The organism is Roseateles sp. P5_E4 (genome assembly GCF_054049255.1).
The window spans coordinates 283,173-337,252 of record NZ_JBFUMS010000002.1 but is presented as its reverse complement, the minus strand read 5'-3'; the positions used below and the strand labels follow the sequence as shown (position 1 = coordinate 337,252).

Below are 54,080 nucleotides of genomic sequence, written 5' to 3'. Positions count from 1 at the left end.
ATGTTGATGCAGGCCTTCACGCCCAAGCGCGTGGCCGGCTATGCGGCGCTGATGACCGATGCGGCCGTCGCCGGGCTGGCCGGCGTACAGGACGGCGAGGTGGCGATGGACACGCTGTTCAGCCACCTGACCATGGACGTCATCTCGCGCACGCTGTTCAGCACGCCGATCGGCGCCGACACCGCGGCCGCTGCGCACGCCGTGCAGGTGCTCAGCGAGACGGCGCTGGCCGAGATGTTCTGGCCATTCACGCTGCCCGACTGGCTGCCGCTGCCGGGCAAGGCCGCCAAGCGGCGCGCGCACAAGCTGATGCACGGACTGCTGGGCGGCCATGTCAACGCCCGGCGCGCGTCCGGCGACGGCAAGCCCGACCTGCTCGGCATGCTGATGGCATTGCGCGACGAGGCGACCGGCGAGGCGCTGTCGCCACAGGAGGTCTACGACCAGTGCATGGTCAGCTTCCAGGCCGGCCATGAGACGAGCGCGACGGCCCTGCTGTGGTGGAGCTGGCTGCTGGCGGCGCACCCCGAGGCCCAGGCACGCGCCAGCGCCGAAGTGGATGCAGTCCTGGCCGGCCGCGTGCCGACGGCCGATGACGCGGGCGCCCTGCCTTTTCTGTCCGCCACACTGAAGGAAGCGATGCGCCTGTACCCGCCGGTGGCGGCCATCATGACGCGCCGCCTGACGCGTGAGATCACGCTGGGCGGCGTGCGCCTGCCGGCCCGCACGCTGGTGCGCGTGACGCCCTGGCTGCTGCACCGCGACCCGCGCTGGTGGCCGGATGCGCCGCTGGCCTTCAAGCCGGAGCGCTTCATGCCAGGGGCTGCACACGAAATCCCGCGCGGCGCCTACATCCCCTTCGGCCTGGGCCCGCGCGTCTGCCTGGGCCAGCATTTCGCGGTGCTGGAGATGACGCTGATCGCCGCCCTGCTGCTGCAGCGCTTCGAGCTGAGCCCGGTCGGCAACGAGGCGCCCAAGCCGCGCATGGCCGTCACGCTGCGGCCCGAGTCCGGCCTCACACTGAGGCTCACTTCACGGAGGGCGGCATGAACCCCTGGCTCGTTGGCGCGGCGGCGCTGGTCTTCGTCATCGGCCTGGCGCACTCATGGCTGGGCGAGCGCTTGCTGTTTCGCCATCTGCGCGCTGGCGGCCTGGTGCCCGTCGGCGGCCAGCCGGCGCTGCGCGAATTCCAGACCCGCATCTTGTGGGCAAGCTGGCATGTCGTCACGGCCCTGGCCTGGGCACTGGCGGTGGTGCTGGCGTGGCTGGCCCAACCGGCGGTGCAGGCGATGTCCGGCGGCATCATCGAAGCGGCCGCCGCCACGGCGTTGGCGGTCAGCGGGGGCCTGGTGCTGCTCAGCAACCGCGGCCGTCACCCGGCCTGGATCGCGCTGCTCGCGGCGGCCGCATTGGTGCTGATGTCTCAGCGGTAGAAAGCCTCGACAGCACCCTTGAGCTTGATGCACAGCGGCCGGCCCTTGCGGTCCAGCGTCTTGCCGGCGGGCACCTTGATCCAGCCCTCGCTGATGCAGTACTCCTCGACGTCCTGGCGCTCTTTGCCGTTGAAGCGGATGCCGATGTCGTGCTCGAAGACGGCGGCGACGTGGTGAGGGCTGCGCGGGTCGACGCTGAGATGGTCGGGCAGTTCGGGGCGGCTGGGGGTGTCAGGCATGGAATGGGGCGGGCGAAGAAGCAAACCGGCATTCTCGCGCGCAAGGTGGGGGTTCCGCACGGGCGCACTTGGCGCCAGCATCGCGCCCATGACAGAGATCACCCAGCTGCTGACGGCCCTGGCGTCCGGCGAGACCGAGGCGCGAGACCGCCTCTACACCCTGCTCTACCCCGAGCTCAAGCGCCTGGCAAGAAGTCATCTCGCCGGCCACGCACCGATGACGCTGGAGCCGGCGGCACTGATCCATGAGGTCTGGCTGAAGAGTGCGGGTCCGATCCCGAAGGAAGCTGCCCAGCACCGCGCGCAATTCTTCGCCCATGCCAGCAAGGTCATGCGCAGCGTCATCATCGACCACGTTCGCGAGCGCCACGCCGACAAGCGCGGCGGCGGGCAGGCCGAGGTGACGCTGTCGACCGCCGCGCTGGAGCAGATTGCGCCGCCCGATGTGCTCAAGCTCGACGACGTGCTGCAGATGCTGGAGCGCGCCGACGGCCGCGCCCACCAGGTCGTCGAGATGCGCTTCTTCGGCGGCCTGGAGCTGGAGGAGATCGCCGAGCTGCTGGGCGTTTCGGTGCCGACGATCAAGCGCGACTGGCGTAAAGCGCGGGCTTTCTTGTTCGACGCGTTGCAGGCGTGAAATGAAACCCCTCGTCCGGTCGCGCCTCGCTGAACGCGGGCCATCCCAGCCGGTCCCCCGCGGGGACGGCGATGCTCGCGGCATCAAGCCGCGAGCACATCGCCTGACGGGCCGGCTTGGGAGCGGCCCGGCGCTCGGCCCGATTTGCCGCCGCGGCCAGTTGACGTGAACACCACTGACCGGGCCGGCGCGCTCGCCGCCTTCGATGAATGGCAGGACGCGACGCCGGCCGAGCGTGAAGCCTTGCTGGCCGAGCTGCCACCGGCGCAACGGGAGCGGCTGGAGGCCCTCATCAACGCTGACCACGCGGCCGAAGAGCGCGGCTTTCTGGCCAAGCCGGCGCAAGTACCGGGCGCTCCCGAACTGGCCGGCCAGGTGCTGGGCGCGTGGACCCTCGTCGCACCGCTGGGCAGCGGCGGCATGGGCGAGGTCTGGCGCGCTCGGCGCAGCGATGGCGCCCACAGCGGCGAGGCGGCCATCAAGCTGCTGCACAGCCCCTGGCGCGGCGAGGGGAACCAGGCGCGCTTTCGCCGCGAGGGCGAGCTGCTGTCGCGGTTGACCCATCCACACATTGCCCGCCTGCTGGACATCGGCGAAGCCATGCTTGGCACTTCGCGCACGCGCTATCTGGTGCTGGAGCTGGTGGAGGGCGAGCGCATCGATCGCTGGTGCGAGCTGCAGAACCTTCATGTGAACGAGCGGCTGCGGCTCTTTCTGCAGGTGTGCGACGCGGTGGCTCATGCGCACGCGCGCCTGGTCGTGCACCGCGATCTCAAGCCGGGCAACATCCTTGTCACTGCGGACGGCGACGTGAAGCTGCTGGATTTCGGTGTCGCCAAGCTGCTTGTTGATGACACCGGCGCGGAGCTGACTGCGCAACTGCCTGCGGGCCTGACGCCCGAGTACGCCGCGCCCGAGCAACTGCGCGGCGAGCCGGTCAGCACCGCCACCGATGTGTTTGCGCTGGGCCGCCTGCTGTGCCTGCTGCTGACCGGCCAGCGTGAGCCTGGGGGCACGCTGCGCGGCGACCTCGCCCTGATCGTCGGCCGCGCGCTGAAGGAGCGCCCCGACGAGCGCTATGCCGGCGCCAGCGCACTGGCCGACGACGTGCGCCGCCATCTCGAGCACCGCCCCATCCTCGCGCGGCCCGACTCGCTGGCCTACAGAAGCGCCAAATTCGCGCGCCGCTACCGGCTGCAGCTGGTCGCCCTGAGCCTGGTGCTGGCCAGCCTGCTGGCCGGCATGGCCACCACCGCCTGGCAATGGCGCGAGGCCGCGCGAGAAGCCGAACGCACGCGGCGCGTGCAAAGCGTGCTGACCGAGCTGCTCGCCGGCCTCAGCCCCGACGCCTCCGGCAGCGCGACGGTGCCGATGATCGAGCTGCTCAGGCGCAGCTGGGCCGAAGCCAAGCGACGGCTGGGCGATGACCCGGCCATGCTGGCCGAAGTGGCCCGGCCACTGGGGCTGCTGCTGAACCAATCCGGCGACATGCCCCTGGCGGCCGAAGCGCTGTCGCTCGCACACGCCCAGCTGCAGGGCCGCGGCGAGACGGGCCGCGATGTCGCCTTCGAGCTGGCCAATGCCCGCAGCCGCCTGGGGCAGATCGACGATGCGCGCGCGCTGCTGATGGGGTTGGTGCCTGCGGCGCCGGCGCAGGACGACGCGGTGGCCTTGTCCGCCCTCGCCCATCTCGGCGAGATGTCCATGGAGGCCGGCCGCCTCGACGAGGCGCAGTCGCTGCTGACGCGGGCCGAGCAAGGGGTTCGCGAGCGTTTCGGCACGCGCCATGAGCGCTATCGGCGCGTGGCCGATGCGATGTCCAGCCTCGCCCGGGCCCAGGGGCGCTGGGACGATGCGCGGCGCTGGCTGCAAGCCCTCGTCGATGCCAGCGAAGGCGCGGGGCGGCTGATCGCCGCCCAGGCCCGGATGGCCGTCGCGACGATGGAGGTCGAACTGGGGCACCACGTCGCCGCCCTGCCCCTGCTGCGCGCCAGCGTGCAGGAGCTGCAGGAAGTGCTGGGACCGGCCGACCTCAACACCGTCTCGACGCGCACCTGGCTGGCCACCGCGCTGTTCCACGCCGGCCGACCCGACGAGGCGGCGCGCGAAGCGGAGCTGGCGTTGGCGCAGGCCCGCCGCGGCGGCGAAGCCCAGGCGACCGCCGTCGTGGGGCTGGTGGCAGCACGCCAGCAAATGCGCCGTGGCGAGCCGGCCGTGGCCGAGGCGCGGATGCGCCCGCTGCTGTCCACGCTGGAAGAGGCAGGACACCCGGCGGCGGAGCGCGCACGCGCGCTGCTCGGCGAGGCGGCGCTGCGCCAGGGGCGCACGGCCGAGGCCGTCGCGATGCTGACGCAGGCCGAGGCCGCCCAGCGCACGCGGCTGGGGTTGCAGGACACCGATCGCTGGCCGACGCTGGCGCTGCTGGGGCTGGCCCATGAAAGCGTCGGCCGCATCGAGCCGGCTCGCGCCGCCTATCACGAGGCCCTGGCGCTGGCCGAGGCCGGCCTGCCGCCGGGCCACCCGGACCGCCTGCGGCTGAGGGCGCTCGTCGCGCTCGGAGACGGCCGCGACGCGCGCGACGCGCTGGATGCCTACGCTGGTGCGCTGGCCGACCGTGCCGACGCCGCGGCCATGCGCACGCGGCTGTCGCAATTGCTATCGTCCACATCCCACCCGGCGCCGCCGGGCCTGGCCCTGCTGGACTTCTGACGGAGGACTGCGATGAAGCTTCTCGACTCGATGCTGGCCACGGCCTGCCTGGGCGCCGCGCTCGCGGCGCACGCCGCTGATGTGGCACCGGCCACCGGCACCCCGGCGGCCAAGGCCGCCAGCTCACCGGCGGTGAAGGCTGCCACCCCGCCCGGCGGCGCGCCCGTCGCCGGTGGCAGCGGTGGTGGCGCCGCGACCGATGGCAGCAATACCGGCACCCAGGTCAAGCCCAAGCTGCCCAAGTGCCCCGACCCGGCCAACACCGCCTGCCCGGCGGTGAAGGTGCCAGTCAAGACGGGCGGTTAGCAAGTAGTGGACCGTTATGCCTGCCGCCTTGTACGGCAGCAGTCCTTCGGCCCGCGTCGCACAGGGCGCAGGCCCTGTGCTCGGTCGGGTCTCAGCCCTTGGTTACCACCAGAGTCACTTCATACTTGCCGCCATCCCCCACGATGGTCAGCGTCTTGCTCTTGGGGCCGGCGGCCACGTCTAGCAGGTTGGTGCTGAGCACGAACTCCTGGGTCGTGCCGACACGGTCGTCGAAGTTGGGGAAGCCGGTGGGAATGCCGAGCGCGCCGTTGATGTCGGCCTTCAGCTTACTCACGCGCTGAGCCCGTGTCATGCCGGCAGAGGCCGCCAACGAGCTGACGACGGCGCCCTTGGTCAGCTCGCGTGCCGTGCCGGGCTTGCCGTCGTCGTGCTCCATCATCGACACGAGGATGACGGCATTGGCCGGGTTGGCGATGGCCTTGGCCTGGCCCGACGGGCCCCAGGCATTGCGGCGCCAGACGATGAAGGGCATGTCGCTCGGGTTGATGCCCGGCTGCAGCGGCTGGGTGCTGCGGGATTCGCCCTCGTCGACGTCGCCCCACGGGCCGTAGAGCGTGACTTCGGCGTTGGGCAGGATCGGGTTGGTCAGGTCGACGGCGGTGACGAGCACATAGGGCTCGTCCGAGCCGACCTCGTCGGTCTCGATCTTGCACTTGATGCTCTTCAGGGCGATGGTGACGGGCAATGCGGCCATGATGGTTCTCCGATAGAGGTGGGGCACGGCAACACGCCGGGCCTGTCATCAAGGACGCAAGTGCGGCCCGCCAGGGATCACACGCGCGATGTGAAAACTACCGCCGGGATAGCCCCCAGGGCCTGCTGACAGCCGGTGACATAACCGGCGCCGACGATGGCTTCATTCATCACCCAACGGAGACCACCATGCAACCCGACTGCCTCATCCTCTACGTGCACAGCCCTGCCGAGAGCGTGCTCTTCTATCGCTCGCTGCTGGGCCGGGAACCCGTCGAGCAGAGCCCGAACTTCGCGATGTTCATGCTCAATGACAAGACCATGCTCGGCCTCTGGGCCGCGCATGACGTGCAACCGGGCAGCGGCCAGCGCGGCGGCGGCGCCGAGATCGGCATCACGGTCGGCACGGACAACGAAGTCAATGCCGCCGTCGCCGCCTGGAAGGCCTCGGGCTGGCCGGTGCTGCAGGTGCCGACGGCGATGGACTTCGGCTTCACGGCAGTCACCGCGGACCCGGACGGCCACCGGGTGCGGGTGTTCAGGCCGACGCAGGGTTGAGCAGCCCCTCAGTCGCGCGCCGCAGACGGCGCGACGGCGGCGCCCTCGATGCGGTGGCGTTCCAACGACCTCGCGACGAAGCCTGAGGCCTTGGCCTGTTCCACGAAGGCGGCGAGAAAATGCGCACCGACCGCCTTGCCCCTGGCCATGCCCATGGCCTGGTTGATGACCATGAAGCGCCCGGGCAAGAGCCTCAGGCCCGGCAAGCGCTTGGCGTCGGCTTCCAACTGCTGCTTCACACCGGCGGCCACGTCGAGCTGGTGCGCCAGGAAAAAGCTGACCACCTCGGGTGAGGTCGGTGCGCGCTCGATCGTCGCCGCCTTGAGTTCGCGTGTCAGGTAGAGGTCGTAGGCGCTGCGTGCGCCGACGGCGACACGCGTGCCTGCGCGATCCACGTCCTCGTTGGCCTGCAGCGGCGAATCGTTGCGCACGAGGTAGGCGCCCTCGATCTGCACGTAAGCAGCCGAATAGGCGGTGGACGCGGCCCGCGCGGGATCGATGGCGAAGAAGCCTACGTCCACGCGGCCGGTGGCCAGAGCATCCACCGCTTCGCCCGCGGACTTCACCACCATCAACTCAGCCTGGACGCCCAGCTGCCGTGCCAGCTCACGCGCCAGGTCGACCGACACACCCGAGGCTTCGCCGGTGCTGGGGTCGCGGTTCGCCAGGATGGGATTGCCCAGATTGATGACGGCGCGCAGCCGGCTGGTGGGTGCCAGTTGGGCGATTGCTTCGGGAGCGGGTGTTGGCATGGCGGCGCACGCGGCAAGAATGGGCAGGAGCAGGATGCACAACGCATTCAGCGCGCGACGGTCCACAGCAGTTGAGGTGTTGATGCCTGCGCTCATGGCTGGCTAGCCTACACGTCAGCGACGCTGGGGTTTGTTCTATCTGGCACCCTCGCCTGGCGCCCCCAACTCCGCTCCATGTTCTTCTTCATGCACCCCAGGCCCGTCGTGGACCGTCGGCCCGTGGCGGAGCAATCCGTCCAGGTGAAGGCGCCGACGCTGCCGGCGTTGACCGCGCTGGCCAAAGCACCGTGGGGCGAAGCGCCGCGCCAGGTCAGTGCTGACGAGCCCGCCTCGCTTCAGCGCGTGCGCCGCGGCTTGCTCTTGCCGCGCAGCTGAGCGCCGGCGCTGGCGTTGCCGCGCGTCGCCGGCTTGTCGGCGGCTGGCTTGGCGGGTTTGACCAGGCCGGTCGCCGCAGACACGGCCACGGTCTGGTACTCGGCGGCGTATTGCTTGCGCATGCGCACCATCTCGCGCTGGTACTTGCCGACGAGCTGCTGCTTCTTCGTGTCTGACAGCAGGCGGCCGGCGACGTGGAAGAACTTGGACTCCTCTTCTTTCAGGTGGTGGCGCACCTTGAAGCTGAGTTCCTTGGCGGTCGCAATCCAGCCATCCTGCTGCTTGTTGCGCACCGACAGGTCTTCGAGCAGCTCGTCCACCTGGTGGTGCTCATGCAGCGCATGCCGCGAGGCATCAAGGCCTCCATCCTCCATCAGCAGCGGCACGTAGAGGAAGCGCTCTTCGGCCGCCGCGTGTGCCATCAGCTCGACCTTCAACTGCAGGAACAGCAACTGGCGCGCGGCCATGTCGCCGCGCGACGCGGTCAGCTTGCGGCACAGGTCGCGTTGCAAGTCGTGGCTTTCGCGGATGGCGTCGAAGATCATGCGGTTGTCCCCAGAGGCCACGGGTTGCGGCGGCGCCATTGTTGATGGGCGGCGGGGCGGCGCCTGTCGGACGGAGCCGCTTCGGCTCAGGCCGCTGCGAAGCGCCGCGCCGGGTCGTAGGGGAACACATCATGCACATGCCCCGCCAGGATGCGCTCCTTGTGGCTCTGCCAGAAGCCCGCGTCCAGCAGGTCCGCGTGGTGGCGCATGAAGCACTCACGCACCTGCGGGTTGCCGAGCAGAAAGGGGCCGAAGGTTTCCGGGAAGACATCCTTGGGCCCGACGGCGTACCAGACCTCGCCTGACATTTCCTCCTCCTCGTTGCGCGGCTCGGGCACGCGGCGGAAGTTGCAGTCGGTCAGGTATTCGATCTCGTCGTAGTCGTAGAACACGACCTTGCCGTGGCGGGTCACACCGAAGTTCTTCCACAGCATGTCGCCGGGGAAGATGTTGGCGGCCACCAGGTCCTTGATGGCGTTGCCGTACTCGACGACGACGCGCTCCACCTGCTCGGGCGTGGCTTCTGCCAAGTAGATGTTCAGCGGCACCATGCGCCGCTCGATGTAGAGGTGGCGGATGACGAGGTCGTCGCCGTTCTCTTCAATGAGGCTCCCGCAGAAGTGCTTCAACTCATCGAGGAGCTCTTCCTCGAAGCGATGCCGCGGGAAGGCCACCCGCGTGTACTCCAGCGTGTCGGCCATGCGGCCGACCCGGTCGTGGCTTTTCACGAGCAGGTATTTGCTCTGGATGAGCTCGCGCGTGGTGTCTTTCTGCGGTGGGTAGAAGTCCTTGATGACCTTGAAGACGAAGGGCCAGCTCGGCAGGTCGAACACCAGCATGACCATGCCCTTGATGCCGGGCGCGATGCGGAACTTGTCCGAGGAATGGCGCAGGTGGTACAGGAAGTCGCGGTAGAAAAGGTTCTTGCCCTGCTTCTGCAGGCCCAGCGCCGAATAGATCTCGGAGCGTGGCTTCCTGGGCATCATGGAGCGCAGGAATTGCACATACGCACTCGGCACCTCCATGTCGACGAGGAAGTAAGCGCGGGCGAAGCTGAACAGGATCAGCAGATCGTCTTCGCCGAACAGCGCCGCGTCGATGAAGAAGCGCCCGCCGTCGTCGTCACGCAGGATGGGCAGGGCGAACGGCGTCTCTGTAAAGCCGTTGATGATCTTGCCAACGACATAGGCGCCCTTGTTCCGGTAGAACAGGCTGGACAGCACCTGCAGTTGAAAGTTGGCGCGCCGGCGGAATTCACCGAGGCGTTGCGTGACGGCAGCCAGCACGTGGTCGACGTCGGCGTCGAGATAGGCGAACTCGCCGTTCAGCTGGAAGTTGGTGATGACACGCTGGAGGGTTTCGCGCAGCTTGTCCGGAGCCGGGTAGTAGGCGCGGTAGGTCGGGGTCGCTCCGGGCTCGTCGTTCTCGATGTACTCGGTCGAGATGGCCGGGCGCACAAAGATGAAGTCGTTGTGGAAATAGGCGTGGTGCAGGATGCGCGTGCACACCGAGTTGAAGAAGGTCTCGGCGAGTTCGGGCTGGCGGTGGTTGGTCAGCAGGCCGATGTAGTGCAGCTTGACCTGCTGCCAGACTTCCATGGCCAGCGTCGACGCCGAAAAGCACGCCTCCAGCAGCTCGCTGGCCTCGGCAACGCGGGCGTCGTAGAACTCGATGCGCAGGGCCTGGGCACGCTGCTGGCCCTGCCAGTCGCCATGCTCGAAGCGCGCCTTGGCCTCGGCGGACGTGGCGCGGAAGAGCTTGTAGTGGCGATCGAAACCGCCCAGCAGAGCCTGGGCGATGTCGAAGGCGCGCGAGTCCGTGAGCTGGGTCGGGAACATGCCCCGACTCTATTCAGGCCACTGTGGCGTAGCGCGCCTTGACGCGCTCCAGCGCACGACGGTAGGACGGCTCCACGTCCTCGGCCTTGGTGGCCGTGAGCTGCAGATCCTCCAGCAGGCCGTTGTGCAGGCCATAGACCCAGCCATGCACGACGATCTCCTGGCCACGCTGCCAGGCGTCCTGCACGACCGTCGTCTGGCAGGCATTGCGCGCCTGCTCCAGCACGTTCAGCTCGCACAGCGCATCCACACGCCGGGCTTGCGGCAGGCCTTCCAGCCAGCTCAGGTGGTCGTTGCGCACATCCTGCACGTGGCGGATCCAGTTGTCGGCCAGACCGGTGCGGATGTCGTAGAGCGCCGCGCGCACGCCGCCGCAATTGCTGTGGCCGACGACGATGATGTGGCGCACCTTGAGTTGGTCCACCGCGAACTGCATGACGGACAGGCAGTTCAGGTCCGAATGCACGACGACGTTGGCGACGTTGCGATGCACGAACAGCTCGCCCGGCAGCAGGTCCACCAGCTCATTGGCCGGCACGCGGCTGTCGGCGCAGCCTATCCAAAGATATTGCGGCGTCTGCTGCTTGAGCAGGCTGGAGAAGAAGCCCGGCTCGCGGGCCTCGGTGTCAGCGGCCCAGCGCTTGTTGTTGTCGAGCAGATCCTGCAGTTCGTGGTTGGTCGTCGTCATGCTGGCATTGTCGCAATGGCGAATTACATCGTCTCCGCAAACAGCTCGCGGCCAATCAGCATGCGGCGGATTTCACTGGTGCCCGCGCCAATCTCATAGAGCTTCGCGTCACGCCAGAGCCGGCCCAGCGGGTATTCGTTGATGTAGCCGTTGCCACCGAAGATCTGCACGCCTTCGCCGGCCATCCAGGTCGCCTTCTCGGCCGTCCACAGAATGACGGAGGCGCAGTCCTTGCGCACCTGGCGCACATGCTCGGCGCCCAGCATGTCGAGGTTCTTGGCCACCGTGTACGCGAAGCTGCGTGCGGCCTGCAGCACGGTGTACATGTCGGCCACCTTGCCCTGGATGAGCTGGAACTCGCCGATGCTCTGGCCGAACTGCTTGCGGTCGTGGATGTAGGGCACGACGTTGTCCATGACGCTTTGCATGATGCCCAGCGGCCCGCCGGTCAGCACCGCGCGTTCGTAGTCCAGGCCCGACATCAGCACCTTGGCGCCACCGTTGACCGCGCCCAGCACGTTCTCGGCCGGCACCTCGACGTCCTGGAACACCAACTCGCCGGTATGCGAGCCGCGCATGCCCAGCTTGTCGAGCTTCTGTGCGATGGAAAAGCCCTTCATGCCCTTCTCGATCAGAAAGGCCGTCACGCCGCGTGCGCCCAGCTCCGGCTCGGTCTTGGCGTAGACCACCAGCGTGTCGGCGTCGGGGCCGTTGGTGATCCACATCTTGTTGCCGTTGAGCAGGTAGACGCCGCCCTTGTCCTCGGCCTTGAGCTTCATGCTCAGCACGTCAGATCCCGCGCCCGGTTCGCTCATCGCCAGCGCACCGACATGCTCGCCGCTGATCAGCTTGGGCAGGTACTTGGCGCGCTGCGCGTCGTTGCCGTTGCGCTTGATCTGGTTCACGCACAGGTTGCTGTGCGCGCCGTAGGAGAGGCCCACCGAAGCACTCGCGCGGCTGATCTCTTCCATGGCCACCATGTGCGCCAGGTAGCCCATGTTGGCGCCGCCGTACTCCTCGGGCACGGTGATGCCCAGCACACCCAGGTCGCCCATCTTGCGCCACAGGTCCATCGGGAACTGGTCGCTCTTGTCGATCTCGGCCGCGCGGGGCGCGATCTCTTCGTCGGCGAAGGCGCGCACCGCGTCGCGCAGCGCATCGATGTCTTCGCCGAGCTGGAAGTTGAGGCCGGGCAGGTTCATTCGGGTCTCCTGGTCCGCCCTGTCAGTGCCCGCTCGTGCCGGGCCTGCAGGGCAGGTTAATTGACGTAAACGTCAACTGTAGCAAGCGCGTCCGGATCAACCCGCTGCGTCGGCAGGCTGCGGCAGCAGCCGGCGCACCAGCGGGTGGCTGATCTTCTTGTCCGTGCCCACCGCGTAGAACTGCTCGACGACGCCTTCGGCAGCGCCGACGTTCACCAACCCATAGCGGCCGGTCAGCGCGTCGTCCACCGCGGTGGCGGCCGGGAACACACCCAGGCCCTCGCTGCCGAAGGTGGCCAGCAGCGCGCTGTCCTCGAACTCGCCGGTGATCCGCGGGCGCAGGCCAAGGTCGGTCAGCCAATGGTCCAGCCGCGGGCGCAAGGCCGCGTGCGAGGTGGGCAGCAGCAGCGGCACGTCGGCCAGCGAGGCGGGGAAGTCGCGCGCCGCCGCGGCCGCCCAGCGCGGGTGGGCATACCAGGCCACCGGCGAGCTGCCGAGTGAATGGCTGTAGACGCGCAGATTCGGGTTGGCCGGCGCCGGCCGGTCGGCCAGCACCACGTCGAGCCGGTGCAGGGCGAGGTCGCCCAGCAGGTCGTCGAACTCGTCCTCGTGGCAAAGCAGGCGCAGTTGCGGCGTATCGAGGATGGGCGCGAGCAGGCGCTGCGCGACGAGCTTGGGCAAGCCGTCGGAGATGCCCACGGCCAGGCGCACCGTCGGCGCGGTGGCGGCATCCCGCACCCGCTCGGGCAGGGTCTCGCCGATCTGGAAGATCTGCTCGGCCTGCTCCAGCGCCGCGATGCCGGCTTCGGTCAGCGTCAGGCCGCGGCCGGCCGGCTTGAGCAGGGCCGCACCGAGGGCCTGCTCAAGCTCACGCACCTGGGTCGAGACGGTCTGCACCGACAGCCCCAGCTTCTCCGCGGCCCGCGTCAACCCGCCCTCCTTGGCAACGGCCCAGAAGTAGTAGAGGTGGCGGTAACTGAAGCTCAAGCTCATGGCGATTCAGCAAGTAATCACGAAGAAACGTTTCGCGATTCTCTGCTTTTATTTGGTGTCTTGCCTACTTACCCTGCCCGTGTTCTTTCAAACCGGAGGTCTGCCATGCAAACCCGCCCCATCGCCATTGCCATGCCCCACGGCGGCGCCCTCGACCGCGGCACCGCCCATCGGGTGCTGCGCAACACCTATGCCCTGCTGTCGATGACGCTGCTGTTCAGCGCCGCCGTCGCTGCTGCGGCCGTCGCCTTCAACCTGCCGGCACCCGGCATCATCCTGACGCTGGTGGCCTATTTCGGCCTGCTGTTCGGCATCCACAAGCTGAAGAACCGCGGCGCCGCCGTCGGCCTCGTCTTCGCGCTCACCGGTTTCATGGGTTGGACGCTCGGCCCGCTGCTGACGCGCACGCTGTCTCTGCCCGGCGGCGCCCAGACCATCATGTTGGCCCTCGGCGCGACGGGCGCCGTCTTCCTGGCGTTGTCGGCCTATGCGACGACAACCAAGCGTGACCTGTCGTGGATGGGCGGCTTTCTGTTCGCCGGCATGGTCGTCGCCGTGCTTGCAGGCCTGGCAGCGATCTTCTTCCAGATCCCCGCATTGGCACTGACGGTCTCGGCCGTCGTGGCCCTGCTGTCGGCTGGCCTGATCCTGTTCGAGACCCAGCAGATCGTGAACGGCGGCGAGACCAACTACGTGCTCGCCACCGTCAGCCTGTTCGTGTCCATCTTCAATCTGTTCACGAGCCTGCTGCACCTGTTCGGTTTCGCCGGCTCGGATGACTGAGGCCGGACCGAGGACAGCGCCTGCGCGCTGTCCGACGCTTGCCGAAGGCCAGGCGCCATGCTGGGCGACTGGCATGACGATCAGGGCTGCTTGCTGAGCAGCCAGCGGTACAGGCCCACGCCGATGCCGGCAAAGGCCAGCAAGCCCAGCACCTGGCCTGCGGTCGCGAAGCTGTCGCCCACCAGGGCCAGCGGCGCGCCGTTGCCGGAGAACACGACGACGGCCGCAAGCACCACGCCGAGCAGGCTCTCGCCGACGATGAGGCCGGAGGCCAGCAGCACGCCGAGCTGCTTTGTGGCTTCTGGATCGCGCTTGTAGGACGCGCGGCGGTCGAACCACCAGCCGGCCACGGCGCCGACGACGATCATCAGCGTGCTGTTCATCGGCAGATAGATGCCCAGGCCGACGGCCAGCGGCGCGCAATGCGCCTTGCCGCCGGTCGCACGCTTCAATACCTCGTCCACGGCAATGGTGGCGACGCCGATCAGCACGCCAATGCCGATGAGGTTCCAGTTCAGGTCGCCTTGGATGACCCCCTTGGCCAGCGCCGAGATCAGCGCGGCCTGGGGCGCAGCGAGGGCCTTCTTGGGGTCGACACCCGGCGCGCCAGCGAAGCCATAAGCCTGGTTCAGCAGGTCCAGCACCGGCGGGATGACGATGGCGCCGGCCACGACACCGATGATCAGCGCCACCTGCTGGCGCCAGGGCGTGGCGTCAACGAGCTGGCCGGTCTTCAGGTCCTGCAGGTTGTCGTTGGAGATGGTCGCCACGGCGAACACGACGGCCGTGACAAACAGTGCGAAGGCCACCAAGGCCTGGCCCGTGGAGGCCGGCAGCATGGGCTTGACGACCAGGGCCAGCAGCAGCGACACGCCGATGACGACGAGGATGCCGACGCCCGACAGCGGGCTGTTCGACGAGCCGATCAAGCCGGCCATGTAACCGCAGACCGCGGCGACGAAGAAGCTCATCAGCACGACATAGACAACACCGCCAACGACGAGCAGGCCAAGCTGGTCGCCCAGGCCCGCGCTTGTGGCGAAGCTGGACAGCATGAAGCCGATCGGCAGCATGCAGGCCAGCGTGATGAGGCCGACGGTGCCGATGGGGATGTCCTGCTCGTTGCGCGGCAGCGTGTCGGCCTTGCCGGCCTTGCGCACGCGAGCCGACATGGCGGCCGAGTGCAGGCCGGCAACGACCGGCTTGGCCAGCTTGACCAGCGTCCAGATGGCGGCCACGGCGATGCAGCCGGCACCGATGAAGCGCACCTTCTTGCTCCAGGCAAACAGTGCGACCGCTTCTGCGGCGCCGTCGACACCGGACGTCAGGATGGGCACGCCACCCAGCCAGGCGATGCAGGCGCCGACAAGGATGGCCACACCCACCCACAGGCCGACGAGGTGACCCACGGCCAGCAGCGCGAAGCTGAAGTTCAGGTCATAGCCTGTTGTGGGCCCACTGCCGCTCTTCTCGCCGCCGGGCAGCCGGAAGTACTGCGCCAGATTGGCCGCGAAGAGCTGGGTGGCAACGACGATGCTGAAGCCGGCCGACACGACGGTGCCGGCCACGATGGCGGCCAGGCCCTGGCGGTTGGCGTCCCCACTATCCGCGGCATGGCCGACCTTGAGCACCTCGGCGCAGGCCACGCCCTCCGGATAGGGCAGTGGCGAGTTGGTCACCAGCGCCCGGCGCAGCGGGATGGAATACATGACGCCCAGCACGCCGCCCAGCGCGCACAGCGTCGTCGACATCCAGTACGGGAAGCCCGTCCACCAGCCGATCATGACGAGGCCGGGCAGCACGAAGATGATGGACGACAGCGTGCCCGCCGACGAGGCGATCGTTTGCACGATGTTGGTCTCGCCGATGGAGTTGCCGGCGGCGCGGCGCAGCAGCGCCATGGAGATGACGGCGGCCGGGATGGAGGTCGCGAAGGTCAGGCCGGCCTTGAGGCCGAAATAGACGTTGGCGGCCGTGAAGACCAGGGTGATGAGGATGCCCAGGACGATGCCGCGGGCGGTCAGTTCGGTCCCGAGCGGCGCGGGTGAGGCGTTGGTGGTCACGGCTGAAGGCGGGAGTTTGAGATGGGGGCGGATCATGCCCCCATTCGCCGGCCGGCCGGACCGGGTTCCCCCGCGTTCAGCAGGGCTTGACGCCGTTGACCGCCAGCAGCACCGAGTAGACCGAGCTCGTCGCACAGATGAAGAGGCGGTTGTGCTTGGGGCCGCCGAAGACGAGGTTGGACACTCGCTCGGGCATGCGGATGCGGCCGATCAGCGTGCCGTCCGCCTCGTGGCAGTGGATGGCGCGGCCAGCACTGGTCCAGATGCGGCCGGCGGTGTCGCAGCGAAAGCCGTCGTAGAAACCGGTGTCGCAGCTGATGAAGACCTCACCGCCGCTCAAGGCGCCGTCGGCGTCCACGGCGAAGCGGCGCATCGTGCCGACGTCCAGGCCGGTGTCGGCGACGTAGAGCCAGCGCTCGTCGGGCGAGAACGCCAGGCCGTTGGGGTGGGTCATCGTGTCGACCACCACGCGCAGCTCGCCGGTGTCCGGTTGAAGCCGGTAGACATAGCAGCCCGCCTGCTCCTGCGGCGAGCGGATGCCTTCGTAGTCGTCCACGATGCCGTAGGGCGGGTCGGTGAACCAGATGCTGCCGTCGGACTTCACGACCACGTCATTGGGGCTGTTGAGCCGTTTGCCTTCATGGTGCGAGGCCAGCACCGTCAGCGAGCCGTCGTGCTCGGTGCGCACGACGCGCCGGCCGCCATGCTCGCAGCTGACGAGGCGCCCTTGCCGGTCCAGCGTGTGGCCGTTGGTATAGCCCGAGGGCTTGCGGAACTCGGCGACGTGGCCGGTCACCTCGCACCAGCTCAGCATGCGCTCGTTGGGGATGTCGCTCCACAGCAGGCGGCGCTGGGCGGGGATATAGACCGGCCCCTCGGTCCAGCGGCAGCCGCTGGCCAGGCGCTCCAGCCGGGCGCTCTTGCGGAAGCAGTCCTCGAAGCGCGCGTCCAGCACTTCGAACTCGGTGGGTTCGCTGGGAATCTCGAAACTCATCTCGTGTCGTCCTTTCATTGGAAGAACGACATCGTCCGGCGACGGGCCCGTCGCTGGGCGGCGTTGCAGGGCGCGCGAATGCCGCTTCGCGGCGATTTCAGTCCGCCAGCGGCAGCCCGGCGTCGGCCTTGCACTCGTCCAGCACGAAGACCGAGCGGAACTTGCGGATGTTGGGGTCGTCGAAGAACAGCTCGCGCGTCAGCGCCTCGAACTCGGCCACGTCGCGGCAGCGCATCAGCAGCAGGAAATCGCTGTCGCCCGCCACATAGAAGCATTGCTGCACGCGCGGCGCGGCGGCCATGCGGCGCTTGAAGCCGTCGATGACGGCCTTGCGGCTGGCCTCGCGCAGTTCCACCTCCACCCACACCGCCAGGCCGTAACCCAGCGCCGCCGCATCCAGCACCAGGCGCTCGCCGCGGATGACGCCGGCGTCGCGCAGCCGGCGGATGCGCCGCTGCACGGCCGTGACCGACAGGCCGATGGCGGTGGCGATGCGCTCGGCCGGCTGGCGCGGGTCGTCCTGCAGGCGGCCGAGGATTTGCCGATCAAATTTGTCGAGATCAGGTGCGGAGTCCGTCATGGCCGAGCACCATACCCGGACGCTCAATTGACGTTAACGTCAATTGGCGACCTAGAATCCGGCCCGAGCAAGGAGACAGCCATGACCGATCTCGCCGCTGACTACAAAGCATTGGCCGAGTACCGCCCGACCCACAAGGTCCGTTTCGTCACCGCCGCCAGCCTGTTTGACGGGCATGACGCCGCCATCAACATCATGCGGCGCATCCTGCAGGGCATGGGCACCGAGGTCATCCACCTCGGGCACAACCGCTCGGTGGACGAAGTCGTCACTGCGGCACTGCAGGAGGATGCCCAGGGCATCGCCATCAGCAGCTACCAGGGTGGCCATGTCGAATACTTCAAGTACATGGTGCAGCTGCTGAAGGAACGCGGCGGCGAGCACATCCAGGTGTTCGGCGGCGGCGGCGGAGTCATCGTGCCGGCCGAGATCCGCGAACTGGCCGAACATGGCGTGCGCATCTTCAGCCCCGAGGACGGCCAGCGCATGGGCCTGCAAGGCATGATCGGCGAGATGGTCATGAAGGCCGACCAGGACTTCAGCGTCTATGCGCCGCAGAACCTGTCGGCCATCACCGGCCACTCGGAAGCGGCCTGGCGGTCGCTGGCCCAGCTGCTGACGGCGCTGGAGAACGGCAAGGCCGATGCGGGCATCGTCGACGCGCTGCGCGACCAGGCCAAGAGCATCAAGACGCCGGTGCTCGGTATCACCGGCACCGGTGGCGCCGGCAAGTCCAGCCTGACCGACGAGTTGATCCGCCGCCTGCGCCTCGACCAGGGCGACGCCCTGCGCGTGGCGCTGATCTCCATCGACCCGTCACGCCGCAAGAGCGGTGGCGCGCTGCTGGGTGACCGCATCCGCATGAACGCCATCTCGCCCTGGGGCCAGGGTGCGCGCGTCTTCATGCGCTCGCTGGCCACGCGTGACTTCGGCAGCGAAATCTCGCCCGCCCTGCCCGACGTCATCGCCGCGGCCAAGGTGGCGGGCTTCGACCTCGTCATCGTCGAAACCTCCGGCATCGGCCAGGGCGACGCGGCCATCGTGCCGCTCGTCAACGTGCCCATGTACGTGATGACGCCCGAGTTCGGCGCCGCCAGCCAGCTCGAGAAGATCGACATGCTCGACTTCGCCGAGTTTGTCGCCATCAACAAGTTCGACCGCAAGGGCTCGCTGGACGCGCTGCGTGATGTGTCGAAGCAGGTGCAGCGCAACCGCGAAGCCTTCACGGCGATGCCCGACACGATGCCGGTGTTCGGCACCATGGCCAGCCGCTTCAACGACGACGGCGTGACGGCGCTGTATCAAGCCCTGAAGCTGCGCCTGGCCGACCTCGGCATCCCCTTCAGCGAAGGCCGCCTGCCACGCGTCGACACCCGCCACAGCACCCACCAGACCCCCATCGTGCCGGCCGCCCGCGTGCGCTACCTGGCCGACATCAGCGACACGGTGCGCAGCTACAAGGCCCGTGCGCGCAAGCAGGCGGCGCTGGCCCGCGAGATCCAGCAGCTGGAAGCCAGTCGCGCCATGCTGGAGGCCGCCAATCCGGACAAGAACGGTGCCCGCACCGCGCTGGGCGACCTCGCCGAACAACGCCGAACCAAGCTCGACGGCGACGCCCGCCAGTTGCTGCAGCAGTGGCCCGACATGGTCAAAGCCTATGCCGGCGACGAGTACGTCGTGAAGATCCGCGACAAGGAGATCCGCACCGCCCTGGTCACGCAAAGCCTGTCCGGCACCAAGATCCGCAAGGTCGTGTTGCCAGGCTACGAGTGCCATGGCGAATTGCTGAAGTGGCTGATGCTGGAGAACGTGCCAGGCAGCTTCCCCTATGCGGCCGGCGTGTTCGCGTTCAAGCGCGAGGGCGAGGACCCGACGCGCATGTTCGCGGGCGAAGGCGATGCCTTCCGCACCAATCGCCGCTTCAAGCTGGTCAGCGAAGGCATGCCCGCCAAGCGCCTGTCCACGGCCTTCGACTCGGTGACGCTGTACGGCGCCGACCCCGCGCCGCGCCCGGACATCTACGGCAAGGTCGGCAACAGCGGCGTGAGCATCGCGACGCTGGACGACATGAAGGTGCTGTACGACGGCTTCGACCTGTGCAGCCCGACCACCAGCGTGTCGATGACCATCAACGGCCCGGCGCCATCCATCCTGGCCATGTTCATGAACACGGCCATCGACCAGAACCTGGCCAAGTTCCGCACCGACAACGGCCGCGAGCCGACCGCCGACGAAGCCGCCAAGATCAAGGACTGGGTGCTGGCCAATGTGCGCGGCACCGTGCAGGCCGACATCCTGAAGGAAGACCAGGGCCAGAACACCTGCATCTTCTCGACCGAGTTCTCGCTGAAGGTGATGGGCGACATCGCCGAGTACTTCGTGCACCACAACGTGCGCAACTTCTACTCGGTGTCGATCTCGGGTTATCACATCGCCGAGGCCGGCGCGAACCCGATCTCGCAGCTGGCGCTGACGCTGTCCAACGGCTTCACGTTCGTGGAGGCTTACCTGGCGCGCGGCATGCACATCGACGACTTCGCGCCCAACCTGAGCTTCTTCTTCAGCAACGGCATGGACCCCGAGTACACCGTGCTGGGCCGCGTGGCGCGCCGCATCTGGGCCATCGCCATGCGCGACCGTTACGGCGCCAACGAGCGCTCACAGAAACTCAAGTACCACGTGCAGACCTCGGGCCGCAGCCTGCATGCGCAGGAGATCGCCTTCAACGACATCCGAACCACGCTGCAGGCGCTGATCGCCGTCTACGACAACTGCAACTCGCTGCACACCAACGCCTACGACGAGGCGATCACGACGCCCACTGACGAGAGCGTGCGCCGCGCGATGGCCATCCAGCTCGTCATCAACCGCGAATGGGGCCTGGCCAAGAACGAGAACCCGTCGCAGGGTGCTTTCATCATCGACGAGCTGACCGAGCTGGTCGAAGAGGCGGTGCTGACCGAATTCGAGCGCATCAGCGAGCGCGGCGGCGTGCTCGGCGCCATGGAGACCGGCTACCAGCGCGGCCGCATCCAGGAAGAGTCGATGCACTACGAGATGCTCAAGCACACCGGCGAGTACCCCATCATCGGCGTCAACACCTTCCGCAACCCCAATGGCGAGACGGTGCCGGAACACATCGAGCTGGCACGCTCGACGGACGAAGAGAAGCAGTCGCAGCTGACCCGCCTGGCCGAGTTCCAGGACCGCCACGCGGCCGAGTCGCCGGCGATGCTGGCGCGCCTTCAGCAGGCCGTCATCGAGAACAGGAACGTGTTCGACGTGCTGATGGAAGCCGTGCGCGTGTGCTCGCTGGGCCAGATCACCGGCGCGCTGTTCGAGGTCGGCGGCCAGTACCGCCGCAGCATGTAGGGCTTACAGCCCGCGGCAGCGTTGCTCGAAGGCAGCTGCCAGGCGCTCAAGATCCCCGCGCTCACCTGCCGTCATCTCGGCCTCACGGGCGCGCCGGGCGCGCAGGCTGTTGCGCAGTTCGACGCATTGCGCGAACTCGCGCTCCTGCCGCGCCTTGGCCTGAGCCAGCGCGCGGCGCTCCTGCAGCGAGCGGTTGCGCACGTCCTCCATCAATTGGTTGACCTTCTCATTGGCGTCCTGCTCTTCGGCATAGCAATCGCGCTGGTAACGGTAGTCCAGCTGCTGGCGCGTGGACTCGTCGGCGCCACCATCGCTGCCGGCCTGGTTCAACTGCTCGCGCAGGCGCAGGCAGCGCGGGCTCATGAACTGGCTGGCTTCTGGCGCCTTGGGACCCAGGCGCGCGATCTGCGTGGAATCGGCTTCAGGGCAGGGTCGGTCGCTGAAGGCCGTGGTGCCGTCGGGCTTGCGGCACCTATAGACACCCGCGCCTTCGGCCCTGGCCATGCCCGTCAGTGCCAGCACGGCCAACGCGGCCCAGGCCAGGCGGGCCGGGGTCACAGCTTCTGCTCCCGGTCGCCGCCATTGCTGTAGCGGCGCTTGTAGCGAGACTTCTCGAGATACTCGCGCGCCGTCAGCCCGTCGGCATTGCGTGCGGCCTTGGGTGCGCCCGCGGCGAGCAGGGTATCGACGATGGCGTCGGAATTGCCCACCGCGGCCAGGTGCAGGGGCGTGTTGCCCTGGCGGTCCTGCGTGAAGACCGAGGCCTGCAGGCGAATCAGTTCGGCCACCGCGTCATGCCGCCCTTCCTCGACGGCCCAGTGCAGGGCCGTGCGCCCCTGGCCGTCCAGCGCGTTGATGTCAGCGCCGGCCGACACCAGCGGGCCGATGGACTTGAGCGCCGCGTAATGGATGGGCAGGCGACCACCGATGTCGGGCGAGTTGATGTTCAGCCCCCGGCTGGTCAGGAACACCAGCGCCTGGGCATCAGCGCCGTTGCGCGCCGCCAGGTGCATGACGCCGACATGATCGGGCGTCTCCTGCCTGGGGTCGAGCTTGAGCTCTTCGATGAAGAATTTCAGCCGGTCCAGCGTCGGCTTGGCGGCGGCCTGCTGCAGCAGCGTGCCCTTGTCCAGCGCGCCGACGTTGCGAGGCTCGGCCCCATGGTTGGCGATCCAGCGCAGCGCCGGCAGGCTGCCCGTGCCCGCGTTGTCGTAGAGCAGGCGGTTCAGCCCGACGGCGCCCACGCGTTTGGCCGTCTTGTCGATGTCGATCATGCCGCTGGCGTCGGCCATGCCGTTCATCAGCATCATCTCGCGCAGCTCGGGCCCAAGGCCGGCGACGTCCTGGGTGCTGCGCCGCGCCATGCTGCACCAGGTCAGCAGCGAAATGATGACCACCAAGGCCGCTGCTCGCAGACCGATCCCCAGCCAATTGATGCCATCCCGCTCCACTGCTTCCCCCTGCTTTTCTAGGCGGGGCGGATTGTGCAGCAGCACTTTTTCAAACCAGGGCGCCAGACTCGATGCCGCCCTCTAGACTCCCCCGAAAGCGGGGTCAGCGCGCCAGCACGACCCGGTCCCGCCCTGCGCGCTTGGCCTCGTAGAGGGCCGCGTCCGCACGGCTGAACAAGGCCTCGGGGGCCTCATCGGGCGCGAGGGCCTGGGCCACGCCGACGCTGACCGTCACGGTCAGCGGGCCGGCCGCCGTCTCGAAGGGCTGGCCGCCGATGGCCTCGCGCAGCCGCTCACCCAGGCGCAGCTCGCCGCCGGCCTCAGGCTTGAGCCAGATGACGGCGAATTCCTCGCCGCCCAGGCGCACCGCCAGATCCAATGGCCGCAAGGTGTCGTGCAGGCGGGCACCAATGCCGCTGAGCACGGCGTCGCCCACCGCGTGGCCGTGGGTGTCGTTGATGCGCTTGAAGTGATCCACGTCCAGCAGGGCCAGCACCGGCGGATGCTCGACGCCGCGCTGCAGCAGGCGGCGCAGGCGCTCATCGAAGCCACGCCGGTTCAGCAGGCCGGTCAGCACGTCGATCTCGATGAGGCGCTCGATCTGGCGCAGCGCACGGTCCTGCAACAGCAGCAGCATGGCCAGGGCCTGGCCGATGAGCAGGGCGATGACGGCGAACAGGCCCATCGAGTTGTATTGCACCAGCTCGGCCCGCGTTTGGGCGATCAGGGGCGACACGGCCAGGCCGCGCGCCACCTCGATGATGGCGCTGATGATCAGGTCGGCCGCCAGCAGGCCCAGCGGAAAGCCGCGCTGCGCGCGCCAGGCCTGCAGGGCGGCATGGGCGGCGGGCATGGTCAGCACGGCCGAGGCCAGCATCGTCAACGTGATCGAGGGCCAGAACTGCCCCGTCCAGGCCGTCAGCGCGAAGGAGCCGATGCAGGACAGGCCCGTGAGCACCAGCGGCCAGCGGCAGCGCAGCGGCAGGCCGAGGTAGACGCGCAGGCCGAGCAGCACCATCAGCGCGGACAGCAGGCTGCCGAGATGGCCCACCGCCCAGAAGGTGCGCGGTGCGCCCATGGCGATGAGGGCCACGCGCGCCGCCTGGGTCAGCGCCGCGGCAGCAAAGGCACCGGCCCAGAACCACAGCGCGCGCTCGCCCTTCAGATGCCAGGCGCCGCCAAGCGTGGCCAGGGCCAGCATCGTCGTGACGAGCTGGAAGACGCGCAGCAGCGTGTCGGCGTGCAGGGGTTCCATCGTGAGATTGGTTCAGCCTCGACGAGGCACGATGCCTGCATCGCGTGGCCGCCGTGATGCGCGCCACGAGCGCGCCGTGATTGATCTCACGGAAGTCAGCGCGCCTGCAGGCTCTGCATGGCGGCCTTGACGCGCAGCAGCATGGGCGAGGCGCCGGTCACCTTGGCATCGAAAGGGTGCAAGCGCTGGCCGCCGGTGGCCGCCATGATCTTGCGTACGTACAGCCGCGTCTCGGCATAGGGCGGCACGCCGAGGTAGCGGTCCACGGCCCTCTCGCCGGCGTTGTAGGCCGCCACGGCCAGCATCACGTCGCCCTCGAAATAGGCCAGCAGCCAGCGCAGATAGGCCATGCCGCCGCGGATGTTCTGGGACGGGTCGCGCAGCCGGATGACATTGAAACGCGTCGCCGTCTCGGGCAGCAGCTGCATCAGGCCCTGAGCCCGCTTGGGCGACTCGGCCAGCGGGTCGAAGTTGGACTCGGTGGCCATGACCGCCAGCACCAGCGCCGGCGCGAGCTGGTATTCGGGCGCCAGCAGCTTCACGTAGTTGACGATGGCCGGCGGAGCGTTCTGGGGCAGCGGCAGCGTCGCCCACAGCGACAGCGGCTTGGCATTGCGCGCAGCGGGTGGCAGGGCAGCGACAGCCACCGGCAGGTCGGTCTCGGGCGGGCGCAGGCAGGGCGGCGGGTCGCCCAGGGGGGTGCCGCCCATGCGCTCGAGCATGTTCTGCGCCTGCTCCATGCCTTGCTCGGCCGCGGCGGCGAACAGGTGGGCGGCTTCGGCGTCGTTGCGCTGGATGCCGCGCGCATTCGTCAGCATCCAGCCCAGGCTGAACTGGGCCTCGGCGTCGCCATAGCGGGCGGCGCGGCAGTAGAGCTTGGCGGCGGCCACCTCGTCGCGCCTGACGCCGTCACCGTACTCCAGCGCCTTGGCCTCCTGGCGCCAGCGCTCCACCTGGGCCGGCACCACCGGACCGCGTTCGCCCGGTGGCATCGTCGGGCGCGGCAGTTGCTCCAGCGTCAGCGACGGCAGCTGGGCCCAGCTCGACGAAGCGGCGAACAACAGGGGCAGCAGCAGGCGTCGCAAGGGTCAGTCCGGAGGGGAGGTGCGGGGGCCGGAAGTCTAGACTGGAAGAATGTGTCAGCCCCTCGCCCAGTCCTGCTCCGGCTGAACGCCGGCAGGCCTGGTCGGTCTTGCAGACCGCGCAGCCGGCGGAGCGGCTGCTCTTCGGCAGGCACGCCAAGTCCACAGGACTTGCCGTGTCCGGCCTCAGCCCCCGAGGGGGCGGCGATGCTTGCGGCATCAAGCCGCAAGCACATCGCCAGACGGGCCGGCTCGGGAGCGGCCCAGCGCTCGGCCCGGAATACCCGAATCATTTGGCGAGAACCGCGAATGCTGAACGGAAAACTGCCATGAACAAGACTCGCCTCGAAGCCTTCAGCGATGGCGTCATCGCCATCATCATCACCATCATGGTGCTGGAGCTGAAGGTCCCCCACGGCAGCGATTGGGAGGCTCTCCAGCCGCTGTGGCCGGTACTGCTGTCCTATGTGCTGAGCTTCATCTACGTCGGCATCTACTGGAACAACCACCACCATCTGCTGCATGCGGTGCACAAGATCAGCGGCGGGGTGCTCTGGCCCAACCTGCACCTGCTGTTCTGGCTGTCGCTACTGCCGTTTGCCACCGGCTGGATGGGCGAAAACCATTTTGCGCCGCTGCCAGTGGCTGTCTATGGCGGCGTGCTCGTCATGGCCGCCTTGGCCTACATGCTGCTGCAACGGGCCTTGATCTGCATCCCCGGCAACAACACCGTGCTGGCCCAGGCGCTGGGCAAGGACTGGAAGGGCAAGATCTCGGCAGTCATCTACCTGGTGTCCATCGCGCTGGCCTTCGTGCACGTCGGCCTGTCGCTGGCGGGCTACGCCATCGCCGCGGCGCTGTGGCTGATCCCGGACCGGCGCATCGAGCACCACTTGAACAGGAGTGAGTGAAATGCCCACCCTCGATCCGCGCATCGACACCTACCTGGCAAGCGTGCCCGAGTTCGCCCGGCCCATCCTGACGCGGCTGCGCGAGGACGTGCATGCGGCCTGCCCCGATGTCGTCGAGACCATCAAGTGGAGCCGGCCGCACTTCACGCTGGATGACAAGCTGCTGTGCGGCATGTCGGCCTTCAAGGCGCATTGCACCTTCGGCTTCTGGGAACGCGAGGGCGCGACACCCGGACAGCCCGATGCCATGGGCGATCTCGGCCGCATCACGACCCTGGCCGACCTGCCTAGCCGCACCGAGTTGCGCAAGCAGATCAAGGCCGCTGCCGCATTGCTGCGGGCCGGCGCGCCGCGCGCCGCAAAACCTAATCGCGAGCCGCGGCCCCAGCTCGAGATGCCCGATGACTTCGCCGCGGCGCTGAGCAAGGTCAAGGCGGCCAAGCAGCACTACGACGCCTTTGCGCCCAGCAAGCAGCGCGACTACCTGGAGTGGGTGCTGGAGGCCAAGCGCGAGGACACGCGTGCCAAGCGCATCGCCCAGGCGGTGGAGTGGCTCGCTGACGGCAAATCACGCAACTGGAAGTACGAGAGCTGTTGATTGCCCCTCGTCCAGCTTTGCAGCGCTGAACGCGCGCCAATCTAGCCGGTCCCCCGAGGGGACGGCGATGCTTGCGGCATTGAGCCGCAAGCATCGCCATGGCGGGCCGGCTTGGGAGCGGCCCGGCGCTCGACCCGAATACGCAAAGCAAATACCGGAGGCTCAACCCACCACGGATTGCAAGGTCGAATTGCGCATCCAGTCATCCGCCACGACGACGCGGTTGCGGCCTTTCTGCTTGGCCTGGTAGAGGGCCTTGTCGGCCAGGTGCATCAGCGTTTCGGGCGTGTCGCTCTTGGCCGCTTCGGCAACGCCCGCCGACAGCGTCACGCGCAGTGGCATGCCGCCGTCGCCCTGCAGTTCCAGCGCCTCCACGGCCAGGCGCACCTGCTCGGCCAGATGCCTGGCGCCGGCAGCACCGGTGGCAGGCAGCACGAGGCCGAATTCCTCGCCGCCCAGGCGCCCGAGCACGTCGGAGCCGCGCAACCGCGAGCGCGTGCAGGCCGCGACGGCCTTCAGCACCTGGTCGCCCACGGCATGGCCATGCCGGTCGTTGACGCGCTTGAAGTGGTCCAGGTCCAGCATGACGAAGCCGACCGGCTGGCCCTCGCGGCGGCCACGCTCCATCGCATGCGCCAGCAGCGACACCGTCGTGTTGTGGTTCACGGCACCGGTCAGCCCGTCGACGCTGGCGAGCTTGCGCATCTGGCTGGCCATGCGCTCGAAATTCGCCAGCACGAAGCCGAAGCCCGCCGCCAGCATCGCCATGAAGGCCAGCATGAAGATGGCGCCGCTCCAGGCCTGCCAGGGCTCGGCGTCGGCCGGCGCGGCACGCAGCCACCAGGCGGCAAAGCCCACGCGCAGCCACAGCGCCAGGCTGGCCAGCAGCAACATCAGTGAGACGGCGCGAAAACTCGTCTCGCCGCGCCAGCCCAGCCGCAGCGACGCGAGGGTGGCCGGCAGCAGCAGCGCGCCCATGGCCGCCGACATCGCGCCAGCGCGCACCGGCTGCGACACGTCCAGCACCGCCGGCACGGCCAAGGCCGCAAGCAGCAGCAACCCGTGGTGCCAAACCGGCAGGCCGCGGTTCAGCAGATGCCGCGATACCGCTGCCGCGAAACCAGCGAGGCCCGCCATCAGCAGCCAGTTGCCGCCCAGCAGTACAGCCCAGCCAGGCAGCCAGGGCTGCAGCGCAAAGAAGCCAAAGCCGATGCTGAAGGCCAGCCCCGCCCAGCCCAGGCGCTTGAGCTCGCCGCGGCTGAGTGCGCCGCGCCCGGCCATCCACAGCTGCAGCGTCAGCAGCCCGTATCCGAGCACGAGCATCAGCACCAGGGTGGGGATGTGCAGCGACATGCGCGAGCGGCGCCTCGTTGGTTGTGTTGAGTTGTAACACCAGTGTAGACAGAGCCGGCACACTGCGCCGCAGGGTCTGCGCCGATGGCGTGAGGGCGCGCCGCCGAATCCAATGCCCGGCGTGATCGCCTCTGCCCTGACCCCGGCGCTGTGCCTGCTGAACCCGCATGCCGCCAACGGCCGCTGCGCCGCCCTCGCCGCCCCGCTGCGCGAGGCGCTGCCCGGGGTGCCACTGGTGCTGCCCGAGAACGTCGCCGCCGCACGTCAGCGCCTGCTGGCCCTGCCCGAAGGCAGCCGCGTCATCGTCGCCGGCGGCGACGGCACCGTGCACCAGCTGCTGCCGGCCCTGGTCGCACGCCGGCTGCAGCTGGCCATCCTGCCCGGCGGCACCGGCAACGACCTGGCCCGCGCACTCGGCCTGGCGCGCATGGGTTGGCGCGAGGCCTTGGCCCACGCACAGCGCGCGCCGGCCGCAGCGATGGACCTGGGCGAGATCACGACGGCCGAAGGCGGCGCCCAGCTCTTCATGTCCAGCCTGACCGCCGGCTTCGACGCGGCCATCGCCATCCGCGCCCAGGCCGCACCCCACTGGCTGCGCGGCCAGCCGCGCTATCTGTGGGCCACGCTGAACGAGATTGGCCGGCTGCGCGTCTACCCGATGCGCGTCGAGGCCGATGGCCAGCTGCTGAGCGACGGGCCGATGCTGTTCGCCTCCAGCCTGAACACGCCGAGCTATGGCAGCGGCATGCCGGCTGCACCCGGCGCGCGCGTGGACGACGGCGAGCTGCAGCTGCTGCGCGTCGCCGCCTTCGGGCGGCTGGGTGCGTTGGCCATGATGCCGCTGCTGCTGACCGGGCTGCACCTGCGTCATGCCAAGGTGAGCTTGAGCCGCTTCAAGGCCTTGCACCTGACCAGCCCCGCGCCCGTGCCGCTGGCCGTGGACGGCGAGCCCCTGCCGTCCGCCACCGACATCGCAGTGCGCGTGCTGCCGCAGGCCCTCAGCGTCGTCCGCGCGCGATGATGGCGCCATGGATCATGACGACACCCCGCGCGCCGGCTGGCTCGGTCCCTGGCTGAAAGGCTTTCCGGCACTGCAGCCGCCCCTGCCACTGGCCGACGTGGCCCAGCGCGGCTGGACGCTGCACGAGCTGCCGACACCCCTGGCCGTCGTGCGCCAGCAGGCCCTGGCCCACAACATCGCCTGGATGCAGAACTTTGCGGCCCAGCGCGGCTTGCAGCTGGCGCCGCATGGCAAGACGACGATGAGCCCGCAGCTGTTCCGCCGCCAGCTCGACGCCGGCGCCTGGGGCCTGACGTTCGCCAACGTGCACCAGTTGCGCCTGGGCCTGGCCGCTGGCGCGCGGCGGGCGCTGATCGCCAACCAGCTCATCGGCGCGGCCGAGCTGGCCGAGTTGCTGGACCTGCGGCGCCGCCACCCTGGCCTGGAGCTGGCCTTCTTTGTCGACTCGCAGGCACAGCTGGATCTGCTGGCGGCGCACTGGGTGGATCTGGGCCAAGGCGAAGCTCGGATCGATGTGCTGATCGAACTCGGCACTTCGCGCTGCGGCGTGCGCGAGCATGGCCCGGCGCTGGCCTTGGCGCGTGCACTCAAAACCCACCGGGCACTGCGGCTGCGTGGCATCGGCTTCTACGAGGGCCTGCAGGTCCGCGGCGAGAGCGAACCCGACCGCGCGCTGATGCAGCAATGGCAGGCGCGCATCGAAGCGCTATTGGCCGACATCGAGACCGATGGTCTGCTCGACGCCGATGCTCAGCCGCTGTGGCTCAGCGGCGGCGGCTCGGCCCTCTTCGATCTCGTCGCCCCCGTGCTGGCCGGCAAGCCTGGGCGCCTGGGCCTGCTGCGCTCGGGCTGCTATGTCTGCCATGACCACGAGCACTACGGCCGCTACATGCGCAGCATGGACGCGCGCATGGGCACGCCGCTGTCGGCGCCCAGCCTGCAGCCGGCGCTGGAGGTCTGGACCCAGGTGCTGTCCTGCCCCGAGCCGGGCCTGGCCTTGCTCAATGCCGGCCGGCGTGATGTGTCCTTCGATGCCGGCTGGCCGCTGCCGGTCTGGCATCTGCGCGGCGCCGAGCGAGCCAAGGCCCCCGCGGGTTGGCGCGTCACCGGGCTGAACGACCAGCATGCCTATCTGCGCTGGGACCCGAGCGGATGGGACGGCCCCGCCGTCGGCGAGCGCGTCGCGCTGGGACCCTCGCACCCATGCACGACCTTCGACAAATGGGTCTGGATGGCCGTCGTCGACGAGGACGACCGCGTCGTCGATGCCATCACGACGCAGTTCGCATGAAACGCCGCCATTTGCTGAGCCTCTCCGCCGCTGCCCTGATGCCCGCCACCGCCGCAACGCCCCCGCCGCGCTTCCTTCACGTCGGCACTTATGCCCCGCTGGGCCAGGGCCTCTACAGCTTTGCCATCGCCGCCGACGGCGGCCTGAAAACCCTGGGTCTGACGGCCAACGCCCACAGCCCGAGCTGGCTGGCGGCCCAGGGCCACCACGTCTATGCCGCAGAGGAAGGCGCAGACCATGTCGCTGTCTATATCCAGGACGCGCATGGTCGGCTCGAACTTGTGCAGCGCCAGCCCAGCGGTGGCCGAGGCCCGGTGCAGCTGTCGCTGAGCAACGGCCACGCCTGGGTTGCCCATTACGGCGATGCCCGCTTTGCTGCGCTGCCACTGCAAGCCGATGGTCATCTCGGCGAGACCGAGAGCTGGCCCAGTTGCGCTGGCCCAGACTGCCGGCCGGGCCCGCAACAGGCGGCCAAGGCTCCGCCCGGCAGCCAGGCCAGCAGCGGTCATGAAGCACCGCACGCCCACATGATCCAGGCCAGCCCCGACGGCCGCTGGCTGCTCGGCACCGACCTGGGCCGCGACCGGTTGCTCGTCTGGCCGCTCAAGTCCGGTGCGCCGAAGGCCGCCGCTTTCGAACTCGCACTCAGCCCGGGCTCGGGTCCACGGCACTTTGCCTTCCATCCCACGGACGCTCGCTGGGTCTACGTGCTGCAGGAGGAGTCGTCCACGCTGTCAACGGTGGAGCTGACATCCGACGGCCCACGCCTGCTGGACGAGGTCTCGGTGCTGCCCGGCGGCTTTGCCGGCACCAGCTACGCCTCCGACCTGCTCGTCGCACCCGGCGGCCGCCATCTCTACGCATTGAACCGCCTGCACGACAGCCTGGCCGTCATCGCCCTGGCCCAGCCGCGCCGCCCGCGCCTGCTGGACCATCACTGGGTGCATGGCAGCTACCCGCGCAGCGCCTGCCGCGCCGGCCGCCACCTGTTCGTGTGCAACCAGCGCAGCGACCAGCTCAGCCATTTCGACCTCGGCCGCCCCGAGCAACCGCGCTTCACGGGGCGCCAGACGGCGGTGCCCAGCCCCGCCGGGGCCTGTTCGCTCTAGACTGAGCCGATGAAGCAAGCCGCCCTCGTTCTCCTGCTCACCGCAACGGCGCTGGCCGGGGCCGAACCCATCGGCTCGGTCGACACCGCCTTCAAGCTGATCGGCCCCGACCACAAGGTGGTCGTGGATGCCCATGACGATCCCAAGGTGCAGGGCGTGACCTGCTATGTGTCGCGCGCCAAGACGGGCGGCATCAAGGGCGCCATCGGCCTGGCCGAGGACAAGGCCGAGGCCTCCATCGCCTGCCGCCAGGTCGGACCGATCACCATCAGCCAGGCACTGCCGCGCCAGGAAGAGGTCTTCAACGAGCGCATATCCCTGGTCTTCAAGCGGCTGCGCATCGTTCGCATGGTGGACGCGTCGCGCAATACCCTGGTCTACCTGACCTACTCCGACCGCCTCATCGACGGTTCGCCGCAGAACAGCGTGACCGCCGTACCGGTCGCCCGCGAAACCCCCATCCCCATCAAGAAATGACATTCACTGCCGCCCTGTTCGCGCTGATGCCCATGCAGGCGCTGGCCGCGGCGCTGGTGCTGATCACGCTGATTGGCTGGCACGGCGCGAATGCCGGCGGCCGCTGGGCCCAGGTGGGCATGGCAGCCCTGGCCCTGGGCCTGGCCATGGCGAGCCCGACCCACGGCGATCGAATGGCTGTGCCGACCCTGTACAGCGTCGGCCTGGCCGTCATCAGCCTCGGCCTGTCCGCGCTTTGGTGGGCCCTGGGCTTGTGGCTGACGCCGCGGCCGGGGCGCTGGGTCATGGCGGCCGCACCGCTGGTGCTGGGCATTGGCCACGCCCTGTTGGCGGACGAGCATGCCGTCGGCCAAACCCTGGCTGACGCGGTGCTCGGCGCCCAACTCGCCTGGCTGGGCGTGGCGCTGATGCTGCCGGGCCGCAGCACGGTGCTGCAGGGCCTGAACAGCCGGCGCTGGCGCCTGCTGGGCCTGGCCGCCGTGCTGCCGCTGCTGGCGGCCATGCTGGGCCGCGCCGCCACCACCCTGCTCGGCGACACCGCGCCGTGGCCCGACCTGCTGCTGGCGCTGGCCGGCCAGCTCGCCCTGCTGCTGGCCCTGCCGATGCTGCTACTGGCTTGGCGCGGCCAGACCGAGGCCGAGCTGGCGCGCCTGGCCCAGACCGACGGCCTGACCGGCCTGGCGGACTGCAACGCCTTCACCCAGCGCTCGGTCGACCTGATCTCCATGGCGCGCCGCTACGACGAGCCCCTGGCCCTGGTGGTGCTGGACCTGGACGACTTCGCGACCCTGCAAGCAGAGCGCGACATGGATTTTTCCGATCGCGCCCTGGCCCTGTTTGCCAGCTGCATTCAGGCCCAGATGCGCCTGGGCGACCTCGCCGGCCGCCTGAGCGGCGAGCAGTTCGGTGTGCTGATGGCGCGCTGCCTGCCCGAGGGCCCGCAGGCCCTGGACCAGCGCCTGCGCAAGGCGCTGGCCGAACGCGCACCGGCCGAGCTGGGCATGGCGCTGTCCTTCAGCGCCGGCTGGGCCAAGCTGCGCCCCGGTGACCGCGGCCTGGCCGACCTGCAACGCCGCGCCGAGACGGCCCTTTACGAAGCCCGGCGTGCCGGCAAGGGTCAGTTGATGGCCGAGCCGGGGGTCCAGGACTGATGAGCGACAACCTCGTCGACGAATGGGTGGGTCACAACCTGCTGGCCTCCGACCCGGCCTTGCTGGCCGCGCTGCGCGAGGCCGCGTCGCAGGCCGTCGAGCCGCTGTCCCGCTACGGCGCTGAACTCGGCAGTGCCGAAACCGCCCAGCTCGCGCGCGACGCCAACCGCCACGGCCCGCAGCTGCGCCAATTCGACGCCCGCGGCCGCCGCGTCGACCTGGTCGACTTCCACCCCAGCTGGCATGCGCTGCTGGCGATGTACCGCCGCCAGGGCCTGATCGCCGACGTCTTCGCCACCGACACGCCCGGCCGCTGGGCCCACTTCGCGGCCGGCTGCTATCTGCATGGCCAGGTCGAAGCCGGCTCGCTGTGCCCGGCGACCATGACCCAGGCCGCCATTCCCGTGCTGGCCAAACAGCCCGAGTTGTTCGCGCCGCTGCGCGACAAGTTCTTCAGCCGCGAGCATGACCCGCTGGACCGGCCGCTGACGGAGAAACCGTCGATCTGGGTCGGCATGGGCATGACCGAGAAGCAGGGCGGCTCCGACCTGCGCCGCGTGACAACGCAAGCCGTCGAGCAGACAGACGGCAGCTACGCCATCACCGGCCATAAATGGTTTTTCTCGGCGCCCAGCAGCGACGCCCACCTCGTGCTGGCCCGCACCGAGGCCGGCCCGACCTGCTTCTGGCTGCCCCGCTACACCCCCGATGGCGCGCGCAACGCCATCCAGGTGATGCGCCTGAAGGACAAGCTCGGCAACCGCAGCAATGCCAGCAGCGAGGTCGAGTTCCACGGCGCCTGGGCGCGGCGCCTCGGTGAAGAGGGCCGCGGCATCCCGACGCTGATCGAGATGGCCGGCTACACGCGGCTGAACTGCGTCATCGGCAGCGCAGCGCTCTTACGCGCAGGCCTCGTGCAGGCGCTGCACAACGCCCGCGAGCGCTCGGCCTTTGGCCGGCACTTGGCCGAGCAGCCGCTGATGCAGACCGTGCTGGCCGACCTGGCGCTGGAGAGCGAGGCCGCGATGCGGCTGATGCTGCGCCTGGCTCGGGGCTTCGAGAGCAACGAGCCCGGCTGGCAACGGCTGATGACGCCGGCCGCCAAGCTCTGGGTCTGCAAGCGCGCCATCGAGTGCACCGGCGAGGCCATGGAGTTGCTCGGCGGCAATGGCTACGTGGAGGATGGCGTGCTGGCGCGGCTGTACCGCGAGGCGCCGGTCAACTCGATCTGGGAGGGCTCGGGCAATGTGATGGCCCTGGATGTGCTGCGTGCCGTCGCCCGTGAGCCCGAGGTGGCCTTCGCACTGCTCGATGCGTTTGACGGGAGCACGGACGCCCCGGTGCGCGCCGAAGCCCAAAGCCTGCGGCGCCTGCTGACCGGCGACCCGGCGGCACTGGAAGCCCAGGCCCGCCGCGTTGCGCAAGGCCTGGTGTTGTGCGCCCAAGGCCTGCTGATGCGTGAGCAATCGTCCACCATTGCCGCGGACGCCTTCATCGCGACCCGCTTCGGCGGCGATGGCCGCCTTGTTGGCACGCTGGCCGTGCCGCAGGCGGCACAGATCCTCGACGCGGCGCTGGTTGGCTAGTCGCCGAGGTAGCGGCGCACGATGCTCGCCTGCGTGCCATCGCGCTCCAGCGCCTCGCTGGCTTCGCGGTAACGCTGCACCAGCGACGGATCGACCGAGCGCTTGCTGAACATCAGCTGAGCCGGCTCGTGGGGCACCACCACGGAGGTCGGCACGATGCGGCCGGCCAGGCCCAGCTCGCCCAGCTCCCAGCGCGCCGTCGCCTCGCTGGCCAGCACGCCATCGACGCGGCCGATCTCCAGCATCTGCCACAGGCTGCGGCGCGCCGACGCCTGGGTCAGCGTGGCGCGAAAGGCCGGGTCGGCGAGCAACTCGGCGTAGTCGGGGCCGTAGACCACCCCGATCTGCACGCCCAGCTTCAGGCCCTGCCGCCAAGCCTCTTTCAGCCGCGTCGCGCTGGCGAAGTCGGCCTCGCGACCGGCACGCACGAAGAGGCGGTTGGCCACGGCAATGTGCTGTTCGACCCAATGCGCATAGGCCTCGCGTTCGGGGCGGCGCAGCGCGCCGGGCAGCAGGTCCAGGCGGCCGGCCTGCAACTCGACCAGGGCGCGTGCCCAGGGCAGCTCGACCCAGACCGCGTGGCAGCCGATGCGCTCCAGCGTGCGCTCGACCAGTTCGGTCTGCATGCCGATGAGGTGGCCCTGCCCGTCACGCATGCTGTAGGGCGGGTCGGGGTTCCAGCGCACGCGCAGCTCGCAGGCCGACGCCGGCAGGAAGGCAAGCGCAAGGCAGGTCAGGCTCAGGCGCAGCAGGGACAGAGGCGACAGCACGCCCGCATTCTGATCGAGACGGCGCAAGGCCCGTGCTTGTCAGCCAGCTCCGACAGGCCGCCGCGACACCCGCCGATACACGCCGCCCCCGCCCCTGGCGATGCTGGGCGCGCCAACTTCAGCCGGAACCTCCCATGACCATCGAAGCCTCGCTGCAGCACAACTCCCTGGCCGAATCCAGTCCGCACCGCCCCTTCTGGTCAGCGCTGACGCGCCTGTGGTCGCCGGCCGCCACGTCGAGCGAGGCCGAGCTGGGTTATGAATGCGCGCTGCCCTGGACCCTCGGCGAGGACGCGCCCAGGGACAGCGGCGAACCCCGCTACTGAATCAACCCGTTCTTCAGCGCGTAGTAGGTCAGATCGCTGTTGGTCGCCAGCTTGAGCTTCTCGAGCACGCGCGTGCGGTAGGTGCTGACGGTCTTGACGCTGAGGAACAGCGCCTCGGCGATATGGCCCACGGTCTCGCCCTGGGCCAGGCGCAGGAAGACCTGGAACTCGCGCTCCGACAGCGCCTCGTGCAGGGGCTTGTCGGGCGCATTGCCGGCGCTGCCGCCACCCACCACGCTGTCCGCCAGTTGCTCCGCCACCGCCGGGCTGATGTAGCGCCGGCCACGCGCCACCAGACGGATGGCATTGGCGATTTCGTCGGGATCGCATTCCTTGTTGAGGTAGCCGCTGGCGCCCTGGCGCAGCAGCGTCGTCGCGTAATGCGCCTCAGGAAAGCCGCTGAGGATCAGCACCGGCAGTTCGGGGAATCGCGCCTTGATGGCGGCCAACGCGTCCACGCCGCTCTGGTCGGGCATGGAGATATCCAGCAGCAGCACGTCGACCTCGCCACCACGCGCCATCTCTAGGGCGTCGTGGCCACTGGCGCCTTCGCCCGTGACGCGCAGGTCGACGTGGTCGGACAGGAACTGGCGCAAGCCGGTGCGCACGATGGCGTGGTCGTCGACGATGCCGATACGGATCATGATGAACGCGGTGTTGAGGGATGGCTCAGCGTAGCAGTCCGCAAGGCGCGCCGCGATACCTTCAGTCCTACATCGACGCCGGCCGAGTCCGACAGGGGGCCGCGCTTCGGGACTATGCCGCCCGTGGTGGCGTGCCGCGATAGTGGCTCCAGCGGCTCCGTGAAGCCGCCATCCAAGGAGAACTGCAATGCTGAACAAGTCCATCCTCACTCTGGCCGTCGCCACCGCTCTCACGGCCACCCTGGCCGGCACCAGCGGCTGCGCCGTCACCCGCAACCAGGAAACCGTGGGCGCCTATGTTGATGACGCCGCGTTGACCACCCGCGTCAAGGGCAAGTTCGCCGCCGACCCGACCGTCAGCGCGATGGCCATCAGTGTCGAGACGCTGAAGGGCACGGTGCAACTGTCCGGCTTCGCCAAGTCGTACGAGGAAAAGGCCATGGCTGAGAAGCTGGCCCGCGAGACCTCCGGTGTCGTCGCCGTGCGCAATGACATCGCCGTGCGACACCCCAACTGAAGACCGCCGCTGAAGGACTTCCAAGGGAGTTTCCCTAGGAGAAGTCCTACAGCGCGATGCGCTGCCGGCACTGCCGGCCCGACGCGGAAGCGGTCCATACTTCAACCTCATCATCCTCGCGCCGCCGTCGGGCCATGCCAGCACTCAAAGCCTTCATCGTCGAAGACAGTCCGGTGATCCTTGAGAACCTGATTGCGACGCTTGAGGAACTGGCTCAGGTCGAAGTGGTGGGCTCGGTGGCCGATGAAGCCAGCGCGGTGCGCTGGATGAGCCGCGATCCCGACGGCAATGCCGATCTCTTCATCGTCGACGTCTTCCTGCGTTCCGGCACCGGCCTGGGCGTGCTGCAGGCCGCCCAGCAGCTGGGCATCCGGGCGCGGCGCGTCGTGCTGACCAATTACGCCACCGAGGAAATGCGCCGGCGCTGCGCCAGCCTGGGCGCGGAACGGGTGTTTGACAAGAGCCGCGAGCTCGACGACCTCATCAGCTACTGCGCCGAACTGGCCGAACATGCCTCATCAGCGCGCCCTGCAGCCGCGGCCAGTTGAACGGCTGCCCGTGCTGCGTCATCTCGATCCCTGGCTGGAAGGCGCCAGCCGCAATCGCGGTCTGGCCGTCGGTTTCGCGGCACTGGCAGCAGCCGCCGTCATGGGCGTCAGCGAGGCCGCCTTCTGGGGTGCTGACGAGGCGCTGAACCAATCCCAGGCCCGCCACCAGGCGCGCAACGACGGCCTGCGCCTGCGCGAGTTGCTGACCGATGCCGAGACGGCCCAGCGCGGCTATCTGCTGACCGGGCGCGACGATTACCTCGCCCCGATCAAGCTGGCCGAGCAGGAGCTGCCCAATGTGTTGTCACGGCTGCGCGGCCAGTACGCCAGCTCCGAATGGGAGGCCCTGGTGGCCGACGCGAGCCGGCGCGCCAGCGAAAAACTCTCCGAGTTGCAGCTGGTCGTCAAGCTTTACCGCGACGGGCAGGACACGGCCTGGCACGGGCTGGTCGAGTCCGACATCGGCCGCGAGAAGATGCAGGCGGTGCGCGACGCCGTCGGCCAGCTCGACCAGCACGAACTGACGCAGATTGCCACCGAGCGCGACGCCGTCGTGCGCTCGCTGAACTACGGCCGCATAGGCGTGCACGGGCTGACGCTGCTCAGCCTGTTCGGCCTGGCCATCTTTCTGCGCCGTAACGAGGCCCTGCACGCGGCCCGCCGTGAGCACGCCCAGGAGCTGGCGCTGGAACGCGACCGGCTGGACCGCGAGGTGGCCCGCCGCACCGCCGAGCTGACCGAGCTGGCCCACCACCTGCAGACGGTGCGCGAGGACGAGCGCGCCCATCTGGCCCGCGAGCTGCACGACGAGCTCGGTGCGCTGCTGACGGCCGCCAAGCTCGACGTCGCGCGCATCCGCCGCATGACGCGCACCGCGGCGCCCGAGATCGACGAGCGCCTCAAACACATGAGCGAGCTGCTCGACCAGGGCATTGCGCTGAAGCGCCGCATCATCGAGGACCTGCGCCCATCGGCCCTGTCCAACCTCGGCCTCATCCCGGCGCTGGAGATCCTGACCCAGGAATTCGCGCAGCGCTCCGGCCTGCAGCTCAGCCTGGAGCTGATGGAGGCCCCCAGTGACGAGGCCAGCCGGCTGGCGATGTACCGCCTCGTGCAGGAGGCGCTGACCAATGTGCTGCGCCACGCCAAGGCCAAGCACGTGCGCGTCTCGCTGGCCGAATCGGATGGCTGGCTGCAGTTGCACATCCGCGACGATGGCCAGGGTTTCAACCCCGAAGCGGTGGGGGCCGGCCACCATGGCCTGCTGGGCATGCGCTATCGCATCGAAAGCCTGGGCGGCACGCTGCAACTACTGTCCGCGCCCGGCCGCGGCACGCTGGTGCTGGCGCGCCTGCCGATGCGCGAAGATCCAGAACCCGAGCCAGCCCCCGTGACCGCGCCCGGCGAACTGGGCAGCCCCAGCCCTTCCTGAAGTCCTACAGGCCAAGCCTGCCCGAGCCGACATGGCGCCGCATCGGGCGCACCCAAACTGCTCCCGGGCGCCGCACCGACAGAGCGCGCGGTAACCGTCTCAGACGCAGCCAGGAGGGCACCATGCAATTCCCGCGATCACCGCATGCCGAGGGCTGGCACACGCAGATGCCGGCACCGCCGGTACCCGACATGTCCATCATGTCGCGGGACGCCGACGCGCTGTCACCGCCCTTGAACAGCCGCCGCTTCCACGCGGCCGCCATGCTCGTGGCCGTCGCGGCCCTCGGGGCCAGCGCCGGCGTGGACATGGTCGACGACCCGCGCCCGCTGGACGTGCAGCTGAGTGCCGTCATGCACAAGGCGGCGGACACCCTGCACGGCTGGCAGCAGCAGCTGTCGCGCGGCCTGCAGGTGTCGCTGCGCGCGGTCGCGGACGGGCGCGACAACAGTGCGCCGCCGGCCTCGATACCCGATGACGCCACCATCGTCGCCAAGGCCGAAGCGCCGGCCGTTGATGCCGACGACCGCGACCAGCCAGTGCGCGCCGACGTGGCGCCGCAGCCGCCCCGCGAGCCGCAGCAAGCGACCGCCCGCTGAGTTCAGGCGGGCATCGTCTCTTCGGCCGCAACCAGCAGCTCAGCCAGTGGCTGGGGCCGGTGGAGCAGGAAACCCTGCACCTCGCCGACGCCCAGGCGCACCAACTCCAGCAGCACCTCGGGTGTCTCCACGCATTCCGCCACCGTCGTCAGGCCGAGCGTCCTGGCAACGTCGACAAAGCTGCGCACCGCCACCTGATCGAGCGGATCGGTCATCAACGCGCGCACGAACTGGCCGTCGATCTTCAGCAGATCCACTGGCAGCGCCTTCAGATAGCTGTATGAGGAGGCGCCGGCGCCGAAATCGTCCAGCGCGATGCGCACACCGAGGGCCCGCATCTGCTGGATGAAGCTCGCCGCCTCGCCGAGCTGGGTGATGACGGCCGTCTCGGTGATTTCCAGGCACAAGGTCGCGGCACGCGTGGGGCCTAGCGCCGTCAGCAGGGCTCGGGCTTCCTGGTGGTAGGCCGCATCCTGCAGCGTCAGGGCCGACACATTGATGGACAGCGACGCGACCTCCGGGGGGCCGCCGCGCTGCAGCAAGTCAACCGCCTGCCTCAAGACCCAGCGGTCCAGTCGCGGCGCGAGATGGAAGCGCTCGGCCGCCGGCATGAAGGCGCCGGGCAACACACGGCTGCCATCGCGCTCGCGCAGGCGCAACAGCAGCTCGCCGCGCAGCCGGCCATCGTCCTCACCCTGGGCCGGCAGCACACGCTGCAGGTCGAGCTCGAAGCGGTCCTCGTCCAGGGCCTGTTGCAGCCGCGTCGCCCAGCGGTGCTCGCTCTGATGGGCGCGCAGCGTGGCGTCATCGGGCGCCCACAGTTGCACGCGGTTGCGGCCCTGCTCCTTGGCGATCATGCAGCAGGCATCGGCCTCGCGCATGGCGGCATCGGCATCGGGCCAGCGCCCATCCAGCGGGGCCACGCCGATGCTGGTGCCGATGCGAAACCGTTGCTCGCCGTGTACATAGCGGTACTGGTCCATCGCGTCGCACAGCTTCTGCGCCACGTGCAGGGCCTCGTCGAGCGAGCAGTTTTCCAGGATGGCCGCGAACTCGTCGCCACCCAGCCGGGCCACCGTGTCGCGGCCGCGAACGCCGGCCTCCAGGCGGCGGGCAACCTCGCGCAGCACCTCGTCGCCGGCGGCATGGCCGCAGTGGTCGTTGACGAGCTTGAAGCGATCGAGGTCGAAAGCCAGCAGCGCATGGTGGCTGCCATCGCGCTTGGCTCGCTCGAGCGTGCGCGCCAGGCGCTGGCCGAACTCGACGCGGTTGACAAGGCCAGTCAAGCCGTCATGGCTGGCGCGCCAGCGGATCTCGTCGAACTGGCGGCGCTGCTGGGTCACGTCGCGAAAGACCAGCACGGCGCCAAGCACGCGGCCGTCGGCATCGCGGATGGGGGCGACCGAGTCGTCCACGGCGCGCAGTTCGCCATCGCGGCTCAGCAACATGGCACCGGCAGACAGGCGCGTCGGCCGGCCGGTGGCCAGGCAGCGCTGCACCGGGTCGGCCAAGGGCTCGCCGTTTTCCTCGCGCTGGGCCAGGAAGACATGGCTGGCCGGCTGGCCGCGCGCCTCGGCGGCAGCCCAGCCCGTCAGCCGCTGGGCGACGGGGTTGAGCCAGGTCACGCGACCGAGGGCATCGGTGGTCAGCACCGCATCGGCGATGGATTGCAGCGTGACCTCCAGCAGCTCATGCTGCTCCTGCAATTGCTGTTGCAAACGGCGAGCCTCGCTGACGTCCCAACAGACGCCCGACAAGCGCAGCGGCCGCCCGCCAGCATCGCGCAGCACCCGACCGGCGCTGCGCAACACATGGACGCTGCCATCGGGCCAGCTGACCCGCCATTCGCCGTCCAGCTGGGGCCCGTCGCGCAGGGCCGCCCGCACGGCCATGACGGCGGCGCGGCGGTCCTCGGGATGCAGGCGCTTGCGCCAGTTCGCGAGGCTGGTGCGCTGGCCACGCGGCGGCTCGCCGTGCAAACGCCACATGGCGTCGTCCCAGGTGAGTTCGCCATGGCGAGAGTCCCGCAGGTCCAGATTCCAGACGCCAATGCCGCCGCTGTGGGTGGCCAGGGCCAGGCGCTCCAGCGTGCGCTCCAGCTCGGCACGCACCTTGGCGGGTTCACTGACGTCCTGCATGACGACACCGACACGCCGGCCGGTTTCGTCTTCGTCATGGCGACCAACCACGCGCAGCACGCGGTGCCCGTTCGGGCCGGTCTCGCACGGCAACTCGACATCCCAGCCCTCGCCGTCTGCCGCAGCGCGCTGCAGGGCCGCGTCCAACATGGCAGCACCATCGGGGCCGAAACGCTGCAACAGGGCTGCCAGCGTCGGTACCTGGCCAATGGGCAGGCCAAGCAACTCGCAGGCCGAGTCGGACACCGTCAGCTTCTCGGTGCCGGCCTGCCATTCCCAGGCGCCGACGCCAGCCAGGCGGCTGCAGCGCTCCAGGAAGCGCGCGTTCTGCGCCAGCGCGAGCTGCGCGGCTGACACCGAAGCGGCGAGCACATCCCGCGGTGCCTCGTCTGCGGGCACACCCGTCTGCTGGGGTTCGCTCATCGATGCTGCTCCGACGCAAAGACGGGCAAGCATCAAGCCCACAGGAGCGGGGCCGCGTCGGCAGGACGGGCAAGGACTTGTAGGACAGGGCCGCATCCACGCGGGCCTACCGCTTGTCCTACAAGCACCGCGGCGGCGCACTGACAACCACCTGCCCCGGCGGGGCGTTCACTGGGTGCAGCGGCACCGCCGCATTCCTCAGGAGAAATCCCATGACCACCCGTCGCAACCCCTTCGCACACTGGATCGCCCCGGCTCTGCTGGGCGTGGCTGCCATGGCGGCCCTGCCTGCCGCCCGGGCCGCGGACGTCGGCGTCTCCATCGGCTTCAGCCAACCGGGCGTGTACGGGCGCGTCGACATCGGCCGCTATCCGCAACCGGTGCTGCTGGCACCCCAGCCGGTCATCATCGGCCGCCCGGCCTACCGCGCCCAGCCGGTCTATCTGTGGGTGCCGCCCGAGCACCGCCACAACTGGCGCCGCCACTGCGGCTATTACGGCGCCTGCGGCGCACCGGTCTATTTCGTCGAGGACGGCTGGTACCGCCAGAACGTCGTCGTCTACCGTGACCGCGACGGGCGCCGTGACGACTGGCATGACCGCGGCCGTCACGACCGCGGCCACGGGCACGGGCACGGGCACGGCCACCGCGACTGATAGCTCGCAAAAGGCCACGCCGGACCTGCAGTTCCGGCCATCGCTAGCGGGCTCGGCGGCCTAAAGTCGGGTCAACCCTGACCGTTGTGCCGCTTGTGCGGCTGGCCGGATGCCCGACTCTGCTGACCTTTCTTTCCCAACCCCGCTGACCCCGCCGCCGGCCCCGCGCCGGGTCTCGGCCTATGCGTGGCCCATGGCCCTGGCTCTCGCCGCCTGCGGCGGTGGCGGCGGCTCCGCGCCCAGCGAAGCGCCCGGCCCGCCGCCGCCAGCGGCCACGCCCAGCCCGCTGCCCATGCCGGTCCCGGTGCCAACGCCCAGCCCCTCGCCTTCGCCCAGCCCGTCGCCAAGTCCTGCGCCGGCGCCCAGCCCGAGCCCGAGCCCGAGCCCGAGCCCGAGCCCCAGCCCCAGCCCCAGCCCCAGTCCGTCGCCCGCTCCTTCGCCGACACCGCCGCCCCCCCCGCCGCCTCCTCCGCCTCCTCCGCCACCACCACCGGTGTCCGGCATCGTCGCGGCGGGGCTGGCGCTGAACAGCGCCACGGTGCGCGTGCTGGACGCGACCGGCAAGGCCATCGCCACCGGCAAACCCGTCACCGCCGCGACCGGTGCCTACGGCCCGATTGCACTGAGTGGCGACGGCCCCTTCCGCGTCGAGGCCTGTGGCAGCGTCGCCGACAAGCCAATCTGCCTTTGGGGTGCCACCAGCAATGGCGGCACGCTGCATCTGACGCCACTGACCAGTGCCATCACCGTGCTGGCCAGTGACCAGGCTCCCGAGACGCTGATGACCGGCGCCGTGCAGGGCCTGGGCGACACCGCCCTGGCCGGCGCCCAGTCCCGCCTGCGCGCCGCCCTCGCGCCAGCCCTGGCCGACGCAGGCCTGGCAAGCGACTTCGACCTGCTGGCTGGCGCGCTGACGGCCGGTTCGCACACCGGCTACGACCGCATGCTGGACACCGTCGCCGTCGGCCTGGGTGCCGACAGCAAGGCCTTCGTGACGCTGACGTCCCGCCTTGGGGCAGGCACCGCCTATCTGGAGACCAACACGACCCAGGGCAGCCTGGGCTTCGACGCCGCAGCGGCGGGGGTGGACCTGACCGGCCTGGATGCGCTGTTCACCAAGCTGATCACGGCCACGGCCAACATCGGCAACTGCCAGAGCAAGTTGATCGGCCTGGAGTCCATCTTCGACGCGAATGCGCGTGCCAGCGTCGATGCGATCTCGGCGCCCTTCATCGGGGCCAAGGACGCGGCGCAGCTGGTCTGCCTGCGCATGAATGGCATCCTGGGCGAGGGCGAGGTCATGTTCGGCGGGAAGCTGCTGCGCTCCATGCTCGGCCGCTGCGACTTCGGTGTCGGCGACCCGCTGTGCCGCGTCGGCTTCGTCTATCAGAACGCCGCGGGCTTCCAGCGGCGCTTGGGGCTGGAGCAGGCTGCCGTGAAGCGCCCCTCCGGCTGGACCTTCCTTGGCAACCGCCTGGAGGTGCAGGCCACGGCCGCCGCCCGCCTGGTGCTGACGCGCCGCGTCGACAGCGCGGCACCGGACAGCCATGCGCGCTATCTGGATATCAGCATTCCCGCTATCAGCGCCAGCGGCGGGGGTGTGCTGCAGTGCGCCCGGGTCAGCCAGAAGGACGCGAGCGGTGCCGATGTGCCGCTGGCGCTGTTCAAGAAGGCCGGCGCTGGCGGCTATCTGAGCCTGTGGAGCGTCAGCAGCAGCGACGGCACACCCAGCCTCGATCCGCTCAGCGGTGCCACGCGAGGCAACAACATCGTCAGCCTGCCGGTGCCTGCGGGCGCTGCCGGCGACGCCGTGGCGCGCAATTTCGTACGCGCGGGCCGCAACCTGAAGATCGAGCTGTTCCAGGACGGCGCCTGCGGCACGCCGCTCGGCGGCCTGGATGGCGACAGCCTTGGCATTGAACTCGCCGGCCAGCTGCCCATCACGGCCGCCACCCAGAGCGGCCTGCCCTGGCCGGCGCTGGTGGCCAAGGCGATCACCGACCTGACCGGGATGAAGGGCGCCGTCAACGCCAAGATCAGCTACGGCCCGACGTGGACCTTGCCGCGCGGCGACCTGCTGCCAGACCGCGCCCTGCTCTGCACCGACACGGCTTGCAACAGCAAACTGGCCGACCTGGAACTTGGCGTCACAGCCAAGGGCGCCTTCGCCACCGGCGCCTCGCTGAGTGCAACCGTGGGCAACACGGCCCTCAATGTCAACAGCTACAAGCTGCTGCGCATCATCGGCCGCATGCCTGATGGCCTGGTATTGCAGTTGGACAGCCAGTCCTGCTCGGCGCAGACCTCGGGGCTGCCCTGCTGAGCCAGGGCCTGTTAACACTACGGCAACGGGTCGCGTTGTGGCCAGAAAGGGCGCGAGCAAGGCGCAAAGCGGAGTCGGGTTGGACACCCGGCGAGCATTTGCAACGCCGCGCGCGGCATTTCTGGCCACAACCCGAAGGGAAGGCCCGCCGCCAGGGGCCACTCGGCGTTGCGCCACTGGCCCGCACAWGAGTGCGGGCGGCGTGCCGCGCCTTGATTGGCCCTGGCGGCGGGCCTTCGCGACCCATTGCCGTAGTGTTAACAGGCCCTAAAAGAACGGGCGCGGCAGCCGGTGGACCGGCTGTCGCGCCCGAGCCATCACCGCCTCATCGCCGCGGCTCGACAGTGGACGGCCAGGGGCGACACGGGCAAGGCGGTCATGCTCAATGCATCAGCCCTCGCGGTGGTGGCGGCTGAATATTCGTCCATCGCCACGCCCGCCGCAGTAAGCAAGGGTTGCCTTTGGCGACCGGGCGTCAGCGTTCCTCAGCGCCGCGGTAGCGGGTAGCTCGCCAGGCTGGCATAACCTTTCTTCGAGACTGACTGCACGCCGAAGACGACGTTGTCCTTGGACACCGGCAGCGTCGAGCGCGTGGCCCGGCCCACGTCCTTGAACTGCTGCCAGGCGGCCGAGTCGGTGTCGCGCCAGACGATGCGGTAGCCGGCCACCTCGGGGTCGTCGCTGGCCTGCCACTCCAGCGTCGAGTCGTTGGTCAGCTCGCGCGCATCCAGCTTCACGCCCTTGGGCGGCGCCGGCGCCCAGGCCAGCGTGGCCAGGCCGGCGAGGTTGGCGCGCGCCACATCGGCCACGTAGGCGAAGTCAACGAACTCGGGCAGGTCACCGAACACGACACCGTTTTCGGTCCTGGGGTTCTGGTGCTGGTGGGCGAAGTTCTCAAAGGGTTCGGAGAAGCGCACCGCCGCATAGCCACGCTCCAGGAAGGGGATGTGGTCACCGCCGCGCAGATAGCGGTCGCGGCGTTGGATGAGCTGGACCGTGAAGCCAGGCATGGCAGCCTCGGCGGCCGCCTTGAGGTGGCGGCCGAGCTGGTGGGTCGGCAGGTCCTCGTTGCCACCGGCCTGCAGCAACGGCAGCAGCTCGGCCTGCATGGCAGCGACGGACCTGACGTCGGCGTCGCTGGCGGGGCGGTTGGCGTTGGCGGCGGTCAGCAGGCGCACCAGCGGGTCGAGGCCGTCGGCGAACAGGCGCAGGCGCTTGGCGTCCTGTTGGCCGGCGTCGCCGCGCGAGCTGCCGACGATGTCGTTGGTGATCATGGCCTCGACGTTGGTGCCCGCAGCACGTGCCTCGCGCGCCCATTGCGCCGCGCCCAGCAGGCCCTGCTCCTCACCCGGCACCGCCATGAAGACGAGGGTCGCGTCGAACTGACGCCCGGCCATCACGCAGGCGAGCTCCATGACCGCAGCCGTGCCGGAGGCGTCGTCGTTGGCGCCGGGCGCCTCGCCCAGGGAATCCATGACGTCGCTGTTGCGCGAGTCGTAGTGGCCGCTGACGACGAGGACGCGGCTCTTCGACGCACCGCGGCCCGGCAGCGTGGCGACGACATTCACCAGCTCGGTCGCCTGCGGCACGCGGTTGCCGGCCGGCTCGATGAAGCTCTGCTCCTCCACCTGCAGCCGCCCGCCGGCGAGCCTGGAGCAGTTGGACAGCTCCGCCGTGATCCAGCGGCGCGCGGCACCGATGCCGCGGGTGTCGGAGGCGATGTCGGACAGCGTATGGCGCGTGCCAAAGGCCACCAACCGGCGGATGCGCGACTCGATGCGGGCCGGGCTGACTTCGGCCAGCATGGCCTTCAGCTCGTCGGCCGGCGCAGACTGGGCCTGGGCCGTGGCGGCGAGCAGGGGGAAGAGTATGAGGGCGGTCAATCGGGCTTGCATGCAAACGATTCTGCCCTTGCCGGGTTGGCCGCGTTCTTCTACTCTGCCAACGCCACTGAGGAGATTCCGATGAGCGAGACGAGCCTGGATTCGCGAGTGAGCACCATCCGAACGGTCGCGCTGGTGGGGCCGGCGGCGGCCGGCAAGACGCTGTTGCTGGACGCATTGCTGGCCCATGCCGGCGCCATCCCGCAGGCCGGCAGCATCGAGCGCGGCAGCACGGTGAGCGACCATGACCCGTTGGAGCGGCGCCTGGGCCATTCGCTGCAATCCAGCCTCGCCCACTTCACCCATGGCGGCATCCGCGTGCACGCCATCGACACGCCTGGTGCGCCGGACTTCGTCGGCCAGGCCCTGCCGGCGCTGGAGGCGGCGGACACCGCCATCGTCGTCATCAACGCCCAGAACGGCATCGAGCTGATGGCCCAGCGCTTGCTGGCTGCCGCCGCTGAGCGCGGGCTGACACGCCTCATCGTCGTCAACAAGATCGACTGTCCCGACACCGACCTGCCCGGGCTGCTCGCCCAGATCCGCGAGGTGTTTGGCAAGGAGTGCCTGCCACTGAACTTGCCGGCCAGCGGCGCCAAGCGCGTCGCCGACTGTTTCTTCGCGGCGTCCGGGGACGCCGATTTTTCGTCCGTGGCCGAAGCGCACCGGGCCCTGGTCGAGCAGGTCGTCGAGGTCGATGCGGCATTCGTGGACCGCTACCTGACCGACGGCGACGTCGACCCGCGCGAGCTGCATGCGCCGCTGGAGCAGGCGTTGCGCGAAGGGCATCTGATCCCGGTCTGCTTCTGCTCAGCCAAGACCGGCGCCGGCATTGGCGAACTGCTGTCGGCGATCGAAGCCTTGATGCCGAACCCGGCCGAGGGCAACCCGCCCCCTTTTCTGGAAGGCAAGGGCACGGAGCCCACGCCCTACCCCGCCCGGCCCGACCCAGCCGGCCATGTGCTGGCCCATATCTTCAAGATCGTCGCCGACCCCTACCTCGGCAAGATGGGCGTCATGCGCGTGCATCAGGGCCGCGTCGCCAAGGGCGGCCTGCTCTTCGTCGGCCATGCGCGCAAGCCCATCCGCGTCGCACACCTCTTCATGTTGCAGGGCGCCAAGCATGTCGACATTGACGAGGCTTTGCCGGGTGACCTCTGCGCCATTGCCAAGGTGGAAGACCTCGCCTTTGACGCCGTGCTGCATGACGCGCAAGAGGACGAGCACATCTACCTGAAGCCGCTGGACTTCCCCACCCCGGTGCACGGCCTGGCCATCAGCCCCGCGCGCCGCGGCGATGAGCAGAAGCTCTGGGAGGTGCTGGCCCGGCTGGTGGAGGAAGACCCCTGCCTGCGCATCGAACAGGCCGGTGAAACGCACCAGACGCTGGTCTACGGCCTGGGTGAACTGCATCTGCGCCTTCTGCTGGAGCGACTGCGCGAGCTCTACAAGAGCGAAGTCCTCACCGAGCCGCCGCGCATCGCCTACCGCGAGACGATCTCGGCGCCGGCCGAAGGCCACTACCGCCACAAGAAGCAGAGCGGCGGCGCGGGCCAGTTCGGCGAGGTCTATCTGCGCGTCGAGCCGCTGGAGCGCGGCGCCGGCTTCGAGTTCGTCGACGCGGTGAAGGGTGGCACCATTCCGGGCCAGTTCATGCCGGCCGTCGAAAAAGGCGTGCGCTCGGCGTTGGCCAGCGGCGTCATTGCCGGCTATCCGCTGGTGGACCTGCGCGTGGTCGTCTATGACGGCAAGCACCATTCCGTGGACAGCAAGGAAATCGCTTTCGTCACCGCCGGCCGCCGCGCGCTGATCGAGGCCGTGCGCGAGGCCCGGCCGCTGATCCTGGAACCCATCGTACAGGTCGAGATCACGGCGCCCGAGCACGGCATCGGCGACATCACTGGCGACCTCGCCTCACGCCGCGGCCAGGTCAACGGCACCCGCTCCGCCGTGCCGGGCAGCCTCATCGTGCAGGGCCTGGCACCACTGGCCGAACTGGCCAGCTACCAGACGCGGCTGAACGCGATCACCGCGGGCGAAGGGCGCTACACGCTGCTGCTGTCGCACTACGAGCCGGTGCCGCCGAACACGCAGGCCGCCCTCGTCGGCGCTTACAAGGCGCACGACGAAGGGGACTGAGCTTCAGTGCTTGGCCTTGGCGGTGGTCTTCCTGGCCGGTTTGGCCTTGGCGTCCACCTCGGTCTCCGTGTGCATGACGCACAGCCATTCGCCGTCCTTGCGCAGCCAGACGGACGAGTCGGCCATCTCCTGCTCCTTCTCCTCCGACGTGCCGCGAGGCGCGATGGCCTGCTTGACTCGATAGGTCAGCACGGCGGTGTCGTCGTTCGGGTGCATGACCTGCATGTCGCTGAACTCGAACGATCTGATGACCATCGGGCCTTCTTCCGCCATGTGCTTGTACTGCTTGCGATCGAACTGCATGGCGCCGTGTGAACTCACCATCAGCGCCGGTTCGTCCAGCAGCGCCACTGCGGTGTCGGTGTCTTCGTCCACCATCGACTGCCAGAACTTCTTCTCCAGCGCGATGAGGGTGCTGTCTGCGGTATGCATGCCAATCTCCTTTGACGGCCTAAAACCTCAATATGGGTGCAGCCTGGCGGGCATTCAGTAGGAGTTGCCGGCTCAGCTGGGTCGGAACCGTCCTACGACCCGGGATCGCGCAGAAGTGAAGGTGAAGATCCATTTATCATTGCGGCCCATGCCCAGCGCCCCCCGCGACGTCGCGCAGATCCGATTGGACAACGCGATGCGGCTGTTCGAAGAGTTCGTCAGCGCCACCGTCAAGAATGCCGATGCCGCCACCCTGCGTGGCCTGGAAAGGCGTTTCGCCGAGAGGCTGCAGATCCAGCCCAGCTACTGGAGCCAGATCAAGGGCCGCTCGCGCCAGATCGGCGAGCGCCTGGCGCGGCAGTTCGAGCAGCTCTGCCACAAGGCGCCGGGTTGGATGGACATCGAGCACGGTGCAATGGCCACTGCCGAGGCACCGGCCATGCCCGCTGCAGCAGCGCCTGCGGCAAGCGACTCGCCCAGCATGCCCCGAGATGACGACGAGCGCTTCATCATCGGCCTGGTGCTGACCTACTACCGCCGCCACCCGCAGCGTGCCCGCACGCGGCTGCTGGATCTGCTCGGCGAGGTGCTGACGCCCTCGACCACACCGGCACCTGTGCCGGTGAAGGCGGCCGCGCCCAGTCCGCAGGCCGAGCTCGACGAATGGCGCAAGCTGCAGGCGCGCGTCGCGCCGCTGAAGGCCAAGAAGCGCTGATCCTTCCGCGCATCCATCACTGGACGGCCGGTACTACTCACGTTAGGGGTGTTGGATAAAAACCGCTTGCGCAAGAGCAACGTTTGTTTATCATTTGCGCAAGTTGTGGCGTGTTGCAGTTCTCCCGTCACAGCGAGGTCGCACACCCAAGCCCTCTGACCGCCCGGCCCGCTTGCCTCGAGCGCAAGCCCCGGGCCCCAACTCATCCATGCAAACGCAGGCGCCACCCCGGGCCGAGCCGCCGCATTGCCCGCCGCCCACGTGCGGCCCCAACCGGAGCACGCCATGCCCCAATTCACCTCCCCGCGTCCCCTGCAGATCAAAGCGCTCAAACCGCGCAATCCGCTGGTGGCACCGGCCATGCAACGCCAGGCCGGCGCCCACCGAAGCGCGCACGACGCCCATGCCCAGCGCCAGCAAGCCCGCCTCGAATTGCGACGCCTGCTGCGCGACCGCTTCCCCGACGACAGCCCCTGACCACAGCGCGCCGCCTGCCCCTCAGCCATGACCGATCCATGTCATGAGGGCCGGCCCGGCGCCAAGGAGACCCTCATGAGATTGATCGAGTTGAGCGGCCCCGATGCCGCCGAAACCCACGCCGCCTGGGCCCGCCGCTGGACCCGCGTCAAGCGCGCGGCCCGTGCCATCCGGTTGGTGTTCTCGCCGGCCTACCGCCGGCGCCGTGCCCGCAACCATCTGGAGTTCTACGCCGAAGCCGGCGCGCCTGAAGGCGCGCTCTACGGCGATGGCCAGCTGACCGCCCGGCTGGAAGGCGTGCGCAGGCTGTAGGAAAGTCGCCCCTCGTTTGCTCTTGCTCCGGCTGAACGCCGGCAAGTGCGAACGGTCCCCCGAGGGGACGGCGATGCTTGCCGTCTTGACCGGCAAGCACATCGCCAGCCGGGCCGGCTTGGGAGCGGCCCGGCGCTCGCCCCGAGATAGGGGTGCCGTCAAAGCTGAAATGGTTGGCAAAACGGGGCCGCCTCCGACGAGCAGGCGGCCCCGCCCAGGCCTAGCATCGGCCCCATGTCCGACCGCCTCTGCCTGACCGCGCCACTCCACAGCCTGGAGTCCTGGGTGGACGCCTTTGCTCGGGCCGAGATCCCCGTACTGGCCGAGACGGCCGAGTCGCTTGAGCACATGCGCGCGACCGAGGACGACGTCGACGCCCACGGCCTGGGAGAAATGATCGCCACCGACCCGCTGATGACGCTGAAGGTGCTGGCCCATGCCAGTGAGCGGCGGCGCGGCAGCACTTCCGGGCTCAGGGCCGACGCCGAAACAGTGACCGCTGCCATCGTGCTGATGGGCATCACCCCCTTTTTCCGCGACTTCGGTCCGCAGCCGACGCTCGAACTGGTGCTGGCTGACAACGACGAGGCCCTGCTCGGGCTGTCACGTGTCATGCAGCGCGCCGAACGTGCCTCGCGCTTCGCGCTGGGCTTTGCGGCCCATCGGGCCGACCCCGATGCCGCCGTCATCCACAGCGCCGCCTTGCTGCACGACTTCGCCGAGATGCTGCTGTGGGTACATGCGCCCGTGCTGGCGCTGAAGATCGCCGCCTTGCAGGACGCCGACCGGCATCTGCGCAGCACGGCTGCCCAGCGCCAGGTGCTGGGTATTGAACTGGCCGAACTGGAGCAGGCCCTGATGCGACGCTGGCATCTGCCGGACTTGCTCGCGCGCATCACCAGCGAGAAAGACGGCCGCAACCCGCAGGTGCGCTGCGTGCACCTGGCTGTGCGGCTGGCGCGGCACACGGCGCGGGGCTGGGATGACGCGGGCGTGCCGGATGATCTGCACGACATCGCCGAACTGCTCAACCTCAGCGAAGCGCACGCCCTCAAGCTGCTTCACGAATTCGACTGACGCCAACGCCGGGCTATTCCCTTCTCCCCTGGAAGTTCGGCCGCCGCACATTCCCGGCCATCAGGCCGCGCAGCCTCGTGCGACCGCGCGACAGCCGCGACATCACGGTGCCAACGGGAATGCCGAGGGCCGCGGCGATCTCGGCATAGGCCATGCCGTTGACGGCCAGCAGCAGCAGCACCTCGCGCTGCTCCACCGGCAAGGTGGCCAGGGCCTTGTAAAGGTCGCGCAGAGCCAGGCGTTCGGACTGCGCAGCAGCGACGGGGATGTCCAGCACCTGCCTGTCGAGGTCCACCACATCCAGCCGGCCACGGCGCAAAGCGTCGACGTGCAGGTTGTGCATGATGCTGAACAGCCAGCCGCGCATGTCGCCCACGCCCTGCCAGAGCCCGGCGCGCGACCAGGCGCGCTCCAGCGTGTCCTGCACGAGATCATCAGCGTCCTCGCGGTTGCGCCGCAGCGACCGCGCATAGCGGTGCAGCCGGGGCAGCCAGCCCAGCACCAGGCCGACGTCGGGCAGCGACGCGCCAGGGCGGGAACGGTACCGGTCGACCGTGGTCATGGCCGGTGAATGCCACCGGCCGGCGCACAGGTTCAAACCGGTACAGCGGTCGTGTTCTTCAGCCGTTCCAGCACGAAGCTGGTCTTGCAGTCCTGCACGCTGGGGTGCATCAGCAGCGTGTCGCTGATGAAGCGGGCGTAGTGCTGCATGTCCTGCACCAGCACGCGCAGCAGATAGTCCATTTCGCCCGTCAGCGCCGCGCACTCGACCACCTCGGGCCAGGTCTGCACGGCAGCGCGGAAGAGGTCGCGCGGATTGCGCAGCGGGTTGTCGGTCTGCTTCTCCAGCCTGACATTGATATAGGCCGTCAGGCCCAGGCCGATGCGCGCCGGCGCCACCAGCGCGACATAGCCGGCGATCACACCGGCCTCCTCCAGGCGACGCACGCGGCGCAGCACGGCGGAAGACGACAGCCCAGCCTCGCCGGCCAGCGTGTCATAGGTGAGGCGGCCATCCTGCTGCAGCGCGCGCAGAATGCGGCGGTCAATGGCGTCGAGCTCGATGGCGGCTTCCATGGCCGTGATTTTGCAGGTTTCCTGCGCCGATGGCCGAGTCCGCGCCGAAGAATGCATGAAACCTGCGCGAACCGCGCCGCAGAATTTTCGTTTTCAAGCATCACGCCGCTGGAGACTTTCATGGCCAAGTTCACCCCCTGGGACAACCCGATGGGCACCGATGGTTTCGAGTTCATCGAGTTCGCCGCGCCCGATCCGGCGGGCCTGGGCAAGCTGTTCGAGACCATGGGTTTCAAGGCCGTCGCCAAGCACCGCCACAAGAGCGTGACGCTGTACCGCCAGGGTGGCGTCAACTTCATCATCAACGCCGAGAGCGATTCCTTCGCGCAGCGCTTCGCGCGCCTGCACGGCCCGTCCATCTGCGCCATCGCCTTTCGCGTGCAGGACGCCGGCCATGCCTACAAACGCGCGCTGGAGCTGGGCGCCTGGGGCTTCGACAACAAGGCCGGCCCGATGGAGCTGAACATCCCGGCCATCAAGGGCATCGGCGACTCGCTGATCTATTTCGTCGACCGCTGGCAGGGCAAGGGCGGCGCGGGCGCCGGTGCCATCGGCAATATCTCGATCTATGACGTGGACTTCGTGCCGCTGCTGGACGCGCAGGGCCAGCCGGTCGACCCCAACCCGGTGGGCCACGGCCTGACCGAGATCGACCACCTGACGCACAACGTCTTCCGCGGCCGCATGAAGGAATGGTCGGAGTTCTACGAGCGCTTCTTCAACTTCCGCGAGGTGCGCTACTTCGACATCGAGGGCAAGCTGACCGGCCTGAAGAGCAAGGCCATGACCAGCCCCTGCGGCAAGATCCGCATCCCGATCAATGAAAGCTCGGACGACAAGAGCCAGATCGCCGAGTACCTGGACCTGTACCACGGCGAGGGCATCCAGCACGTGGCGCTGGGCACGACCGACATCTACGGCACGGTCGAGGGCATGAAGAGCACCGGCGTGCAGTTCCAGGACACCATCGAGACCTATTTCGACCTCATCGACAAGCGCCTGCCGGGCCACGGCGAGAACGTGGACGAACTGCGCCGCCTGCGCATCCTCATCGACGGCGCCACCCACCTGGGCGTGGACAACGAGCTGCTGCTGCAGATCTTCACCAAGGAAGTCATCGGTCCGATCTTCTTCGAACTCATCCAGCGCAAGGGCAACGAGGGTTTCGGCGAAGGCAACTTCAAGGCTTTGTTCGAGAGCATCGAACTGGATCAGATCCGCCGCGGTGTGCTGAAGGACGAGCCCGCCAAGGCCGTCTGAAGACACTGCCAGGCCTCGTCCGAGTGGACGAGGCCCATGTGGCCGACGCCATCGAGCCGGTGCGCCCGCGCGCCGGCCAGGATCGCCCGCTCCGCCGGATTGACGATCTGGTCACAGGGCGTCCAGAAGCAGTCAACGTCAGGCAGACCCGGCAGCGCCGCCAGCCAGGCATTGCCCAGGCGCATCTGCTGCGTGTTGACGCCCAGACCGAGCGCCGCCATGCGCGTGCCCTGGTGGGGTGAACCCAGCGTGATGACGTGCGGCGC

At 69.0% G+C, this 54,080-nt stretch carries 54 protein-coding genes (2 of these 54 cut by a window edge); 30 read left to right on the top strand and 24 right to left on the bottom strand.

The window, feature by feature from the left end; all coding sequences use genetic code 11:
- Together ACXJLH_RS04320 and ACXJLH_RS04315 are read left to right on the top strand one after the other, a co-directional pair.
- Positions 1–1,050, top strand: the 3' portion of a protein-coding gene (locus ACXJLH_RS04320) for a cytochrome P450 (RefSeq protein WP_457442613.1). The gene continues 309 nt to the left of window position 1, outside the view; the window shows 1,050 of its 1,359 coding nt (coding positions 310–1,359); its start codon lies beyond the left edge, outside the window; the stop codon is at positions 1,048–1,050.
- Complete coding sequence (locus ACXJLH_RS04315) at positions 1,047–1,433, top strand: hypothetical protein (RefSeq protein WP_457442612.1); 387 nt, start codon at positions 1,047–1,049, stop codon at positions 1,431–1,433. Before ACXJLH_RS04320 ends, ACXJLH_RS04315 begins: the two co-directional genes overlap by 4 nt.
- On the opposite strand, the gene ACXJLH_RS04310 is transcribed toward ACXJLH_RS04315, so the two are convergent.
- Positions 1,424–1,672, bottom strand: coding sequence for a DUF3297 family protein (locus tag ACXJLH_RS04310; RefSeq protein ID WP_056204906.1), 249 nt, complete (start codon positions 1,670–1,672; stop codon positions 1,424–1,426). The genes ACXJLH_RS04315 and ACXJLH_RS04310 overlap by 10 nt on opposite strands.
- A gap of 88 nt (positions 1,673–1,760) precedes the next feature.
- On the opposite strand from ACXJLH_RS04310, the gene ACXJLH_RS04305 reads away from it, so the two are divergent.
- From ACXJLH_RS04305 to ACXJLH_RS04295, 3 genes are all read left to right on the top strand, one after another.
- The gene (locus ACXJLH_RS04305; protein WP_457389511.1) at positions 1,761–2,309 is read left to right on the top strand and encodes an ECF-type sigma factor; all 549 of its coding nucleotides are present in this window, start codon (positions 1,761–1,763) and stop codon (positions 2,307–2,309) included.
- A gap of 165 nt (positions 2,310–2,474) precedes the next feature.
- Positions 2,475–5,018: a protein kinase domain-containing protein gene (locus ACXJLH_RS04300; protein ID WP_457442611.1), complete on the top strand. Its 2,544-nt coding sequence runs from the start codon at positions 2,475–2,477 to the stop codon at positions 5,016–5,018.
- 12 nt (positions 5,019–5,030) lie between these two features.
- Positions 5,031–5,324 (top strand): hypothetical protein, encoded by a 294-nt coding sequence (locus tag ACXJLH_RS04295; RefSeq protein WP_457442610.1) that lies wholly within the window; start codon positions 5,031–5,033, stop codon positions 5,322–5,324.
- Between the two features lie 91 nt (positions 5,325–5,415).
- Here ACXJLH_RS04295 and ACXJLH_RS04290 read toward each other — a convergent pair whose 3' ends face one another.
- The gene (locus ACXJLH_RS04290; RefSeq protein ID WP_457442609.1) at positions 5,416–6,039 is read right to left on the bottom strand and encodes a hypothetical protein; all 624 of its coding nucleotides are present in this window, start codon (positions 6,037–6,039) and stop codon (positions 5,416–5,418) included.
- Positions 6,040–6,227: 188 nt separating this feature from the next.
- Between ACXJLH_RS04290 and ACXJLH_RS04285 the strand changes: the two genes are divergently transcribed.
- Positions 6,228–6,596 (top strand): VOC family protein, encoded by a 369-nt coding sequence (locus ACXJLH_RS04285; protein ID WP_056205284.1) that lies wholly within the window; start codon positions 6,228–6,230, stop codon positions 6,594–6,596.
- A gap of 8 nt (positions 6,597–6,604) precedes the next feature.
- Here ACXJLH_RS04285 and ACXJLH_RS04280 read toward each other — a convergent pair whose 3' ends face one another.
- Entirely contained in the window at positions 6,605–7,348 is a 744-nt protein-coding gene (locus ACXJLH_RS04280) for a transporter substrate-binding domain-containing protein (RefSeq protein WP_457324567.1), read from the bottom strand.
- 174 nt (positions 7,349–7,522) lie between these two features.
- Here ACXJLH_RS04280 and ACXJLH_RS04275 point away from each other — a divergent pair, with 174 nt between their 5' ends.
- A complete protein-coding gene (locus tag ACXJLH_RS04275; RefSeq protein WP_457324566.1) occupies positions 7,523–7,723 on the top strand; it encodes a hypothetical protein in 201 nt (66 codons plus the stop codon).
- Here ACXJLH_RS04275 and ACXJLH_RS04270 read toward each other — a convergent pair.
- The 5 genes from ACXJLH_RS04270 to ACXJLH_RS04250 form a co-directional block, all read right to left on the bottom strand.
- Positions 7,684–8,268: a hemerythrin domain-containing protein gene (locus ACXJLH_RS04270; protein WP_457442608.1), complete on the bottom strand. Its 585-nt coding sequence runs from the start codon at positions 8,266–8,268 to the stop codon at positions 7,684–7,686. The genes ACXJLH_RS04275 and ACXJLH_RS04270 overlap by 40 nt on opposite strands.
- A gap of 86 nt (positions 8,269–8,354) precedes the next feature.
- Positions 8,355–10,106, bottom strand: a complete 1,752-nt coding sequence (aceK, locus tag ACXJLH_RS04265; protein ID WP_457442607.1) for a bifunctional isocitrate dehydrogenase kinase/phosphatase — start codon at positions 10,104–10,106, stop codon at positions 8,355–8,357.
- Positions 10,107–10,119: 13 nt separating this feature from the next.
- A complete protein-coding gene (gene can / locus ACXJLH_RS04260; protein WP_457352457.1) occupies positions 10,120–10,794 on the bottom strand; it encodes a carbonate dehydratase in 675 nt (224 codons plus the stop codon).
- Between the two features lie 23 nt (positions 10,795–10,817).
- Positions 10,818–11,996 carry an isovaleryl-CoA dehydrogenase gene (locus ACXJLH_RS04255; RefSeq protein WP_457442606.1) on the bottom strand — a complete coding sequence of 393 codons (1,179 nt, stop codon included), beginning with the start codon at positions 11,994–11,996 and terminating at the stop codon, positions 10,818–10,820.
- Between the two features lie 96 nt (positions 11,997–12,092).
- A complete protein-coding gene (locus tag ACXJLH_RS04250; protein ID WP_056204927.1) occupies positions 12,093–12,989 on the bottom strand; it encodes a LysR family transcriptional regulator in 897 nt (298 codons plus the stop codon).
- Positions 12,990–13,094: 105 nt separating this feature from the next.
- Here ACXJLH_RS04250 and ACXJLH_RS04245 point away from each other — a divergent pair, with 105 nt between their 5' ends.
- Complete coding sequence (locus ACXJLH_RS04245; protein ID WP_056204929.1) at positions 13,095–13,772, top strand: Bax inhibitor-1/YccA family protein; 678 nt, start codon at positions 13,095–13,097, stop codon at positions 13,770–13,772.
- Positions 13,773–13,852: 80 nt separating this feature from the next.
- Here the strand turns inward: ACXJLH_RS04245 and ACXJLH_RS04240 are convergent, their stop codons facing one another.
- The 3 genes from ACXJLH_RS04240 to ACXJLH_RS04230 all read right to left on the bottom strand — a co-directional run bounded on the left by ACXJLH_RS04240 (position 13,853) and on the right by ACXJLH_RS04230 (position 17,409).
- On the bottom strand, positions 13,853–15,871 hold the full coding sequence (locus tag ACXJLH_RS04240) for an OPT family oligopeptide transporter (protein WP_457442605.1): 2,019 nt from the start codon (positions 15,869–15,871) through the stop codon (positions 13,853–13,855).
- A gap of 40 nt (positions 15,872–15,911) precedes the next feature.
- Positions 15,912–16,829, bottom strand: a complete 918-nt coding sequence (locus ACXJLH_RS04235) for an SMP-30/gluconolactonase/LRE family protein (RefSeq protein ID WP_457442604.1) — start codon at positions 16,827–16,829, stop codon at positions 15,912–15,914.
- Between the two features lie 97 nt (positions 16,830–16,926).
- On the bottom strand, positions 16,927–17,409 hold the full coding sequence (locus ACXJLH_RS04230; RefSeq protein WP_457442603.1) for an Lrp/AsnC family transcriptional regulator: 483 nt from the start codon (positions 17,407–17,409) through the stop codon (positions 16,927–16,929).
- Between the two features lie 81 nt (positions 17,410–17,490).
- Here ACXJLH_RS04230 and icmF point away from each other — a divergent pair, with 81 nt between their 5' ends.
- A complete protein-coding gene (icmF, locus tag ACXJLH_RS04225) occupies positions 17,491–20,781 on the top strand; it encodes a fused isobutyryl-CoA mutase/GTPase IcmF (RefSeq protein ID WP_457442602.1) in 3,291 nt (1,096 codons plus the stop codon).
- Between the two features lie 3 nt (positions 20,782–20,784).
- Here the strand turns inward: icmF and ACXJLH_RS04220 are convergent, their stop codons facing one another.
- From ACXJLH_RS04220 to ACXJLH_RS04205, 4 genes are all read right to left on the bottom strand, one after another.
- Positions 20,785–21,339, bottom strand: coding sequence for a DUF4124 domain-containing protein (locus ACXJLH_RS04220; protein ID WP_457442601.1), 555 nt, complete (start codon positions 21,337–21,339; stop codon positions 20,785–20,787).
- Entirely contained in the window at positions 21,336–22,178 is an 843-nt protein-coding gene (locus ACXJLH_RS04215; RefSeq protein ID WP_235532126.1) for an ankyrin repeat domain-containing protein, read from the bottom strand. The genes ACXJLH_RS04220 and ACXJLH_RS04215 overlap by 4 nt, the downstream gene beginning before the upstream one ends.
- Positions 22,179–22,335: 157 nt before the next feature.
- On the bottom strand, positions 22,336–23,487 hold the full coding sequence (locus ACXJLH_RS04210; protein WP_457322832.1) for a GGDEF domain-containing protein: 1,152 nt from the start codon (positions 23,485–23,487) through the stop codon (positions 22,336–22,338).
- Positions 23,488–23,582: 95 nt separating this feature from the next.
- Entirely contained in the window at positions 23,583–24,572 is a 990-nt protein-coding gene (locus ACXJLH_RS04205; protein WP_457322831.1) for a transglycosylase SLT domain-containing protein, read from the bottom strand.
- Positions 24,573–24,898: 326 nt separating this feature from the next.
- Between ACXJLH_RS04205 and ACXJLH_RS04200 the strand changes: the two genes are divergently transcribed.
- Entirely contained in the window at positions 24,899–25,480 is a 582-nt protein-coding gene (locus ACXJLH_RS04200) for a TMEM175 family protein (protein WP_457442600.1), read from the top strand.
- A 1-nt stretch (position 25,481) separates the two neighbouring features.
- Positions 25,482–26,078 carry a YdeI/OmpD-associated family protein gene (locus ACXJLH_RS04195; protein ID WP_457442599.1) on the top strand — a complete coding sequence of 199 codons (597 nt, stop codon included), beginning with the start codon at positions 25,482–25,484 and terminating at the stop codon, positions 26,076–26,078.
- A gap of 162 nt (positions 26,079–26,240) precedes the next feature.
- Here ACXJLH_RS04195 and ACXJLH_RS04190 read toward each other — a convergent pair whose 3' ends face one another.
- Positions 26,241–27,431 carry a GGDEF domain-containing protein gene (locus tag ACXJLH_RS04190; protein WP_457442598.1) on the bottom strand — a complete coding sequence of 397 codons (1,191 nt, stop codon included), beginning with the start codon at positions 27,429–27,431 and terminating at the stop codon, positions 26,241–26,243.
- A gap of 121 nt (positions 27,432–27,552) precedes the next feature.
- Here ACXJLH_RS04190 and ACXJLH_RS04185 point away from each other — a divergent pair, with 121 nt between their 5' ends.
- Genes ACXJLH_RS04185 through ACXJLH_RS04160 form a run of 6 tightly spaced genes read left to right on the top strand, consistent with a single transcriptional unit; the run spans position 27,553 to position 34,066 of the window.
- The gene (locus tag ACXJLH_RS04185) at positions 27,553–28,452 is read left to right on the top strand and encodes a diacylglycerol/lipid kinase family protein (protein ID WP_457442597.1); all 900 of its coding nucleotides are present in this window, start codon (positions 27,553–27,555) and stop codon (positions 28,450–28,452) included.
- A 7-nt stretch (positions 28,453–28,459) separates the two neighbouring features.
- Complete coding sequence (locus tag ACXJLH_RS04180) at positions 28,460–29,743, top strand: alanine racemase (RefSeq protein ID WP_457442596.1); 1,284 nt, start codon at positions 28,460–28,462, stop codon at positions 29,741–29,743.
- On the top strand, positions 29,740–30,852 hold the full coding sequence (locus ACXJLH_RS04175) for a lactonase family protein (protein ID WP_457442595.1): 1,113 nt from the start codon (positions 29,740–29,742) through the stop codon (positions 30,850–30,852). Before ACXJLH_RS04180 ends, ACXJLH_RS04175 begins: the two co-directional genes overlap by 4 nt.
- A 9-nt stretch (positions 30,853–30,861) precedes the next feature.
- The gene (locus ACXJLH_RS04170) at positions 30,862–31,329 is read left to right on the top strand and encodes a CreA family protein (RefSeq protein WP_457322824.1); all 468 of its coding nucleotides are present in this window, start codon (positions 30,862–30,864) and stop codon (positions 31,327–31,329) included.
- Positions 31,326–32,480, top strand: coding sequence for a GGDEF domain-containing protein (locus tag ACXJLH_RS04165; RefSeq protein WP_457442594.1), 1,155 nt, complete (start codon positions 31,326–31,328; stop codon positions 32,478–32,480). The genes ACXJLH_RS04170 and ACXJLH_RS04165 overlap by 4 nt, the downstream gene beginning before the upstream one ends.
- A complete protein-coding gene (locus tag ACXJLH_RS04160; RefSeq protein ID WP_457442593.1) occupies positions 32,480–34,066 on the top strand; it encodes an acyl-CoA dehydrogenase family protein in 1,587 nt (528 codons plus the stop codon). The genes ACXJLH_RS04165 and ACXJLH_RS04160 overlap by 1 nt, the downstream gene beginning before the upstream one ends.
- On the opposite strand, the gene ACXJLH_RS04155 is transcribed toward ACXJLH_RS04160, so the two are convergent.
- Positions 34,063–34,863, bottom strand: coding sequence for a substrate-binding periplasmic protein (locus ACXJLH_RS04155; protein WP_457442592.1), 801 nt, complete (start codon positions 34,861–34,863; stop codon positions 34,063–34,065). The genes ACXJLH_RS04160 and ACXJLH_RS04155 overlap by 4 nt on opposite strands.
- Positions 34,864–34,970: 107 nt before the next feature.
- Between ACXJLH_RS04155 and ACXJLH_RS04150 the strand changes: the two genes are divergently transcribed.
- Positions 34,971–35,162, top strand: coding sequence for a hypothetical protein (locus ACXJLH_RS04150; protein WP_056204975.1), 192 nt, complete (start codon positions 34,971–34,973; stop codon positions 35,160–35,162).
- On the opposite strand, the gene ACXJLH_RS04145 is transcribed toward ACXJLH_RS04150, so the two are convergent.
- Entirely contained in the window at positions 35,156–35,806 is a 651-nt protein-coding gene (locus tag ACXJLH_RS04145; RefSeq protein WP_056204980.1) for a response regulator, read from the bottom strand. The two genes, ACXJLH_RS04150 and ACXJLH_RS04145, sit on opposite strands and share 7 nt — an antisense overlap.
- Before the next feature lie 187 nt (positions 35,807–35,993).
- Between ACXJLH_RS04145 and ACXJLH_RS04140 the strand changes: the two genes are divergently transcribed.
- The 4 genes from ACXJLH_RS04140 to ACXJLH_RS04125 all read left to right on the top strand — a co-directional run bounded on the left by ACXJLH_RS04140 (position 35,994) and on the right by ACXJLH_RS04125 (position 38,902).
- A complete protein-coding gene (locus ACXJLH_RS04140) occupies positions 35,994–36,323 on the top strand; it encodes a BON domain-containing protein (protein ID WP_056204983.1) in 330 nt (109 codons plus the stop codon).
- 134 nt (positions 36,324–36,457) lie between these two features.
- Positions 36,458–36,871, top strand: coding sequence for a response regulator transcription factor (locus tag ACXJLH_RS04135; protein ID WP_056204985.1), 414 nt, complete (start codon positions 36,458–36,460; stop codon positions 36,869–36,871).
- Positions 36,834–38,303: a CHASE3 domain-containing protein gene (locus ACXJLH_RS04130; RefSeq protein ID WP_457352488.1), complete on the top strand. Its 1,470-nt coding sequence runs from the start codon at positions 36,834–36,836 to the stop codon at positions 38,301–38,303. Before ACXJLH_RS04135 ends, ACXJLH_RS04130 begins: the two co-directional genes overlap by 38 nt.
- A 122-nt stretch (positions 38,304–38,425) precedes the next feature.
- A complete protein-coding gene (locus tag ACXJLH_RS04125; protein ID WP_457442591.1) occupies positions 38,426–38,902 on the top strand; it encodes a hypothetical protein in 477 nt (158 codons plus the stop codon).
- 2 nt (positions 38,903–38,904) lie between these two features.
- On the opposite strand, the gene ACXJLH_RS04120 is transcribed toward ACXJLH_RS04125, so the two are convergent.
- Positions 38,905–41,463 carry an EAL domain-containing protein gene (locus ACXJLH_RS04120; RefSeq protein WP_457442590.1) on the bottom strand — a complete coding sequence of 853 codons (2,559 nt, stop codon included), beginning with the start codon at positions 41,461–41,463 and terminating at the stop codon, positions 38,905–38,907.
- A gap of 212 nt (positions 41,464–41,675) precedes the next feature.
- Between ACXJLH_RS04120 and ACXJLH_RS04115 the strand changes: the two genes are divergently transcribed.
- Both ACXJLH_RS04115 and ACXJLH_RS04110 read left to right on the top strand, forming a co-directional pair.
- Positions 41,676–42,119: a hypothetical protein gene (locus tag ACXJLH_RS04115; RefSeq protein ID WP_056204995.1), complete on the top strand. Its 444-nt coding sequence runs from the start codon at positions 41,676–41,678 to the stop codon at positions 42,117–42,119.
- A gap of 493 nt (positions 42,120–42,612) precedes the next feature.
- Entirely contained in the window at positions 42,613–44,442 is a 1,830-nt protein-coding gene (locus tag ACXJLH_RS04110) for a hypothetical protein (RefSeq protein ID WP_457442589.1), read from the top strand.
- 485 nt (positions 44,443–44,927) lie between these two features.
- On the opposite strand, the gene ACXJLH_RS04105 is transcribed toward ACXJLH_RS04110, so the two are convergent.
- On the bottom strand, positions 44,928–46,337 hold the full coding sequence (locus tag ACXJLH_RS04105) for a M28 family metallopeptidase (protein WP_457442588.1): 1,410 nt from the start codon (positions 46,335–46,337) through the stop codon (positions 44,928–44,930).
- A gap of 63 nt (positions 46,338–46,400) precedes the next feature.
- Between ACXJLH_RS04105 and fusA the strand changes: the two genes are divergently transcribed.
- Complete coding sequence (fusA, locus tag ACXJLH_RS04100) at positions 46,401–48,464, top strand: elongation factor G (RefSeq protein WP_457443154.1); 2,064 nt, start codon at positions 46,401–46,403, stop codon at positions 48,462–48,464.
- A 3-nt stretch (positions 48,465–48,467) separates the two neighbouring features.
- On the opposite strand, the gene ACXJLH_RS04095 is transcribed toward fusA, so the two are convergent.
- Positions 48,468–48,896 carry a nuclear transport factor 2 family protein gene (locus ACXJLH_RS04095; RefSeq protein WP_457442587.1) on the bottom strand — a complete coding sequence of 143 codons (429 nt, stop codon included), beginning with the start codon at positions 48,894–48,896 and terminating at the stop codon, positions 48,468–48,470.
- Positions 48,897–49,044: 148 nt separating this feature from the next.
- Between ACXJLH_RS04095 and ACXJLH_RS04090 the strand changes: the two genes are divergently transcribed.
- The 4 genes from ACXJLH_RS04090 (at position 49,045) to ACXJLH_RS04075 (ending at position 51,477) form a co-directional block, all read left to right on the top strand.
- Positions 49,045–49,611: a hypothetical protein gene (locus tag ACXJLH_RS04090; RefSeq protein WP_457442586.1), complete on the top strand. Its 567-nt coding sequence runs from the start codon at positions 49,045–49,047 to the stop codon at positions 49,609–49,611.
- A gap of 285 nt (positions 49,612–49,896) precedes the next feature.
- Positions 49,897–50,088, top strand: coding sequence for a hypothetical protein (locus tag ACXJLH_RS04085; RefSeq protein ID WP_157256283.1), 192 nt, complete (start codon positions 49,897–49,899; stop codon positions 50,086–50,088).
- Between the two features lie 75 nt (positions 50,089–50,163).
- A complete protein-coding gene (locus tag ACXJLH_RS04080; RefSeq protein ID WP_457442585.1) occupies positions 50,164–50,400 on the top strand; it encodes a hypothetical protein in 237 nt (78 codons plus the stop codon).
- Positions 50,401–50,634: 234 nt separating this feature from the next.
- The gene (locus tag ACXJLH_RS04075) at positions 50,635–51,477 is read left to right on the top strand and encodes an HDOD domain-containing protein (protein ID WP_457352498.1); all 843 of its coding nucleotides are present in this window, start codon (positions 50,635–50,637) and stop codon (positions 51,475–51,477) included.
- Positions 51,478–51,490: 13 nt separating this feature from the next.
- Here ACXJLH_RS04075 and ACXJLH_RS04070 read toward each other — a convergent pair whose 3' ends face one another.
- Positions 51,491–52,039, bottom strand: a complete 549-nt coding sequence (locus ACXJLH_RS04070; RefSeq protein ID WP_457442584.1) for an RNA polymerase sigma factor — start codon at positions 52,037–52,039, stop codon at positions 51,491–51,493.
- Positions 52,040–52,071: 32 nt separating this feature from the next.
- A complete protein-coding gene (locus ACXJLH_RS04065; RefSeq protein WP_056205021.1) occupies positions 52,072–52,554 on the bottom strand; it encodes an Lrp/AsnC family transcriptional regulator in 483 nt (160 codons plus the stop codon).
- Between the two features lie 120 nt (positions 52,555–52,674).
- On the opposite strand from ACXJLH_RS04065, the gene hppD reads away from it, so the two are divergent.
- Positions 52,675–53,814 carry a 4-hydroxyphenylpyruvate dioxygenase gene (gene hppD / locus ACXJLH_RS04060; protein WP_457389539.1) on the top strand — a complete coding sequence of 380 codons (1,140 nt, stop codon included), beginning with the start codon at positions 52,675–52,677 and terminating at the stop codon, positions 53,812–53,814.
- Here the strand turns inward: hppD and ACXJLH_RS04055 are convergent.
- Positions 53,766–54,080 carry the end of an esterase/lipase family protein gene (locus ACXJLH_RS04055; protein ID WP_457389540.1) on the bottom strand. The gene runs 549 nt beyond the window's last position, so 315 of the gene's 864 nt are visible here — the last part of the coding sequence; its start codon lies beyond the right edge, outside the window; its stop codon occupies positions 53,766–53,768. The genes hppD and ACXJLH_RS04055 overlap by 49 nt on opposite strands.

What these genes read in the sequence shown, in the direction of transcription:
- ACXJLH_RS04315 (WP_457442612.1), top strand. Translation starts at nt 1,047, where the DNA reads ATGAACCCCTGGCTCGTTGGCGCGGCGGCGCTGGTCTTCGTCATCGGC.
- ACXJLH_RS04310 (WP_056204906.1), bottom strand. Translation starts at nt 1,672, where the DNA reads ATGCCTGACACCCCCAGCCGCCCCGAACTGCCCGACCATCTCAGCGTC.
- ACXJLH_RS04305 (WP_457389511.1), top strand. Translation starts at nt 1,761, where the DNA reads ATGACAGAGATCACCCAGCTGCTGACGGCCCTGGCGTCCGGCGAGACC.
- ACXJLH_RS04295 (WP_457442610.1), top strand. Translation starts at nt 5,031, where the DNA reads ATGAAGCTTCTCGACTCGATGCTGGCCACGGCCTGCCTGGGCGCCGCG.
- ACXJLH_RS04290 (WP_457442609.1), bottom strand. Translation starts at nt 6,039, where the DNA reads ATGGCCGCATTGCCCGTCACCATCGCCCTGAAGAGCATCAAGTGCAAG.
- ACXJLH_RS04285 (WP_056205284.1), top strand. Translation starts at nt 6,228, where the DNA reads ATGCAACCCGACTGCCTCATCCTCTACGTGCACAGCCCTGCCGAGAGC.
- ACXJLH_RS04280 (WP_457324567.1), bottom strand. Translation starts at nt 7,348, where the DNA reads ATGCCAACACCCGCTCCCGAAGCAATCGCCCAACTGGCACCCACCAGC.
- ACXJLH_RS04275 (WP_457324566.1), top strand. Translation starts at nt 7,523, where the DNA reads ATGTTCTTCTTCATGCACCCCAGGCCCGTCGTGGACCGTCGGCCCGTG.
- ACXJLH_RS04270 (WP_457442608.1), bottom strand. Translation starts at nt 8,268, where the DNA reads ATGATCTTCGACGCCATCCGCGAAAGCCACGACTTGCAACGCGACCTG.
- aceK (WP_457442607.1), bottom strand. Translation starts at nt 10,106, where the DNA reads ATGTTCCCGACCCAGCTCACGGACTCGCGCGCCTTCGACATCGCCCAG.
- can (WP_457352457.1), bottom strand. Translation starts at nt 10,794, where the DNA reads ATGACGACGACCAACCACGAACTGCAGGATCTGCTCGACAACAACAAG.
- ACXJLH_RS04255 (WP_457442606.1), bottom strand. Translation starts at nt 11,996, where the DNA reads ATGAACCTGCCCGGCCTCAACTTCCAGCTCGGCGAAGACATCGATGCG.
- ACXJLH_RS04250 (WP_056204927.1), bottom strand. Translation starts at nt 12,989, where the DNA reads ATGAGCTTGAGCTTCAGTTACCGCCACCTCTACTACTTCTGGGCCGTT.
- ACXJLH_RS04245 (WP_056204929.1), top strand. Translation starts at nt 13,095, where the DNA reads ATGCAAACCCGCCCCATCGCCATTGCCATGCCCCACGGCGGCGCCCTC.
- ACXJLH_RS04240 (WP_457442605.1), bottom strand. Translation starts at nt 15,871, where the DNA reads ATGATCCGCCCCCATCTCAAACTCCCGCCTTCAGCCGTGACCACCAAC.
- ACXJLH_RS04235 (WP_457442604.1), bottom strand. Translation starts at nt 16,829, where the DNA reads ATGAGTTTCGAGATTCCCAGCGAACCCACCGAGTTCGAAGTGCTGGAC.
- ACXJLH_RS04230 (WP_457442603.1), bottom strand. Translation starts at nt 17,409, where the DNA reads ATGACGGACTCCGCACCTGATCTCGACAAATTTGATCGGCAAATCCTC.
- icmF (WP_457442602.1), top strand. Translation starts at nt 17,491, where the DNA reads ATGACCGATCTCGCCGCTGACTACAAAGCATTGGCCGAGTACCGCCCG.
- ACXJLH_RS04210 (WP_457322832.1), bottom strand. Translation starts at nt 23,487, where the DNA reads ATGGAACCCCTGCACGCCGACACGCTGCTGCGCGTCTTCCAGCTCGTC.
- ACXJLH_RS04200 (WP_457442600.1), top strand. Translation starts at nt 24,899, where the DNA reads ATGAACAAGACTCGCCTCGAAGCCTTCAGCGATGGCGTCATCGCCATC.
- ACXJLH_RS04195 (WP_457442599.1), top strand. Translation starts at nt 25,482, where the DNA reads ATGCCCACCCTCGATCCGCGCATCGACACCTACCTGGCAAGCGTGCCC.
- ACXJLH_RS04190 (WP_457442598.1), bottom strand. Translation starts at nt 27,431, where the DNA reads ATGTCGCTGCACATCCCCACCCTGGTGCTGATGCTCGTGCTCGGATAC.
- ACXJLH_RS04180 (WP_457442596.1), top strand. Translation starts at nt 28,460, where the DNA reads ATGGATCATGACGACACCCCGCGCGCCGGCTGGCTCGGTCCCTGGCTG.
- ACXJLH_RS04175 (WP_457442595.1), top strand. Translation starts at nt 29,740, where the DNA reads ATGAAACGCCGCCATTTGCTGAGCCTCTCCGCCGCTGCCCTGATGCCC.
- ACXJLH_RS04170 (WP_457322824.1), top strand. Translation starts at nt 30,862, where the DNA reads ATGAAGCAAGCCGCCCTCGTTCTCCTGCTCACCGCAACGGCGCTGGCC.
- ACXJLH_RS04165 (WP_457442594.1), top strand. Translation starts at nt 31,326, where the DNA reads ATGACATTCACTGCCGCCCTGTTCGCGCTGATGCCCATGCAGGCGCTG.
- ACXJLH_RS04160 (WP_457442593.1), top strand. Translation starts at nt 32,480, where the DNA reads ATGAGCGACAACCTCGTCGACGAATGGGTGGGTCACAACCTGCTGGCC.
- ACXJLH_RS04150 (WP_056204975.1), top strand. Translation starts at nt 34,971, where the DNA reads ATGACCATCGAAGCCTCGCTGCAGCACAACTCCCTGGCCGAATCCAGT.
- ACXJLH_RS04145 (WP_056204980.1), bottom strand. Translation starts at nt 35,806, where the DNA reads ATGATCCGTATCGGCATCGTCGACGACCACGCCATCGTGCGCACCGGC.
- ACXJLH_RS04140 (WP_056204983.1), top strand. Translation starts at nt 35,994, where the DNA reads ATGCTGAACAAGTCCATCCTCACTCTGGCCGTCGCCACCGCTCTCACG.
- ACXJLH_RS04135 (WP_056204985.1), top strand. Translation starts at nt 36,458, where the DNA reads ATGCCAGCACTCAAAGCCTTCATCGTCGAAGACAGTCCGGTGATCCTT.
- ACXJLH_RS04130 (WP_457352488.1), top strand. Translation starts at nt 36,834, where the DNA reads ATGCCTCATCAGCGCGCCCTGCAGCCGCGGCCAGTTGAACGGCTGCCC.
- ACXJLH_RS04125 (WP_457442591.1), top strand. Translation starts at nt 38,426, where the DNA reads ATGCAATTCCCGCGATCACCGCATGCCGAGGGCTGGCACACGCAGATG.
- ACXJLH_RS04120 (WP_457442590.1), bottom strand. Translation starts at nt 41,463, where the DNA reads ATGAGCGAACCCCAGCAGACGGGTGTGCCCGCAGACGAGGCACCGCGG.
- ACXJLH_RS04115 (WP_056204995.1), top strand. Translation starts at nt 41,676, where the DNA reads ATGACCACCCGTCGCAACCCCTTCGCACACTGGATCGCCCCGGCTCTG.
- ACXJLH_RS04105 (WP_457442588.1), bottom strand. Translation starts at nt 46,337, where the DNA reads ATGCAAGCCCGATTGACCGCCCTCATACTCTTCCCCCTGCTCGCCGCC.
- ACXJLH_RS04095 (WP_457442587.1), bottom strand. Translation starts at nt 48,896, where the DNA reads ATGCATACCGCAGACAGCACCCTCATCGCGCTGGAGAAGAAGTTCTGG.
- ACXJLH_RS04090 (WP_457442586.1), top strand. Translation starts at nt 49,045, where the DNA reads ATGCCCAGCGCCCCCCGCGACGTCGCGCAGATCCGATTGGACAACGCG.
- ACXJLH_RS04085 (WP_157256283.1), top strand. Translation starts at nt 49,897, where the DNA reads ATGCCCCAATTCACCTCCCCGCGTCCCCTGCAGATCAAAGCGCTCAAA.
- ACXJLH_RS04080 (WP_457442585.1), top strand. Translation starts at nt 50,164, where the DNA reads ATGAGATTGATCGAGTTGAGCGGCCCCGATGCCGCCGAAACCCACGCC.
- ACXJLH_RS04075 (WP_457352498.1), top strand. Translation starts at nt 50,635, where the DNA reads ATGTCCGACCGCCTCTGCCTGACCGCGCCACTCCACAGCCTGGAGTCC.
- ACXJLH_RS04070 (WP_457442584.1), bottom strand. Translation starts at nt 52,039, where the DNA reads ATGACCACGGTCGACCGGTACCGTTCCCGCCCTGGCGCGTCGCTGCCC.
- ACXJLH_RS04065 (WP_056205021.1), bottom strand. Translation starts at nt 52,554, where the DNA reads ATGGAAGCCGCCATCGAGCTCGACGCCATTGACCGCCGCATTCTGCGC.
- hppD (WP_457389539.1), top strand. Translation starts at nt 52,675, where the DNA reads ATGGCCAAGTTCACCCCCTGGGACAACCCGATGGGCACCGATGGTTTC.